Origin of the sequence: Kosmotoga sp. DU53, assembly GCF_001639905.1 — a bacterium.
Lineage (GTDB): Bacteria > Thermotogota > Thermotogae > Petrotogales > Kosmotogaceae > Kosmotoga > Kosmotoga olearia.
Map to the genome: position 1 here is coordinate 1 of NZ_JGCK01000001.1, position 57,671 is coordinate 57,671.

Annotated in this window: 48 protein-coding genes, 3 tRNA genes and 5 pseudogenes (1 of these 56 running past the window's edge); 34 read left to right on the forward strand and 22 right to left on the reverse strand. The window is 42.9% G+C overall.

Features of this window, described 5'->3' with window-relative positions; genetic code table 11:
• The 4 genes and pseudogenes from DU53_RS13275 to dnaA form a co-directional block, all read left to right on the forward strand.
• Nucleotides 1-240 (forward strand): annotated as a pseudogene (locus DU53_RS13275) (alanine--glyoxylate aminotransferase family protein); the annotation flags it as partial.
• On the forward strand, nucleotides 240-1,163 hold the full coding sequence (locus DU53_RS00005) for a D-2-hydroxyacid dehydrogenase (protein WP_015869487.1): 924 nt from the start codon (nucleotides 240-242) through the stop codon (nucleotides 1,161-1,163). The pseudogene DU53_RS13275 and the gene DU53_RS00005, both read left to right, overlap by 1 nt.
• Nucleotides 1,164-1,199: 36 nt before the next feature.
• Nucleotides 1,200-1,379, forward strand: coding sequence for a ferredoxin (locus DU53_RS00010; RefSeq protein ID WP_015869488.1), 180 nt, complete (start codon nucleotides 1,200-1,202; stop codon nucleotides 1,377-1,379).
• A gap of 257 nt (nucleotides 1,380-1,636) precedes the next feature.
• Complete coding sequence (gene dnaA, locus DU53_RS00015) at nucleotides 1,637-2,980, forward strand: chromosomal replication initiator protein DnaA (RefSeq protein ID WP_012744518.1); 1,344 nt, start codon at nucleotides 1,637-1,639, stop codon at nucleotides 2,978-2,980.
• Between the two features lie 13 nt (nucleotides 2,981-2,993).
• On the opposite strand, the gene DU53_RS00020 is transcribed toward dnaA, so the two are convergent.
• Complete coding sequence (locus DU53_RS00020) at nucleotides 2,994-3,968, reverse strand: NAD(P)H-dependent glycerol-3-phosphate dehydrogenase (RefSeq protein WP_012744519.1); 975 nt, start codon at nucleotides 3,966-3,968, stop codon at nucleotides 2,994-2,996.
• Complete coding sequence (trmB, locus tag DU53_RS00025) at nucleotides 3,965-4,909, reverse strand: tRNA (guanosine(46)-N7)-methyltransferase TrmB (RefSeq protein WP_012744520.1); 945 nt, start codon at nucleotides 4,907-4,909, stop codon at nucleotides 3,965-3,967. Before trmB ends, DU53_RS00020 begins: the two co-directional genes overlap by 4 nt.
• 230 nt (nucleotides 4,910-5,139) lie before the next feature.
• Between trmB and hpt the strand changes: the two genes are divergently transcribed.
• The 20 genes and pseudogenes from hpt (at nucleotide 5,140) to DU53_RS00115 (ending at nucleotide 32,078) form a co-directional block, all read left to right on the forward strand.
• Nucleotides 5,140-5,688, forward strand: a complete 549-nt coding sequence (gene hpt / locus DU53_RS00030) for a hypoxanthine phosphoribosyltransferase (RefSeq protein WP_012744521.1) — start codon at nucleotides 5,140-5,142, stop codon at nucleotides 5,686-5,688.
• On the forward strand, nucleotides 5,666-5,983 hold the full coding sequence (locus DU53_RS00035; protein WP_012744522.1) for a hypothetical protein: 318 nt from the start codon (nucleotides 5,666-5,668) through the stop codon (nucleotides 5,981-5,983). Before hpt ends, DU53_RS00035 begins: the two co-directional genes overlap by 23 nt.
• A 111-nt stretch (nucleotides 5,984-6,094) precedes the next feature.
• A complete protein-coding gene (recG, locus tag DU53_RS00040) occupies nucleotides 6,095-8,458 on the forward strand; it encodes an ATP-dependent DNA helicase RecG (protein ID WP_012744523.1) in 2,364 nt (787 codons plus the stop codon).
• Entirely contained in the window at nucleotides 8,458-9,021 is a 564-nt protein-coding gene (rsmD, locus tag DU53_RS00045; protein WP_012744524.1) for a 16S rRNA (guanine(966)-N(2))-methyltransferase RsmD, read from the forward strand. Before recG ends, rsmD begins: the two co-directional genes overlap by 1 nt.
• On the forward strand, nucleotides 9,018-9,494 hold the full coding sequence (locus DU53_RS00050; protein ID WP_063726840.1) for a Mut7-C RNAse domain-containing protein: 477 nt from the start codon (nucleotides 9,018-9,020) through the stop codon (nucleotides 9,492-9,494). The genes rsmD and DU53_RS00050 overlap by 4 nt, the downstream gene beginning before the upstream one ends.
• A gap of 7 nt (nucleotides 9,495-9,501) precedes the next feature.
• Nucleotides 9,502-12,201, forward strand: coding sequence for an ATP-binding protein (locus DU53_RS00055; RefSeq protein ID WP_012744526.1), 2,700 nt, complete (start codon nucleotides 9,502-9,504; stop codon nucleotides 12,199-12,201).
• Entirely contained in the window at nucleotides 12,170-12,529 is a 360-nt protein-coding gene (locus DU53_RS00060) for a response regulator (RefSeq protein ID WP_012744527.1), read from the forward strand. The genes DU53_RS00055 and DU53_RS00060 overlap by 32 nt, the downstream gene beginning before the upstream one ends.
• A 14-nt stretch (nucleotides 12,530-12,543) precedes the next feature.
• Nucleotides 12,544-15,310, forward strand: a pseudogene (gene ileS, locus DU53_RS00065) (isoleucine--tRNA ligase).
• Nucleotides 15,311-15,434: 124 nt separating this feature from the next.
• A complete protein-coding gene (locus tag DU53_RS00070) occupies nucleotides 15,435-19,004 on the forward strand; it encodes an SLBB domain-containing protein (RefSeq protein WP_012744529.1) in 3,570 nt (1,189 codons plus the stop codon).
• A 48-nt stretch (nucleotides 19,005-19,052) separates the two neighbouring features.
• A complete protein-coding gene (locus tag DU53_RS00075; RefSeq protein WP_235599632.1) occupies nucleotides 19,053-19,733 on the forward strand; it encodes a tyrosine-protein phosphatase in 681 nt (226 codons plus the stop codon).
• Nucleotides 19,734-19,766: 33 nt separating this feature from the next.
• Nucleotides 19,767-21,575 carry an exopolysaccharide transport family protein gene (locus DU53_RS00080; protein WP_235599621.1) on the forward strand — a complete coding sequence of 603 codons (1,809 nt, stop codon included), beginning with the start codon at nucleotides 19,767-19,769 and terminating at the stop codon, nucleotides 21,573-21,575.
• 7 nt (nucleotides 21,576-21,582) lie between these two features.
• Nucleotides 21,583-21,993, forward strand: a complete 411-nt coding sequence (locus DU53_RS12600; protein WP_235599622.1) for a hypothetical protein — start codon at nucleotides 21,583-21,585, stop codon at nucleotides 21,991-21,993.
• Entirely contained in the window at nucleotides 21,990-22,733 is a 744-nt protein-coding gene (locus tag DU53_RS00085) for a ZIP family metal transporter (RefSeq protein WP_012744532.1), read from the forward strand. The genes DU53_RS12600 and DU53_RS00085 overlap by 4 nt, the downstream gene beginning before the upstream one ends.
• Before the next feature lie 26 nt (nucleotides 22,734-22,759).
• Nucleotides 22,760-25,537 carry an O-antigen ligase family protein gene (locus DU53_RS00090; protein ID WP_153020781.1) on the forward strand — a complete coding sequence of 926 codons (2,778 nt, stop codon included), beginning with the start codon at nucleotides 22,760-22,762 and terminating at the stop codon, nucleotides 25,535-25,537.
• Nucleotides 25,538-25,614: 77 nt separating this feature from the next.
• A complete protein-coding gene (gene metG / locus DU53_RS00095) occupies nucleotides 25,615-27,273 on the forward strand; it encodes a methionine--tRNA ligase (RefSeq protein WP_235599623.1) in 1,659 nt (552 codons plus the stop codon).
• On the forward strand, nucleotides 27,248-27,535 hold the full coding sequence (locus DU53_RS12605) for a hypothetical protein (RefSeq protein WP_235599624.1): 288 nt from the start codon (nucleotides 27,248-27,250) through the stop codon (nucleotides 27,533-27,535). Before metG ends, DU53_RS12605 begins: the two co-directional genes overlap by 26 nt.
• Before the next feature lie 16 nt (nucleotides 27,536-27,551).
• Nucleotides 27,552-29,991 (forward strand): annotated as a pseudogene (gene gyrA / locus DU53_RS13280) (DNA gyrase subunit A).
• 19 nt (nucleotides 29,992-30,010) lie between these two features.
• Nucleotides 30,011-30,637, forward strand: coding sequence for a transcriptional repressor LexA (gene lexA / locus DU53_RS00105; RefSeq protein ID WP_012744536.1), 627 nt, complete (start codon nucleotides 30,011-30,013; stop codon nucleotides 30,635-30,637).
• A 23-nt stretch (nucleotides 30,638-30,660) separates the two neighbouring features.
• Nucleotides 30,661-31,116: a ribose 5-phosphate isomerase B gene (rpiB, locus tag DU53_RS00110; RefSeq protein WP_063726844.1), complete on the forward strand. Its 456-nt coding sequence runs from the start codon at nucleotides 30,661-30,663 to the stop codon at nucleotides 31,114-31,116.
• Entirely contained in the window at nucleotides 31,113-32,078 is a 966-nt protein-coding gene (locus DU53_RS00115; RefSeq protein WP_012744538.1) for a histone deacetylase family protein, read from the forward strand. The genes rpiB and DU53_RS00115 overlap by 4 nt, the downstream gene beginning before the upstream one ends.
• 59 nt (nucleotides 32,079-32,137) lie before the next feature.
• On the opposite strand, the gene DU53_RS00120 is transcribed toward DU53_RS00115, so the two are convergent.
• The 20 genes and pseudogenes from DU53_RS00120 to minC form a co-directional block, all read right to left on the reverse strand.
• Complete coding sequence (locus DU53_RS00120) at nucleotides 32,138-34,648, reverse strand: outer membrane protein assembly factor (protein ID WP_063726846.1); 2,511 nt, start codon at nucleotides 34,646-34,648, stop codon at nucleotides 32,138-32,140.
• A gap of 4 nt (nucleotides 34,649-34,652) precedes the next feature.
• Entirely contained in the window at nucleotides 34,653-35,201 is a 549-nt protein-coding gene (locus DU53_RS00125) for an ATP-binding protein (protein ID WP_063726848.1), read from the reverse strand.
• Nucleotides 35,192-35,935 (reverse strand): PHP domain-containing protein, encoded by a 744-nt coding sequence (locus DU53_RS00130; RefSeq protein ID WP_082853709.1) that lies wholly within the window; start codon nucleotides 35,933-35,935, stop codon nucleotides 35,192-35,194. Before DU53_RS00130 ends, DU53_RS00125 begins: the two co-directional genes overlap by 10 nt.
• The gene (locus DU53_RS00135; RefSeq protein WP_063726850.1) at nucleotides 35,932-36,264 is read right to left on the reverse strand and encodes a hypothetical protein; all 333 of its coding nucleotides are present in this window, start codon (nucleotides 36,262-36,264) and stop codon (nucleotides 35,932-35,934) included. Before DU53_RS00135 ends, DU53_RS00130 begins: the two co-directional genes overlap by 4 nt.
• A 39-nt stretch (nucleotides 36,265-36,303) precedes the next feature.
• Nucleotides 36,304-37,260, reverse strand: coding sequence for a CBS domain-containing protein (locus tag DU53_RS00140; protein WP_063726852.1), 957 nt, complete (start codon nucleotides 37,258-37,260; stop codon nucleotides 36,304-36,306).
• Nucleotides 37,257-37,622 (reverse strand): hypothetical protein, encoded by a 366-nt coding sequence (locus DU53_RS00145; RefSeq protein WP_012744544.1) that lies wholly within the window; start codon nucleotides 37,620-37,622, stop codon nucleotides 37,257-37,259. The genes DU53_RS00140 and DU53_RS00145 overlap by 4 nt, the downstream gene beginning before the upstream one ends.
• A complete protein-coding gene (gene thyX, locus DU53_RS00150) occupies nucleotides 37,619-38,311 on the reverse strand; it encodes an FAD-dependent thymidylate synthase (protein ID WP_063726853.1) in 693 nt (230 codons plus the stop codon). Before thyX ends, DU53_RS00145 begins: the two co-directional genes overlap by 4 nt.
• Complete coding sequence (locus tag DU53_RS00155) at nucleotides 38,292-39,497, reverse strand: hypothetical protein (protein ID WP_063726855.1); 1,206 nt, start codon at nucleotides 39,495-39,497, stop codon at nucleotides 38,292-38,294. Before DU53_RS00155 ends, thyX begins: the two co-directional genes overlap by 20 nt.
• Nucleotides 39,487-40,308, reverse strand: a complete 822-nt coding sequence (locus DU53_RS00160; RefSeq protein ID WP_063726858.1) for a type I phosphomannose isomerase catalytic subunit — start codon at nucleotides 40,306-40,308, stop codon at nucleotides 39,487-39,489. Before DU53_RS00160 ends, DU53_RS00155 begins: the two co-directional genes overlap by 11 nt.
• Before the next feature lies 1 nt (nucleotide 40,309).
• Nucleotides 40,310-41,617, reverse strand: coding sequence for a methylenetetrahydrofolate--tRNA-(uracil(54)-C(5))-methyltransferase (FADH(2)-oxidizing) TrmFO (gene trmFO / locus DU53_RS00165; RefSeq protein ID WP_063726880.1), 1,308 nt, complete (start codon nucleotides 41,615-41,617; stop codon nucleotides 40,310-40,312).
• 2 nt (nucleotides 41,618-41,619) lie between these two features.
• Nucleotides 41,620-42,513 (reverse strand): DNA-3-methyladenine glycosylase, encoded by an 894-nt coding sequence (locus DU53_RS00170; RefSeq protein ID WP_012744549.1) that lies wholly within the window; start codon nucleotides 42,511-42,513, stop codon nucleotides 41,620-41,622.
• Nucleotides 42,510-42,824: a hypothetical protein gene (locus tag DU53_RS00175; RefSeq protein WP_012744550.1), complete on the reverse strand. Its 315-nt coding sequence runs from the start codon at nucleotides 42,822-42,824 to the stop codon at nucleotides 42,510-42,512. The genes DU53_RS00170 and DU53_RS00175 overlap by 4 nt, the downstream gene beginning before the upstream one ends.
• Nucleotides 42,817-43,632, reverse strand: a complete 816-nt coding sequence (locus DU53_RS00180) for an epoxyqueuosine reductase QueH (protein ID WP_012744551.1) — start codon at nucleotides 43,630-43,632, stop codon at nucleotides 42,817-42,819. The genes DU53_RS00175 and DU53_RS00180 overlap by 8 nt, the downstream gene beginning before the upstream one ends.
• Nucleotides 43,629-44,423, reverse strand: a complete 795-nt coding sequence (locus DU53_RS00185) for a ComEA family DNA-binding protein (protein ID WP_012744552.1) — start codon at nucleotides 44,421-44,423, stop codon at nucleotides 43,629-43,631. Before DU53_RS00185 ends, DU53_RS00180 begins: the two co-directional genes overlap by 4 nt.
• Complete coding sequence (locus DU53_RS00190) at nucleotides 44,420-45,181, reverse strand: hypothetical protein (protein WP_012744553.1); 762 nt, start codon at nucleotides 45,179-45,181, stop codon at nucleotides 44,420-44,422. Before DU53_RS00190 ends, DU53_RS00185 begins: the two co-directional genes overlap by 4 nt.
• A complete protein-coding gene (locus DU53_RS00195) occupies nucleotides 45,178-46,167 on the reverse strand; it encodes a 3-dehydroquinate synthase (RefSeq protein ID WP_012744554.1) in 990 nt (329 codons plus the stop codon). Before DU53_RS00195 ends, DU53_RS00190 begins: the two co-directional genes overlap by 4 nt.
• Nucleotides 46,164-47,174 (reverse strand): M42 family metallopeptidase, encoded by a 1,011-nt coding sequence (locus DU53_RS00200; protein WP_063726859.1) that lies wholly within the window; start codon nucleotides 47,172-47,174, stop codon nucleotides 46,164-46,166. Before DU53_RS00200 ends, DU53_RS00195 begins: the two co-directional genes overlap by 4 nt.
• Nucleotides 47,171-48,204, reverse strand: a pseudogene (locus DU53_RS00205) (M42 family metallopeptidase). The gene DU53_RS00200 and the pseudogene DU53_RS00205 overlap by 4 nt, the downstream one beginning before the upstream one ends.
• Complete coding sequence (locus DU53_RS00210) at nucleotides 48,194-49,216, reverse strand: M20/M25/M40 family metallo-hydrolase (protein ID WP_063726861.1); 1,023 nt, start codon at nucleotides 49,214-49,216, stop codon at nucleotides 48,194-48,196. Before DU53_RS00210 ends, DU53_RS00205 begins: the two are co-directional and overlap by 11 nt.
• Nucleotides 49,213-49,869 (reverse strand): septum site-determining protein MinC, encoded by a 657-nt coding sequence (minC, locus tag DU53_RS00215; protein WP_012744558.1) that lies wholly within the window; start codon nucleotides 49,867-49,869, stop codon nucleotides 49,213-49,215. The genes DU53_RS00210 and minC overlap by 4 nt, the downstream gene beginning before the upstream one ends.
• 159 nt (nucleotides 49,870-50,028) lie before the next feature.
• Here minC and DU53_RS00220 point away from each other — a divergent pair.
• From DU53_RS00220 to DU53_RS00265, 10 genes and pseudogenes are all read left to right on the forward strand, one after another.
• Nucleotides 50,029-50,104: transfer RNA gene (locus tag DU53_RS00220), tRNA-Glu, on the forward strand.
• A gap of 5 nt (nucleotides 50,105-50,109) precedes the next feature.
• Nucleotides 50,110-50,184 (forward strand) — tRNA-Val (locus DU53_RS00225).
• Between the two features lie 8 nt (nucleotides 50,185-50,192).
• Nucleotides 50,193-50,268: transfer RNA gene (locus DU53_RS00230), tRNA-Phe, on the forward strand.
• Nucleotides 50,269-50,919: 651 nt separating this feature from the next.
• Nucleotides 50,920-51,903, forward strand: a complete 984-nt coding sequence (locus DU53_RS00235) for an autoinducer 2 ABC transporter substrate-binding protein (RefSeq protein WP_082853710.1) — start codon at nucleotides 50,920-50,922, stop codon at nucleotides 51,901-51,903.
• Nucleotides 51,904-51,989: 86 nt separating this feature from the next.
• A pseudogene (locus DU53_RS00240) lies at nucleotides 51,990-53,492 on the forward strand (sugar ABC transporter ATP-binding protein).
• On the forward strand, nucleotides 53,479-54,492 hold the full coding sequence (locus DU53_RS00245; RefSeq protein ID WP_063726886.1) for an ABC transporter permease: 1,014 nt from the start codon (nucleotides 53,479-53,481) through the stop codon (nucleotides 54,490-54,492). The pseudogene DU53_RS00240 and the gene DU53_RS00245 overlap by 14 nt, the downstream one beginning before the upstream one ends.
• Nucleotides 54,479-55,474, forward strand: a complete 996-nt coding sequence (locus tag DU53_RS00250; protein WP_063726863.1) for an ABC transporter permease — start codon at nucleotides 54,479-54,481, stop codon at nucleotides 55,472-55,474. The genes DU53_RS00245 and DU53_RS00250 overlap by 14 nt, the downstream gene beginning before the upstream one ends.
• Nucleotides 55,475-55,487: 13 nt before the next feature.
• Nucleotides 55,488-56,987, forward strand: coding sequence for a xylulokinase (xylB, locus tag DU53_RS00255; RefSeq protein ID WP_063726865.1), 1,500 nt, complete (start codon nucleotides 55,488-55,490; stop codon nucleotides 56,985-56,987).
• 2 nt (nucleotides 56,988-56,989) lie between these two features.
• Nucleotides 56,990-57,634, forward strand: a complete 645-nt coding sequence (locus tag DU53_RS00260) for a class II aldolase/adducin family protein (RefSeq protein ID WP_063726866.1) — start codon at nucleotides 56,990-56,992, stop codon at nucleotides 57,632-57,634.
• 36 nt (nucleotides 57,635-57,670) lie between these two features.
• Nucleotide 57,671: a 1-nt sliver of a DeoR/GlpR family DNA-binding transcription regulator gene (locus DU53_RS00265; protein WP_235599631.1), read on the forward strand. 722 nt of this gene lie beyond the right edge of the window; a 1-nt sliver of its 723-nt coding sequence is all that appears in the window; the start codon is cut by the window's right edge — 1 of its three bases falls inside, at nucleotide 57,671; its stop codon lies off the right edge, out of view.

Below are 57,671 nucleotides of genomic sequence, written 5' to 3' on the forward strand. Positions count from 1 at the left end.
TTGATGGCTTGAAACTCGTTTCTATCATGAGAGATGAGTACGGAGTTACTATCGCAGGTGGTCAGGGAGACATGAAGGGTAAGGATATTCAGAGTGGCTCATCTCGGTTACATGAGCAAATTCGATGTGATTATTGCCGTCTCCGCTCTTGAAATGGTATTGAGAAAACTCGGATACAACATAGAATACGGCTCAGGTGTGAAAGCAGCAGAAGAGATCTTTGAGAAGGAGGGGGTTTGATGTTCAGGCTTCATGCTAATGATCCCCTGGCTCCAAAAGCAATGAATATGTTAGAGGAATCTGGACTTTTTGAAGTAACTCAGGAGCACCTGGACAAAGAAGAATTGCTGAAGATCATTCCAGATATCGAATTCCTCGTTGTCAGGAGTGCCACGAAGGTCACAGCAGATATTTTGAAAGCTGGAACAAAACTCAAAGTAGTAGGAAGAGCTGGCGTAGGGCTTGACAATGTTGACGTTTCCACTGCGAAAGAACTTGGAATCAGGGTTTACAATACACCAGGTGCAAATGCGATTTCAGCTGCTGAACTTACCATCGGTCTTTTAATCGCTCTCATGAGGCAAATCCCCAGAGGAACCAATGGTTTGAAAGAAGGTAAGTGGGAAAAGAAGAAGCTTAAAGGGCATGAAATTTACGGAAAAACCCTTGGACTCATAGGATTCGGTGCGATTGGCAGGGAAGTTGCAAAGAGAGCGTTAGCTTTTGGAATGCATGTTGTTGCTTTTGATCCCTACGTTGAGAACACAGACTTAGATGTAGAACTCACCAAATCGGTTGACGATGTTCTTGCAAAAGCTGATGTTGTCTCGCTTCATGTTCCATTGACTCCCCGAACATTGCACATCCTCGGAGAAAAGGAGATAGAAAAAATGAAAGATGGAGCTGTTATAATCAATGCAGCCAGAGGTGGAGTACTAGATGAACAGGCTCTTTATGATGCTTTAATTGCAGGAAAGTTAGCGGGTGCGGCTCTCGATGTCTTTGAGGTTGAACCGCCCGTTGATGAGCTTCGCAGAAAGTTGCTGGGATTACCCAATGTTGTAGCCACACCTCATATTGGCGCAAGCACCTATGAAGGTCAGGAACGCGTTGGAATTGAAATGGCCAAAAAGCTCATTGAGGTTGCAAAAGAAATAGAATAAAATCTTATCAACCATTTCACTTTAGGAGGTGTTAGTGTGAAAGTTTACGTCGACAAGGACACTTGCATCGGTTGTGGCGTTTGTGAAGGTCTCTGTCCAGAGGTTTTTAAGATGAATGACGAGGGCAAGGCTGAGGTTATCGTTCCTGAAACCGAAGCCAGCTGTGCTCAGGACGCAGCCGATTCCTGTCCGGTTCAGGCTATAAAGGTAGAATAATTGTATTTAAATCGTAACCAGCACATTTAGTGGGGGGAGGTTAAACCTCCCCCTTTTTATAGTGGCACACAAAATTTGTCTATTTGATCTGCAGAGAAAATCTGGTATCATATCTATGACTTTCTTCGAAGGGGTCTTTTACTTACTTTCTTTCTTTTTAGTTCTGGGGTTACTCAGCCTCGTTGGATCGATTTTCATTTATTGTTTGGGGTATTGTTTCGCTTCCAGACGATATTTTCTTTCCACTGGAGGTAAATGTGTCAAATCGAATAATAAGCATCCTTAAGAAAAGGCTTGCCAGGAAAACCTGGGACAACTGGTTCACAACCTTTCAGGTAAAAAAGGTAACTGACGACAAGATCATTTTCAGCGTCGGTAACCTTTTCATAAAAGATTGGCTTCAATCCAAGTATGGAAGCGTTATTTCGAAAGCCATTAAGGAAGCTTATGGAAAAAATCTTGATTATGAGATCGTTTATGAAACGACAGAACCTGAAGCCTTTAACAAAAGCAATGAAAGTTACAAAGGACCGCTGGTTAAGAAGAAACCCCTTTTAATATCTAATCTTAACGCTAACTACACCTTTGAAAATTTCGTGGTTGGTCCTGAAAACAGGGTGCTGTATGAGGTTTCACTGGAGATATCCAGGAACCCGGGGAGATACAATCCCTTTTTCGTCTATGGTATGGTAGGACTCGGAAAGACACACCTCCTGCAGGCTATAGCTCACAAGATCATGGAACTCCATCCCGAAATGAGAGTACTTTACATAACCAGCGAGCAATTCATGAATGATATGATAGATTCCATAAAATACGGTTCTGTAAGAGACTTCAGGGAGCATTACAGAAAAAAAGCCGATGTTTTATTGATCGATGACATCCAGTTTCTTATCGGGAAAAACGGCGTTCAGAAAGAATTATTCCACACCTTCAATGAGCTCTACGACGCAGGAAAGCAAATAGTGATATGTTCTGACAGAAACCCTGAGGAACTCAACGGATTCCATGACCGCCTTGTTTCGCGGTTCCAAATGGGAATGGTAATGGAAATCTGCCCGCCAGAAAAAGACACCCGTTTTAAGATTGCGAAGAAGTTTGCCGAAAGGGAATCCGTGTCTTTGCCGGATGATGTAGCGCAGCTTCTTGCGGATAGTGTGGACGGAAACCTTAGAATTCTGAGGGGCGTCATCATAAAGTTGATTGTTCAGAGCAGCATAAACAAAGAAAGGATCGGGGCTGCTTTGACTAATCAGATACTTGCTGCTTTTAACAAAACAACCGTTTCGATAAAAAGGATGAAAGAAGAAGACCTTATCATGAGTACTATCGAAGCGGTTATGGGAGTAAGCCCCGAAGAGATTAAAGGAACCAGTAGAAAGCAAAACATTGTACTCTCAAGGCAGCTTTTGATGTACATTCTAAAGCGCCATCATGGGAAGAGCATAAAAGAAATCTCTAAAATAACAGGCAAGCGCCATTCAACAGTGATTCATTCCATCAAAAAAATTGAGATGAGTGTCATCAAAGGCAACACAGTGGTAAAGGAAAAGCTGGCCAAAATTTTAAACACGATGGCTACAAGCTCGGCTGCAGGATAGAAACACAGTTCCATCATCGTTCATCCTTTTTCTTTCTCGTCATCAGCTCTTCTATCGCTTTCTTCGGTTCCTTTTCTTCGTAAAGAACAGCATAAACCTGTTCGACTATCGGAAGTTCGATGTTTAGTTTTCTGGAAAGATGGTAGATCGCTCTGCAGGTAGCAACTCCTTCTGCTACCATTTTCATTGAAGAGAGTATTTCATCGATTTTTCTTTTTTTAGCTAGTTCTTCGCCAACTTTTCGGTTTCGGCTGTATACTCCCGTACATGTCACAATAAGATCCCCAACGCCGGCGAGTCCTGCAACGGTTTCAGGTTTTCCGCCCAGGGCTACTCCCAGCCTGGCCATTTCGACCGTTGCTCGCGTTATTAACGCGGCTTTTGAGTTGTTCCAGCCTCCGAGACCGTCAATAATACCGGCCGCTATCGCAATGACATTCTTTATTCCACCGGCGATCTCAACGCCAATCAGATCATCGTTGCTGTAAACCCTGAAATACTTAACATTATACAGATCCCTCACAAAACGGGCAAATTCAATGTCTTTCGCTGCTACAACAACACTCGTCGGTATTTCTCTCGCTACTTCTTCAGCGTAACTCGGCCCGGAAAGAGTTGAAACTGTTTTGGCTCCGAAAGACTCAAAGATCTGAGATGGTCTTCTGTGAGTACTCATCTCGAGACCCTTGGAGAGATTTACGATACTTTTATTTGCAAGATTCCGTTCACCAAAAACAGTTGAGATATACTGTACCGGAACAGCATTAAAGATTACATCGGCGTATTCTAACGCTTCGTTGAGTTTGCCGGTTAATGCCACATTGCTTGGAAGGTGCAGCGATTTCACAAAATAAGAACGTCTTTCCTCTCTCAAAAGTTCAAGCAGATCCGGTTCCCTGACCCATAGCATAACGTCATGTCCGCTATCCGCAAGTACTTTTGCCATAGTGCTTCCCCAGCTTCCAGCACCTATTACACTTATTCTCATAGTGCTCCCCTCCTCTTTTCAAGAATCTTTCCAAGTTCATAAACAGCCTTTTTCACTGCCGGAGTTCGGAAGGGAAGTCCGTGACTGTCCAATTTGACCAACCAGCCCTTGTTTCGTTTGTGGATTTCTACATAGAAATGCTGCTGAAAATCACCATCGATTGCTATCGTTTCTACAAGATAACGATCGTCATCCAGATCTTTTAGCATACTCTTATATACGAAGACACCTATATCTTTCTTAATCGGAGAATTTAGAATTTTCTTTAAATTTTCTGGTTTGAGTTCCTTTATCCATGTATGGGGCATTTCATCACCTCCCGCTATTCGTCTCAACATGGGTGTTTTCAACTTTTCAGCGGTGACCTTGTAGATCTCTCGTCCTTCACGCTTCCACTTTCGTTCATAACGGGTATTTACCTGCGGAGGATTCTTTATCAATTCTATCTTTATGAAACATGAGGTTTGACCGAGATTTTCAGCAAAAACCTCCGCAAATTCCAGGGAATCAGTGTACAGCTGAACCATACCACCTTTTTTAAGAACCGCTGCCACACTGAGAAGAAAATCAACCGTGTTCAGGCGTTTACCAGAATGCCTTTCACGCGGCCAGGGGCACGGGAAATTCATATATAAACCATCGACACTTTCATCAGGAAAGAGTTCCCTGACTCCGAATTTGGCGTCAACCATCATCACTTTCACATTCTCGATGTTTTCCCTTGACAATCGTTTCATTATTTTGACCATTGAAATAACAGAAAGTTCTATACCCAGGAAGTTGTGACCCTGTCTATTCAGCGCGTTTTCTATCAGAAATTCTCCATTTCCAAAACCCACCTCTAGAAATAATGGTGCAGATCTGGTAAAAAGAGCATCAAGATCCATTGGAAGATTCATCAAACGCGGTTCAACATAGAACTTTGTAAAATCCTGACACATATAAAATTACCTCCGAAAAACTCTTTGTTTATCTGCCTATTGCAGAACAAATATATCATAAATCACAAAATCGCGGTTGCTGTTCGCTTAATTAACCACTCCCGGTTCCTTAGACGAAGTTACCCTCCATTCTTCGTGAGAGGAAGCCATAAAAGTCATTTTACACTGCCTTGGAGACCATAAAGTACATTGGTGATATAATAATAGACATAAAAACCGGAGGTGAGAATATGGAGCTTAGCCCCTCCAGAATAAGAATCCTTTTCTCTGAGGAAGATCTCGATAGAATCGTTAAGAAAGTGGCTGAGGATATAAACAACTATTACAAGCCCCTGACTGATGAGATCACGGCTATTTGTGTCTTAAAGGGCTCAGTTCATTTTTACAGTGATCTGTTGAAAAGGCTCGACCTGAAAGTAAGATACAATTTTGTCCATGTTTCAAGCTATTCTGGCATGCATACCACCGGGAAGATCAGAGTGAAAACCTGGGTGGACGAATCTTTAACAAATCGCTATGTGCTGGTTGTAGAAGATATACTAGATACAGGCAATACCTTGCGATACATCATCAACTACATCTGGAAACAGAAACCCAAAGACGTAAAATTGGTATCTTTGTTTGAAAAAACCGTCCATAAACATGGGGTTAATCTCGATTTCGTAGGTGAAAAGATCGGTGATGTTTTCGTTATAGGTTATGGCCTCGATTACAATGAAATTTACCGAAATTTACCATATGTTGGTTATATTCCCGATGAGGAAAACGAAGAAGGGTAATTCAACGATTTTCATCACGGTTATTTTGATTTTTGCTCTTGTGGCCGTGGTATCCGCAGGGATACTTAGAATCGGCAGCGAAATAGTTCGCCTGAGACAGGGATTTGTCGATATAGCGATTAAGAGGATTACACTGGAATCCGCTAAAGAGCTGCTTGATTTTTCAAAGACCTATCAAACACCCCTTAACCTTACACTCAATGAATACGAACTGAAATCATACTTTAAAGATGGGGAATGGTGGGTGGAAATCCAATGGGATGATACTGTAGAAATATTGAGAGAATATCCCTGATAGATTCCATTTCACCCGTAAACCGCATTATTAGTTGAACCACAAATCCTCTTCGAAAGTCAAATCACAACACGCCATGACCCTTAAAAAAATTTGCAGGGAGAATACTCAATGCTGTTAGAAGATTATCTGGATCGTTGCGAGAAACTTTTAGAAAAGTTTTTAAGCGGAAAGGTTGATACAATTGAGTTAATCCAGGAAATCAAGCGGGGAGCAGAACTCCTTGAACCAGAGGAGTTATCTGCAAATGAGGGATTAAAAGACTACATCGGAAAGTTTGTCTCTTATTATCTTCCACTGGCATCACTTCCGAATGAACGGCAACACCTTCGTGTAAAAAATGGTTTCACCATGATCAACAAACTCAGGGGTAAATTTCTTCTAACATCCTTTGATGAAAGCACTTCCGCTATACCCGTGAAGGTTTCTTCGCTGAACTTTGACATAAAATATGCAAAAGGTGTTGGAGAAAGGCGCGCGAAGATTCTGAAAAAGCTTGGTATAGAAACAGTTAAGGACCTGCTCTGGTGGTTACCGAGAGATTATGAAGACCGTCGAAGAATCGTTCCACTGTCTTCCATTGTGGCTGACCGCAAGGTAACTATCAGAGCGAAACTTCAGAACTTTAGCGTTAAAAAGGTAAAGGAATACGTGATTATTTCTGCTGTTGTTTCCGATGGATTTGGACAGATCATTCTGAAGTGGTTCAACCAGGAATACATAACGGACAGACTTATAAAAGAAAGGGAGTACCTCATTACAGGCATCCCCAAAAAAACACCCTTTGGCCCCTACGAAATGAATTCTCCTGAGATAGAGGAGATAACCGGGCGTGTTCCCCGGGAGATTCTCCCGCTTTACAGCCTTTCCGCCGGGATCTCCCAAAAGGTAATGCGGAAAATCGTGCGAAAAAATATCACCAACGTACGCTTGCTGAAAGAGTTTATTCCTGCCGAAGTTATCAAAGAGAGAAATCTGCTGCCAAGACATCATGCCATGTACACCGTGCATTTTCCAAAGAGCCTATATGAGTTGAAAGAATCCAGAAGGCGCCTGGCATATGAAGAGCTGTTTCTTTTTGAGGTTGCTGTTCTTTACAACCGGGAAAAGTTGAAAACCACGAAAGGTGGAATCAGCAAGAGCATATCCGGAAAACTTGCCGAAAGATTCATCGACAGTCTCAACTTTGTCCTTACAGGCGACCAGATGAGGGCCTTTGAAGAGATAAGGGAGGATATGAAAGCTCCCACGCCTATGAATCGATTACTTCAGGGCGACGTTGGTTCAGGAAAAACGGTTGTTGCTGAGCTGGCTATTATTGATAATTTTGAGGCAGGCTACCAGAGTGCGATGATGGTTCCAACTACCGTCCTTGCAACCCAGCAGCATCAAAAATTGGTGAAGGATTTAGAACCGCTTGGTATAAAAGTCGAACTGCTTGTCGGTTCTCAAAAAAAATCGCAGCAGGAAGAAATAAAGAAACGAATAGCAATAGGAGAGGTTGATGTTGTTGTTGGAACACACGCCCTGATCCAGGAGAATGTGAAGTTTAAAGACCTGGGGCTCGTTATAATTGATGAACAACACAGGTTTGGAGTAAAGCAACGTGAAGCTCTCATGAACAAAGGAGCACTTGTCGACACACTCGTTATGACCGCAACTCCAATCCCGCGAACCCTGGCATTGACCGCATATGGCGATCTCGATATCTCCACCATTACTGAAATGCCCCCAGGGAGAGCCCCCATCAGGACGATGCTGATAAGCGAAAAACGCTTACCGGAACTCTATGCCTTCATTCGCGATGAAGTAAATCACGGTCATCAGGCCTTCTTTATCTATCCTTTAATAGAAGAATCCGAGCAAATGGATCTGAAAGCAGCGACAGATGAGGCCGAGAGATTGCAAAAGGAAGTGTTCCCGGATATCGGGGTTGAACTGCTTCATGGCAGGATGAGCGATGAAGAGAAAAACAGGATCATGCACCGCTTCAAAAACAAAGAGGCAATGATTCTCGTGTCGACCTCTGTTGTTGAGGTCGGGATAGACATCCCTACAGCCACCGTTATGGTAATAGAACATCCCGAAAGATTTGGACTGGCGCAGCTCCATCAGTTGAGAGGAAGGGTTGGTCGCAGTTCTTTGAAATCTTACTGTATGCTCGTTCTTAATAGCAACATCTCCGGAGAAGCTCTCGACAGGTTGAGAAAATTTGCGGGTACACAAAACGGATTTAAGCTCGCTGAGATAGATCTGAGCCTCAGAGGCCCCGGGGAGTTTATGGGGACGAGACAACATGGCCTTCCGGACTTTCTGGTGGCTGATATTGTTAAAGACAGTGAACTCCTAATTATGGCGCGTAACGATGCCATGGAATTGCTGAAAAGGGATCCGAATCTTGAAAAACATAATAGAATAATAGAAGAAATAAAGGAACGATTTGGTGAAAATATATCTCTCATCGAGGTAGGCTGATGCTGACAATAACCGGAGGGAACTGGAAAGGAAGAAAGGTTGAAGTAACGCCCAGGCTGATAACAAGATATACTCCCCAATTTGCGAGAAAAGCGCTCTTCGACATCATTGATGTTGAAGGACTGAGGGTTCTGGACCTTTTTTCTGGTAGTGGAATAATTGCATTTGAAGCGCTCAGCAGAAGCGCTACGAACGCTGTTTGCATCGATAGTTCGCGTGTATCCTGTAACACCATCAAAAAAAATGCCCTAAAACTTGGGTGCCAGGAAAAACTCAGAATTCTTTGCGCCGACTTCAGAAGAGCAATACCAAAACTCGAAAAAAGCGGAGAACGCTTCGACTTCATTTTTGCTGATCCCCCATTTGGCGAGAATTATATTCCCGAACTTTTGGAGGTTCTCGAAAGAAACGCAGGTATCTTCTCAGAGAATGCCTGCCTTGTCATCGAAAGTTCTAAGAAAGAACGTGAGCTTGTGAAAAAATATTCCGGCGATGCTTCTTGCCTTTACGATACAAGAGAATACGGAAACGTTTTTCTCAGCTTTTTGAAGGTGGTAAAATGAAGTTTTTCGCGGATCGGATGCTTGGAAAGCTGGCAAAGAAACTGCGTTTACTGGGTTTTGATACCCTTTATTTCAACAATATTGAAGAAAAAAACATTCTGGAACTCCTTCATGAAGAAGAACGTATTCTTCTTACCAGGGATAGAAGTTTACATTCCAGGGCGTTAAAAGCAGGAATCGACAGCTATCTTTTGAAATCGAATCACTGGAATTCACAGTTGCGGTCAGTAATTCAAAGATTCAGATTGACAGAAGACAATTTCCATCTCTTTTATCGGTGTTCGGAGTGTAATGCTGAGCTCGAAGAAGCGGATGCCGCTTCTGTTTCCGGATTGGTCCCGGATTTTGTGCTCTACACTAACGACAAATTCATGCGCTGTCCCGGTTGTGGAAGGATATACTGGAAAGGTACACATCTAGAAAAGATCATAAAAAGCCTTCAGAGCGTTATAAACCTAACTCGAAAGGATTGACGGAGATATGTCCTCACGGTTGAGGGAGTATCTTGCAAAATTGCAAAATCTAATCCGCAAACTTGATGAAGTCTGTTCCAGCGATTTCAGCGTCTTCGTTTTCGAAAAATACAAGAAAAGATTGAAGGAGTTCAATCCCGGTCGAGATTATTATGTTATGGATTTTCCTGAGGTTCAGGAACTTTTGAATACAAAGAAAGCCATCTCCAAACAGGTTAAACTGCGGAAAGGCGATCGGTTTGAATCTAAAGAAGGGATATTTGTTCCTCTAATAAAGGACGAATTGATAGGTGCTGTAGCTGTATGGGATACAAACTTTCAGCTGACCGATGCCTTTTTAGAAGCCGTTTCGAAGATAACAGATATGATATTTCTTTTGTCTGCTGTTAGTTCCGGAGCCGAAGCCACAAGGAGATTGGAACTGGTAAAAGAGCTAACGGATGTTTTTGAGTCCACTTACAACGAATCGGAATTACTCCACAAAACTATTGGTATCACGAGAAAAATGGTCAAAGCGAGATATGGCTTCTATTGCAGAAAATTCGGAGAAGTCTTTGCTATAGATTCAGCTTCCTGCGATGTTTGCGAGAAGGAGTTTGAGAACTGGTCTTTTAAATTCTCCGAAGATCTGCTTTTGAAACTCGGTGAAGGAAAGGTTTTTATATCACCTAAAACCGCCGGTGAGTATTTGAGTATTTTCCCTGAGGATTTTGAGGTACGTTCCTTCATTCTCGTACCGCTGGATGTCGAAGATAAGATCGAAGGCCTTATTATCATCACCGACAGGGAAAGTGAAGAAGCGGAATTTAGACCTCACCGCTACCTTGACGAAGAGGACCTGGAAATGGTGCAGGATATTTCTAACAGACTGACCGTCGCGATCAGTCGGATTAGATTGATGGAAACCCTTGAAAAAGAGGTTGAAGAGCTCAACAAACTGAAAAAGATAAACGAGGATCTGATAGACCTTCAGAGGAACCAGCTTCTAAAAATGAGCGCTGTACACAAAATCGCACAATCGATACGGAGACCCCTGAAAAAAGACAGGATAATAAAGATAGTTCTGCTCGGGATAACCAGTTCAGCTGGACTTAATTTCGATAGAGCGATCTTTCTTGAAAAGGATCAAACCAGTCCTTTCATAATTCCCCGATATACAATAACCCGTGAGATTGAATATGAACTTTCCAGAGATATTCCTTTGAGCGGCATTTATGGAAATTTTTCTCAGTATTTGCTCGAAGCATCTAACTACGAACTCCCTTATTTTTCTAACTTTTCAGATACAAGACGTATATCCTATAGCGGGAATCTACTTTTAGAAAGGGTCGTCCTGAGGCGCAAGGCATTGCATATTACTCCTGAAATGTGGAAACATCGCTACGAAGAACTCTTTCAGTTAAGAACCATCATAGACAGCGACGACTTTGTTTTGATTCCCATCGCTGGTGAACAAAGTGTCCAGGGAATGCTTGTCGTGGATAACAGTTTGAGTGGCAGGCCTATACTATCTTCGGATCTCGAGATTCTTGGTCTTTTGGCGGATAGCTGTGGACTTGCACTGGAGCTGAGTAATAACTATGAACGCCTGCTTGAAATGACACGTTCCCTTGAAAGAGAAAGAAATCTTTCAGATTACTACCGGAATTTTGTCTCTAATATCCTGCAGTCCCTTGAATCTTCTATCATCGTTTGCGATAGAGACGGAAAGATAACGGAAATGAATCGAAGAGCTGAAGAGCTCTTTGGCCTGTCGAGGGAAAAATGCCTTGGCGTTCCCTTGAAAACCGTGTGTGATCAATTGTCTGAGCTTCATTCTCTTATCGCTGAGGTTCTTAAGGTTGGGGAAACCGTTACCCTCTCCGATCATAGGTTGGAAGATTTCAACGACAGGATTTTTGATATTCGAATAACTCCGCTGGTCAACAAAAGAAGTGAAGAGATAATCGGAATCATCCTTTCCCTTGACGATGTTACCGAAAGATTCAATCTCGAGAAAGAATTACGTTTCAGAGAAAAAATGGCGGCGCTGGGAGAGATGTCCGCGAAAGTCGCTCATGAGATAAGAAATCCAATAACGATTATAAGTGGTTTCACCAGAAGGATCGCTCGTACACGCGATAGAGAAAAGATCCAGCAGTACGTCGAAATTCTCAATCGAGAACTCGAAAGATTGGAAACCATCGTAAACGATGTCCTGGATTACTCGAGGAGAGCTAAGAAGAAAGAGAACATCGAATCTGTAAATGCTCTTGAGCTATGTCAGGAGATAGCGAACGGTTTCAAAGATTTAGCGAAAAAGAAAGGAATTTCCCTGATAGTCGAAGGAGATGAAGAAACCGTATTTGTTGGGAACAAAAATAGAATGAAACAGGTTATAATAAACCTAGTACAGAACGCCATTGAGGCGTCAGAAGATAATGGTATTGTAAAAATAGAAGTCGAATTCGCTCAGGAAAATGTGAGAATCTCTGTGTGGAATAAGGGCAAAGAAATTCCTCCGGAGATATTGAGAAGGGTTTTTGAACCTTTCTTCACAACGAAGACCTTTGGAACAGGTCTTGGATTGTCTATATGTAAACGAATAGTCGAAGAACATGGTGGAAACATAACAGCTCAGAGTGATTCTAACGGTACTATCTTCGTGGTATCATTGCCCTCAAGGAGGTATGCGAATGGAGACGAAAAAAATAATGATCGTAGATGATGAAGAGAACATGCGTTTTTTGTTGACTGAAGAGCTTGGTGAAGAAGGATTTCACGTCATAACCGCTGCTTCCGCAGAAGAAGCCCTGGACCTTTTCGAGAAACATCCGGATATTTCCCTCGTTACCATAGACATCGAGATGCCAGGAATCAGCGGCCTTGAATTAGCAGGCATGCTTAGAAATAAAAAACCTGACCTTAAAATTGTGTTGCTCACCGCCTACACACATTACAAACAGGATATGGCCTCATGGGCTGCAGACGCCTATGTGGTAAAATCCACGGATTTGCGTGAATTCAAAGAAACGATAAAAAAATTGCTTGATTGATACGGAGGTGCATCATGGATTATAAGGACACTCTGAATCTTCCCAAAACATCTTTTTCTATGCGTGCCAATCTTGTCAGGAAGGAACCTGAACAACTGAAAAAATGGGAAGAAATGGATCTTTACAAGTACGTTCAAAAAAACAGAGAAGGTGCGCCACTTTTTGTTCTTCACGATGGACCGCCCTATGCTAATGGAAACATTCATGTCGGAACCGCTTTAAATAAGATCTTAAAGGATTTCATCATAAAGTACAAAACCATGCAAGGGTACAATGCCCCTTACATTCCTGGCTGGGATACCCACGGCCTTCCCATTGAGCACCGCGTCGCTTCCGAACTCGGGGAAAAAGCAAAAGAATTGAGCAAGAGCACCATCAGAAAAAAGTGCAGGAAATACGCGGAAAAATATGTCAAGATACAGCGTGAACAGTTCAAACGCCTTGGTGTGCGGGGAGATTGGGAAAATCCTTACTTAACATTTGATCCAAAATACGAGGCGAGTGTATTGAAGGTTCTCTCAAAACTTGTGAAGAGCGGCAACGTTTACCGCACATTGAAGCCCATTTACTGGTGTACAAGCTGTGAGACCGCTCTTGCAGAAGCGGAGGTCGAGTATCACGATCATAAATCTTACTCGATTTACGTAAAGTTCCAGGATAAGAACAAACCCAATAGATTCTTTGTGATCTGGACCACGACGCCGTGGACCCTTCCCGCTAATGTGGCCATCGCATTGAATCCCAATTTCGATTACTGCGAAGTAAAAGTAAAGGATGAAATCTGGATTCTTGCTGAAGGGCTTTTAGAACAAGCTATGAAAGCAATGGGTATCGAAAGCTACGAGATTATCTCAACAAAGAAAGGTTCGGAGTTTGAAGGTGAAGTAGCTCAGCATCCTTTCATGAATAGGGATTCAGTAATTGTAATGGCTGACTATGTTGCGCTCGACGCTGGAACAGGTTGTGTACACACTGCCCCAGGACATGGTGAAGAAGATTATGGCACCGGTTTGAGATACAGACTTCCCGTTATCTCACCTGTGAATGATCAGGGGATTTTCACCAAAGAGGCTGGAAAATATGCTGGACTCTTTGTATTTGACGCAAATCCTATCATCGTAGAAGATCTGAGAAAATCCGGCCACCTTGTCGGTGAAGGAAAGATTGAACATTCTTACCCGCACTGCTGGAGATGTAAAAATCCGGTCATCTTCAGGGCAACCGAACAGTGGTTCATAGACGTTGATAAAAATGACTTAAGGCAGAAAGCGCTCTCAGAGATCGAAAAGACTGAATGGCATCCCTCTTGGGGGCAAAACAGAATAACCGCTATGGTTCAGGACAGGCCGGATTGGTGTATATCCAGACAGAGATCCTGGGGGATCCCCATTCCTGCTTTCCGTTGTCAAGATTGTGGTGAATCGATTCTTGATGGCAAAGTTATCGATCATTTTGCCGGTATTGTAGAGGAAAAAGGAACGGATGTTTGGTTTGAGTGGAGTGAAAGCGATCTCTTACCGGAAGGATACACATGTCCAAAATGTGGTTCCAAAAACCTCAAAAAGCAGGAAGATATACTCGATGTCTGGGTTGATTCCGGCTCTTCATTTGAAGCAGTTGTCAAGGTCATGGACGAGCTTCGCTTCCCGGCAGACGTTTATATAGAAGGTAGTGACCAGCACAGGGGCTGGTTCCAGTCTTCATTGTTACTGTCAGTCGGCACCGAAGGAGTCGCGCCTTTCAAAAGCGTTATAACTCATGGATTCATAAACGACGAACAGGGCCGAAAAATGTCTAAATCTCTGGGTAATGCTGTTGATCCGCAGGAAATAAACAACAAGTATGGTGCTGAAATACTCAGACTGTGGGTTGCTAGCTCCAATTACCAGGAAGACATAAGAATCTCTATGAACATAATCCAGCAACAGATCGAAAACTATAAAAAGAATCAGGAACACCCTGAGATACTTGCTGGGTAACCTGAGTGATTATTCTCCTCAAGATAGCGTACCCTACGAAGAGCTTCTCGAACTCGATAAATGGGCGATAATGAAGCTGCACAAACTCATCAGGGATGTAACCAGGTACTACGATCGATACGAGTTCTACAAAGTATTTCAGAGTATATTGAAGTTCATAATAACGGATATGAGTGCATTCTACCTGGACATAATAAAGGATAGGCTGTACGTCGAGGGGAAAACCTCACCTGAAAGGCGTTCCGCACAAACAGTCCTTTTTGAGATTCTGGTTGCCCTTAACAAGATGCTGGCTCCGATCTTAACCTTCACCTCTGAAGAGGTCTATGCTCATTTGCCTGAGGCGGCGCGAAACTATAAAACCATTCAGGTGGAGAACTGGCCAGAATATAAAGAGGAGTATATCGATAGCAGTCTCGAAGAACGATGGGAAAAGCTCATAAATCTGCGTGAAGATGTGTTGAAAGCTCTTGAAATTGCAAGGGCTGAGAAGCTAATCGGAAATTCCCTGGACGCCAAAGTAACACTTCAAATCCGGTCCAAAGATATTGATGAGATAGTTAGACAATACAGCAGAGAATTTATAGCCGACCTATTCATAGTATCTCAGGTAGAATTTGCTGAGTCTGTGGAAGGATTCAATGGCGAATATGCTGTAGTAAAGGTTGACAGAGCTGAAGGAGAGAAGTGTCAGCGTTGCTGGAAATATTCTATTGAAACCGGTGCTGACCCGGAACTTCCGGATATGTGTCCGCGTTGTGTCGCTGTTTTAAGAAAGTACGGTTCTGATTACGAACTTTGAGGCTTATAACGTTATAGTACCTGGAAGAATCGCCCATCCATAAAAATTGAAAACACGCTCAGAACCGATAGTTAAAAAGGAGCCAAATTTTAAAGAAATAGATATTTGCTGGGGGTGAACCCTTATGTTAAAAAAGGGAAGTCTTTTTTTATTGGTCGCGTTATTGGTGAGTTTTAACCTGGTTTTTGGGGGATATCTTATTCGCGAGGGTGATATTTTAAGTATCACCGTTTACGGCCACGAAGAACTCTCCAGTGAGGTTGTTGTTGGACCGGATGGATTCATTTCTGTTCCTCCTATCGGGAGTGTTCGGGTTTCCGGTAAAATCCTCGAGGAAGTTGAAAAAGTGTTGAGCAGTAGATTCAGAGATATCCTGATTACTAAACCACAGGTTACCATTTCCATAGTGAAATATGCCCCCTACGACTACAATGTTCTGGGTGAGGTAAATCGTCCCGGAAGAGTTTCACTATCCCAAAGTTCCGTCACCATTTCAGAGCTGCTAGCCAGTGTTGGAGGCCCTAAAGAAACCGCTGATCTTTCAAAGAGTTTTGTTATCAAAAAAAACGGCGAGAAGATTTCTATTGATCTATCTGAACTACTTTCAGAAGGAAAAAACGCTGATTTTGTTCTATATCCTGGAGACTCCTTATTTATCCCAAGCGGTATATCCAGCTGGATAAAAGCGGTAGGAGAGTTCAAAAACCCCGGAGTGATCAAGTACTATGACGGTATAACGCTCACGGAAGTGATAGCACAGGTCGGTGGGGTAACAGATAAAGCTGACATAGAAAACATCTCAGTGTTGAACAGAATAGGTAATTCTGTGCAGAGAAAAGAATACAACCTCACAAAGATCTTTTCCGGAAAATCAGCCGATCCCATATTGAAACCTGGAGCCACAGTTATAATTGAAGATTCCTCAGGAAAAGCAGTGAGGGTTCTCGGTGAGGTTAGGATACCGGGAACGGTCCCTTATAAAAAGGGAATCACACTTTTAGAGGTGATCGGTGAAACAGGAGGAATCACCCAACTCGCCGGAGATAAGGTTTTGATAATAGGAAAAGATACGAAACGCCAATTCTCGGTCGAATTGGATAAACTGCTTTCCGGCTCTTCGGAAGACATAGAACTGGAACCAGGAGATACGGTTGTTATCTCACGGTCCGACGAAAAATACACCTATATAGTTTCGCCGGAGATGAGCGAACGTGTAGATTTTTCTATCTATGAAAACCTGACCCTGAGAAACGTTCTCGTTAAAGCGGGTATCTATTATCCCGATAGAGATATCACGATCTCCATTCTACAACCACGCGACGAAAAGGGTTTGAAGGTATCCATGAAAGATCTTCAGAATAAAGATTATCCATTAAAGCCCGGAACTCTCGTGGTTCTCCCCCTCATTCGCAACACCGTCTACGTTTTAGGAGAGGTAAAACATCCAGGCCCGGTAGTTATAGAAAGCTACGAAAAGGCTACTTTGAATACCGTGATAAGCAAAGCCGGAGGGCTAACCGAAAATGCTTCTGAAATCCAGTTAATAAAGGACAATAAGAAAACAATTTTTGACCTGAACGAATCTCTTGAATCACAGACAGAGATCGAATCCGGAAGCATAGTTTATGTAGAAAAGCTTCCAGAACGCTTCGTGTACCTAATTTCCCCTTCTGTTGGTGGAAAGGTTGATTTCAGCAGAGAAGAAAAGATGAGTTTACGCAGCTTACTGTCAAAATACAACCTGTTGGACTTCGAGTCTGAAGAAAAACTCATTTTACTGACTGGAGACGGTGAAAAAACTGAGGTTAAGCTAACGGACCTGCGCAACAAAGACGTTCCGCTTTCTTCCGGAACGGTTATCATTTACCCGGATACAAGGGTAAAGATTTATATCCTTGGAGAGGTCCGCAGTCCCGGTGTTTTTGCCATCAATCCCGGGGATACCCACACCCTTTCCGCTGCTATCTCCATGGCAGGCGGTGTTTTGGACACCGGTGATCCCAGGAATATTCGTGTTACCTATCCCAATGGAGAATCCAGAATTTATAACCTTAAAGAGATACTCAATGGTTCAGAAGCTGATCCACAGTTAAAGTCAGGGGCCACTGTTTACATTTCAAGATACGTGCCAGTCACAGTTAATGTTCTTGGAGAGGTAAACAGGCCCGGGGTCGTTGAATTTGATCCCTGGGAAACCCCAACGCTCCTTCTGGCGATTTCAAAAGCCGGAGGGCTCAAAGAAACCGCAGCTCAGGAAATAAAAATAGCCCACGATGACCAGACGTACATCTGGCTTTCACTGATTGAGAATCAGGATGTCCCCCTCGAGAGCGGAGTAACAATTTACGTTCCTGAAGATCGCGGTAGATACGTTTACATTTCAGGAAAGGTTATGAAGCCCGGAAGGGTGGATTTCGATAAGTTTGAACCCTTCACACTATCCAGAGCGATAGCCAAATCCGGTGGGCTTCTGGAAAGCGCGGATAATTTTGTGAAAATAATCGAACCGGATGGAAAGATCAAAAAGTTCGACATAGAGGAAACTGAAAAAGGAAAGGATCTCAAGCTTGTAGCAGGCAGCATAATTGTCGTTCCTGAGAAAATTAAAAGAATAACCATTATAGGAGCGGTTAGAGATCCTGGAACATACGTTTTCACAAGAAATGAACGCACCACACCCGCAGACATTATCGCCAGAGCTGGTGGAATTCCGGATCTCAGCAAAGTCCGGGAAATACGCATTCTATCAAAAGATGGCAAACCTGTAAGTTACAATGAATTCGTAGAATCCGCAAAGGAATTGGAAGATGGTTCCATTGTCTACGTAAAACCTGTCGATGTTCTTCGATTTTCGGTTATAGGCGCAGTGAAAAGTCCGGGAAGTTTTGACTACAGCAGCAACGAACCTCCAACACTCTTGACCCTTATATCACGGGCTGGAGGAGCACTAGATGAAGCCGACGAAATTCACATTATCTACAGAAGCGGCAAAATAGAATCTTTCGACGTTTCTAAACTTATTACTCAGGGCTCATTTACACTGGAAGAATCAGCAGACATCGTTATCACAAAACTTGCTGAACGCTATATCGGGATCATCGGAGATGTACAAAAGCCAGGGCTCATAGATATTTCACTGATCGGTGGCGAAATCACCCTGGGAAAGGTTCTGGCATACGCTGGAGGAGTAAACAACCCTTCAAGCGCTGAAATATGGTTAATCACCGATGGAGAATCAGAAAAAATCCTTTTGACTCCGGAGAAACTTTCAGAGGTTTCGGGTAGAGTTCTCGAAGCAGGTACAATAATCTATGTGCCTTTAAGCTATCTCCGTGTCTATGTTTTCGGTGAGGTTGAAAGACCCGGGGTTATTGAATACACACCGGATATGAACGTACTGGAAGCGATTCTCAGCGCTGGTGGGCCAAAAAATACAGCCGAGCTTTCAAGGGTGTTGCTGTTTAAAAACGGCATCTCCGAGAACCCGGAGGTTCAGTACGTAGATCTTGACAAATATGCTGTGGATAGTAAAAAGAGCAATGAAGTACCGAAAATACCGGAGGTTCCAAAGGTCGAGCCCGGTGACGTGATATACGTTCCGAGTTCGTACATGGTTGACATAAAAGAGGTAATGGGAGTGATTTCTTCTCTGCTTACGATCATATATACTGGAAAGTTGATCGCAGCACCATAGAAATAATTGTAATTAAACGAAATGATAGGAGTGTCCTATTTGGTCAACGTGGAGATGCACTGCCACCTTTTGCCCGGTGTGGATGATGGGGCGCGTGATGTAGAAGAAGCTCTCGAGCTAATAAATGAAATGAAAGATCTCGGTGTTGAAAGAATTTACCTGACACCGCACCTTTACTCGCCAAAGGTACCAACGGATATCTCAAAAATAAAAAAAGCCTTTTCGCAATTCAAAGAAATAGTATCAAATGAGGTCGAAATTCTCCCGGGTTCAGAAATCTATCTGGTTCCCGGGGTGAGCAACAGGGAGTTAATTCCGCTTGGGGACACAAATTTCTTACTCATTGAACTCCCCACGGACATTCCACCACTTTACCTATGGGAGGAGATAGACAGACTCCAACGAAAAGGTTATGTATTGATTCTGGCACATGTGGAAAGGTACGGATACTTTTACAAGTGTTCTGGTTTGCTATCACAGTTGTTTCGGTGCAAGCAGCCGAAAAAGGAATTCTTTGACAGACTTCGCCAGCAAGGGGTCCTTTTTCAGGTTAACTGGGATATTCTTTCACCAAAAACCGGAAAAACTCCGAAACACATCAGGAATCTGTTAGAGATAACCTTTGTAGATTTCACAGGAAGCGATAAGCATAGAAGAAATGATTCCCGGCAGCTCATAGATTTTTCCACTCAGCTATATAAAGATCTAAGAAATGGAGAATTATTATAAAAAATAATCATTCAGTGTTATGGGGGTGCTTTTGTGAACGAGCTCGATAATGAATACAGAGAACTAACCCTTGAAGATATTTTGAGGATGTTCAAAAAGAGATTCTGGTTCTTTATGGCTATTGTAATTGGAGTCGTTGTCGCAACGGGTATCTACCTTGTCCTGGCGACACCAATCTATGAAGCCAGCGTTAACATAAAGGTCGAGCCCACCTCAAAATCGTCGGTCAGCGATATATTCATGAATCAGGTTACGGGAAGCTACAGCTCAAAAGATATTTCGACAGAGGTTGAGCTTATAAAAAGCAGGACGAATTTTGAAGAGGTTATCCGACGGCTCGGTTTAGTAGATAAAATGTACGAACCTGAAGTCAAAGAAAGGCTTCTTTCAGAAGGATATACCGAGGATGACCTGGTACAATCGCTTACGTACACCCTTTCAGAGATGATTACCGTTTCCCCGGTAAAGGATACCCGAATTGTTAAAGTTGCTGTTCAACATCCAGATCCGGTTCTTGCAAAAGATATAGCCAACACGTTAGCAGAGGTCTACAACGAAAAACTTGCAGAGCTTTCGAAGCGGGATATAACCATGAAGAAGCAGTTTATAGAATCTCAGATTCCTGTTCTGGAAGAAGATCTCAAGAAATCAACAAACGAATTAAAGGCATTCAAAGAAAAAACAGGTATATATGTCCTTGAAGAACAGGCCCGATGGTTGCTGCAAATGATAACCACATACGATCAGCAATACAACAATCTTCAGATTAGCATGGAAGAAAAAATAGCACAGAAGAAGTCTTACGAAGAGTTGTTGAAGCAGTTTGATAGTTCTGAAGATAAAACTTTCAGAGACAAATGGCTCAAGACCTCTGAAACCCTTAGTAGAAATCCAATTATTCAGCAGCTCAAGAGTAAGCTCGTTGAATTGCAGGTGGAGCTAGCTGCTCTCCGTCAGCAATATCCGGAAACGGATCCGCGGGTTAGAGCTAAGCTTACCCAGATAGCGGAAACAGAAAATCTTATCAAAAAGGAAACCGAGGAATTCATAAGAACCGGCGAGACCCAAACGTTGAACCCGGCGTATGAGACCGCTTTAACAGGTGTAATAAGCGCAGAGTCGACTATTCAGATACTTGAAGCTCGCCTAAAAGCAGTTGACAGATTGAGAAAAGAATATGAGAAGGAACTGTCAAAATTACCAACCATAGAGCAGCAACTTCTAGAACTACAAAGGCAGATAGCTGTTAAAGAAAACCTTTACACCTTATTACTGGAGAGGCTTGAAGAAGCGAGAATCAGTGAAGCGGCGGTAGTTGGCAATGCCGCAATAATCGATCCCGCAAGGGTACCGCGTTATCCGGTCAAACCCAACAAGAAGCTTTCGCTGGCTATCGGCGGTGTTCTCGGTATTTTCCTTGGAATGCTCGCTGTTTTCTTGGTGGAGTATGCTGACAAAACCCTGAAGACTGAAGAAGAAATCGAACGTTATTCAGGGGTTCAGATTCTCGGCCGTATTCCTCAGATTCAGGATTTGAAGGATGAGCTTCATGTAAAAGCTTCACCGATCTCGCCTGAATCCGAAGCCATAAAGATGGCCGCAAGCAACATCTCTTTCATTCTGGGTGATAAAAAATCCTTTGCTATCACTTCGGTAAGCCCTTCAGAAGGGAAAAGCTTTATCGCCGCTAATCTTGCGTATTCAATGGCCAGCAACGATACAAAGGTAATACTGGTAGATCTGGATATGAGGCGTCCAAGAGTTGAAAAGATCCTCAAATTGAACGGAAGGAAGACAAAGGGAATAGTAGATGTAAGTTCTTGGAAAAATCACACTGAATGAAGCGATTTTGAACTATGAAGGGGTATTTGACGTTTTGCCGGTAGGGTCAATTCCGCCAAATCCAACGGTTATTCTTTCTTCGAAGAAACTAACAGAAATATTCGAAGAATTGAAAAAGCGCTACGATACAATTGTTATTGATATGCCGCCCGCTATGGTTACTTCAGATGTTTCTATGGTTGGCAATAAGTTTGATGGGGTTCTGCTCGTGGTGAAACCCGGGACCACTCCAAGGGATGGTCTGAGAATCGCTGTTCAGAATCTTCGCACTGTCAATATCAATGTGCTCGGGCTCCTGGTAAACGGTGTTGATGAAAAGACATCTTCTTATTACTATTACTACTACCATTATTACTATACTCAGGATGGAACAAAAAAGAAAATCAGACGAAAAAAATCCAGGAGGACCGGTGAATGACCCCGGCAATCAAAGGAATTGTTTATAGTTTGATTGCTGGAATGGCTACCTCGATAGGTGCAATTCCCTTTCTTTTCTGGAAGAAGGGGGTGGATAGGCGTTCTCTCGATATGTTGCTTGGACTTGCCGCCGGCATAATGCTGGCCGCGACAGCTTTCAGCCTTGTTGTTCCTTCGATACAGATCGGAGGACCGTTTCGCTTTGTTGTTGGATTTATTCTTGGAGCAATCTTCGTCGATTTAATGGATAAATTCTCACCGCACGAACACTTCATTAAAGGTTACGAAGGCCCAATGACAAAATCAAAACTCTCCAAGATCTGGTTGTTTGTCATTGCAATAACGCTGCACAACTTTCCAGAAGGCATGGCGGTTGGTGTTGGAGGCTTTACGAAGGACGCATTCGCTATCGCAATGGCGATAGGTATTCAAAATATTCCTGAAGGAGCCGCAGTTGCCGGCAGCCTCATCGGCGCCGGGTACAGTGTCAGGCGCTCTTTCTGGGTGACCTTTCTAACCGGTGCCGTCGAAATTATCGGTGGCGCTCTTGGTGCATTCCTTATAACGATATCTCAACCTCTGTTGCCGTATGCTATGGCTTTTGCCGGTGGAGCGATGCTGTATGTGATCGGAGATGAGATAATCCCGGAAACCCACAGTGGGGGATATCAAAGGATCTCAACATATTCTCTTCTCATCGGGTTTATCATAATGACTCTTCTGGATAATTTGCTCGGTTGATTTTGTAGATGTCAGAGGTGATTTTTGTGGAAAATAAAGCTTACAACAGCACTTTCAAAGCTCAACTTTTTATCTATTATATGATGAGTGTGGTGATACCACTTTTCGTTGTTAAGAACTTCACCCACGAACCTTCAACAGGCAAACATCTTCTTTATGTAATAGGTTTCACGATTATTATTCTGTCCGCGCTTTTTAGCAATAAAAAAATCACAATTAAATACTCTTACGTTCATCTGGCTGCTCTGGGATTTGGTATCACAGCTATTCTATCCCTTATCTCTGTCAGTGCTGAGAACCCCCAGTACTTCCGCTACTCTCTCGATGTTGCTTTGTTCGCACTCTTTGTCGTTCTAACATCTTTCTACATCTCAAAAGAATTCGATACAAGATTAAAAATAGAATTTGCCATGTTTTTCTTCATCATCGGTGCTTTTGTTGTTGCGATTGACGCGCTCCTTAACTATTATGCTGGTTTCGATCTCTTTCTCGGAAAGGTGGGGGCCCCATTCCAGAGAGCTTCGGCACGTTCAACTATAGGAAATCCGAATTTTGTTTCCGATTATATGGGGCTTACCATTCCAATGATCATCTACTTCCTTGTAAATCCATACCCGCTGAAAAAAGTTGTGAAATCTCGTATGGGGATAATCCTATTGAAGAGTTCCATGCTGCTCTTCCTCGCTCCTATGATCGCTGCGGTATTCGTTGCCGAAACGCGAACGGTCATGACGGGAATATTGTTGGGAAACCTGTTGTTCATCATTGTTTATCTGCTTTTATCAAGGAAATTCCAGCATGAAGAAGATCCAGCGCTTGTAAAACTATCACGAATTTTCATTGTTGCGGCGCTGGTTCTTGCAATAGTTCTCTCAATTCTATACCTCACTCCTTCTCCTCTAACCGGTAAGGGTAAGTTGAATATAACCCGGAGACTCGAATACGTATTAACTTCTTCCAAATCGTGGAAAGAGAGATTTTCCGCGTGGTTGAATTCCATCTACCAGTGGATAGATCCTTCGCATCCTTCAAGGATCATTTTTGGAACGGGAATTGGGACGTTCCAGCTTTATCATCTTCTCTATTCACCTTACGTTATTCAGGAACGTCCAGATTATACAGTTGTATGGAATAACTTCAAGAGAACCCACAACGATTATGTTCAAGCTCTCAGCGAAACAGGGATTCTCGGTTTTTCCATGGTAGTGCTCTTTTTGATCTTCATGGTGTCACGTTACTTCCGAACTATGTTAAGGCTAAAAAACAAAACGGATATTCTCATGTACGGAGCATTTGGCGCGGCGATATTCTCATTAGCCATGCATACGATGTTTGAATTTCCACTCCATATGCAGCCCAACCTGATGGCCGGGGTTTTCATAATGTCCATTACTATGGGAACATACTTCAATGATGACCTAAAAGAACTGCAGATCTCAAGAACTGCTCTGGCGATACCCTTTGTAATACTCAGTGGAACCATTATTTTCTTAAAGACCACTGCTTATCTCGGTGAAGGCTTTTTCCGCAAAGGGCAGGTCGCCCAGCAATATTATTATGCATACGCAAGAGAGGCTATCAAGAGAAACCCGGTTGCTATAAAGAACAAACTGAAAGATCTGGAAAATTACCGCGGTGAATTTGCTTACCTTAAGAATGTCGGAAATTACTATGCTGCCAGAGAAAAAGAGCTCAGAAGTAAATTCGGCGGACTCTCTCAGGTAGAGTTCTTGAAAGCAATAGAATCAGAAAGAAAAAAGGAATTTGACGCCATCAGAGCGAATCTAATGCGGGAACTTCAGACAGCAGAAGCTCTTCAAAGTAAAACGCGTGCATACTACAACAGGGCAGTCGATTACTTCGAACGTTCTTACAGGATTTACCCGGTTTTCGGAAAACCTCTATGGTATCTTGCTGCCTTTGGTATCAAACCCGAAAGGGTTTATTCCCTTTCCTCTGATAAAGAGAAAGTGATTCAAACATTGATGGGAGAGGATCCATACGCTGCCCTCATAGTAGATGAGTTCAAAGGAGATCTCAGGGTTATACCGTTACCCGAAAGAAATATCCGTACCGTTCCTTTCAAAGAATTTGTGAAAGCACACAAAGAAAAACTCACAGAGCTTTCAGACAAGCTATATCTTTCTTTCCTTGCGCAGATCCAGGCGGTTCTCGACTCGATAGATTACTATGAGTCATCGATGATATTCTTCAGTGAGCGTCAGACCCCAAAAATCGTTGGAGGCCTTTATAAAAAGGTTTACGAAGAGCTAAAAAGATATGGTTCTTTCCTTTTGGTGCGCGAGAAATTATATTCTGATACCATCGATTTGGCTGATCTTTTAATGCAAATAGAGAGGTTCGAAAATTATGCAAAGACACAGATGTACTACTGGTACGATCTGGCCGTAACGCTTCTCCCCGGTACGTGGAACCGCTACAGTGACTGGGAAGGAATTTACGGCGAGTACATGACGGCGGTAGTATCAGTAGGCGGAGATACAACGGCTGTTTCCAATAGAATTCTTGAAATAGCCAAAAAACATGCCTTTGCATGCGAAGGAATGTGGGAAGGAGGATATTATGGTATTCCGGATGATACTCTTGGAATCGCTTTGAAGTACGCCGGGAACCTAAAGGAAAAGCATCAGAAAGAGTACGAAAGGTTCATGAGAGAACTATCAGAAATCTATCATGGCGTTTACGTGAAGACAAAAGAAGGACTCTCTAAATTCCGTTCTGAGGAGTTGAAAAAGAGAGCTGAAAAGTTCATAGAACTTTACGAAAAAATCAGCACTAATTAGGTAAATTCTGATAAAATCAGGAATACAGGCGTATAAACCATGATATAATTAAAATAACCAAAAGACGGAGGTGTACTATGAAGCCTAAGTTTTATGTTACCACACCGATTTATTACATAAATTCTGAACCCCATATAGGTTCTGCATATACCACAATCGTTGCCGATATTGTGGCGCGATACAAGCGGCTGATCGGATACGATGTGTTTTTTCTAACCGGAACCGATGAGCATGGTCAAAAGGTTCTACAAGCTGCGAAAGAAGAAAACCTTGATCCGCAAACCTACAGCGATCAACTCGCTGAAAAATTTAAGGTTCTCTGGAAAGAGCTGCAGATTACCAACGATTATTTCGTCAGGACCACAGATGAACGCCACATGAAAACCGTCCAGCTCTTTGTGAAAAAGATGCTTGAGAATGGCGATGTTTACAAAGGGAAGTACGAAGGATGGTACTGTGTGCCCTGTGAAACATTCTGGACGGAAGAGGATATCGGAGAAGAAAGAGTTTGCCCATCCTGCGGCAGAGAGGTCAAATGGGTAAGCGAGGAAAATTACTTCTTCAGGCTTTCAAAATATAACGACGCTTTGCTCAAACACTTTCAGGAGCACCCGGAATTTGTACAACCTGATTTTCGAAGAAACGAAATGTTGAGAATACTCGAAAATGGTCTCAGGGATCTGAGCATTACCCGCACCTCTTTCAAGTGGGGAGTTCCAATGCCGAACGACCCTGAACATGTTATATACGTTTGGGTTGATGCTTTGATAAATTACATAAGCGCTATTGGATATATAGATGACCCCGAGACATTCCATAGATATTGGCCAGCTGATGTACATATCATTGGAAAAGAAATAAATCGCTTTCATTCGCTAATATGGCCTGCAATGCTGATGTCTGTCGGGCTTCCTTTGCCAAAACAGATCTATGCGCACGGCTGGTTGACGGTAAATGGCCAGAAGATATCCAAATCCCTTGGTAACGCCATAGACCCAAGGGAATTCGTAAAAGCCTATGGAAACGATGCCGTTCGATACTATCTTTTAAGGGACATACAGTTTGGCAGAGACGGAGATTTTTCGGAGGAAAATCTGGTACACAGAATAAATGCTGACCTGGCCAATGACCTTGGGAACCTTCTGCACAGAACGGTTGCCATGATCGAGAAATTCAACAACGGCATTGTTCCTAAAAAGGGCGTTGTTGAAGACGTAGACAACCAGCTTTACGGGCTGGCAGAGGAGGTTATAGCGGAATACATAGATCACATGGATAATCTCAGATTCACCCCTGCACTGGATGCAATCTGGAGGTTCGCCAGATTTGGAAATAAGTATATCGATCTTACAGAACCATGGAAACTGGGGAAAGACCCAGAGAAGGCTGAAAGACTGAACACGGTTCTTTACAATCTTGTAGATACACTTCGAATAGTTTCGCTGATGATTGAGCCTGTTATGCCAAATACCGCAAAGGCAATCAGAGAGAGGATAGGACAGGCAGCGGAACTAGACTTTACGCACTTGAAATTGGGATTAACAAAGAACGGAGTAAGCGTTAAGCACGGTGAACCTTTGTTCCCGAGAATAGATGTTAAAAAGCACAGGTGGGTGAGTAAAATGCTGGAAGAGAAAAAAGCAGAAGCATCTGTGGAAGGAAAAGAAGATAACCTTATAGAGATAAGTGATTTTGCTAAGGTGGAACTTCGTGTCGGCGAAATCCATGGAAGCTGAAAAGGTGGAGAAGTCACGAAAATTAATAAAACTCAAAATAAATCTTGGCGAGCTTGGCGAGCGCCAGATTGTTGCCGGAATCGCCCAGCATTATAATCCTGAAGAGCTAATTGGGCTCAAGATTGTGGTTGTAACCAACTTGAAACCTGCAAAGCTTATGGGCATCGAATCTCAGGGCATGCTCTTGGCAGCAAAAATCGAAGACTCTTTAACAGTATTGACCGTTCACAGGGATATAAAACCAGGCGCAAAAGTTTCTTGAGAGAGGAGGCACTACTTTGCCCGAGGAAATAATATCGAGATCAATAAACGATGAAATGATAACTTCTTATATGCTCTATTCCATGAGCGTAATTGTCGGGCGTGCTATTCCCGATGTAAGAGACGGTTTGAAACCGGTTCAAAGAAAGATCCTTTTTGGTATGCTGGAGCTCGGTCTCCGTCACAATCAATCTTACAAGAAAAGCGCGAGAATCGTCGGTGAAGTAATGGGTAAATTCCATCCTCATGGTGACATGGCGATCTACGATGCCCTTGTGAGGATGGCCCAACCATTCTCTATGCGTTATCCCTTAATTCAAGGGCAGGGAAATTTCGGTTCTATAGACCGTGACCCACCTGCAGCGATGCGTTATACCGAAGCCCGTATGCAACGATTGGCCGAAGAATTGCTCGCAGACATTGATAAGAATACAGTGAAGATGATTCCAAACTTCGATGGTTCTCTTATAGAGCCAGAGGTTCTTCCGGCTAAAGCTCCCAACCTGTTGATGAACGGAGCTTCAGGCATCGCTGTTGGAATGATGACCAATATTCCACCCCACAATCTCTCCGAACTTGTTGGAGCTCTAACTGCGCTTATAGACAATCCGGATGCCACCATCGAAGAGTTGATGCAGTATGTGAAAGGCCCTGACTTTCCTACCGGCGGTATTATCATGGGCCGTGACGGCATCAAAAAGATGTATGAAACCGGTCGCGGTAGAATGGTAGTTCGTGGGGTCGCGGAGATTGAAGAAGCAAAAGGAGGCACCCGTATTGTAATAAGCGAGATACCTTACGGCGTTTCAAAGGCTGACTTGATCCAGCAGATAGCGAACGTTGCCCAGAATGTACGGGATATCCAGGTAAGAAATGTCAGGGATGAGTCAGACAAACGAGGGCTTCGAGTGGTTGTCGAGTTGAAACGCGGCGCCGATCCTAACGTTGTTTTGAACCTTCTTTATAAACACACACAGCTTCAAACAACCTTTGGCGCACACATGCTGGTGATAGATGAGAAAAAGCGCCCGAAATTGATGAACCTCAAGGAGATATTCCAGGCCTTCATCAAACATCGTTATGAGGTTGTAAAGAGGCGCACAGAGTATGAACTTGAACAAGCTTCTAAGAAGGCCCATATTCTCGAAGGTCTGACGAAAGCTTCAAGAGCCATCGATACAGTCGTTGATATCATCAGAAATTCAAAGAACATCCAGGAAGCTTCCGTAAATTTGCAGGAGACACTTGAGATAACTCCGGAGCAGAGCCAGGCAATACTCGAGATGAGACTCGGAAAACTAACCGCTCTGGAGATCGATAAACTCGTTAATGAATATGCTGAGCTGGTAGAAAAAATAAAAGAGTACAGAGAGATTCTCTCCGACGAATAAAAACATATACCAGATCATCAAAAAAGAGCTTCAGGAACTTGAGGCCCAGTACGGCGATGCTCGCAGAACAAAAATAAGCATAGATGGGAACACCGATTTTAACGTCGAAGATGTTATCCCGGATGATGAAGTGGTTGTCACCGTCACCAAAAAAGGTTATATAAAAGCGACACCGCTTGAGGACTACCGCAAGCAGGGTAGAGGCGGAAAAGGTATAAGGGGTGTCAAAACCACCGATGCTGACTTCGTCACAAACGTGGTAAGTACGACCCGTCTCAGTAAAACCGTTGTTATCACATCCAAGGGTAAAGCTTACTTTATAAACAACTATGAGCTCGAATGTACTTCACGCAGTTCCAGAGGCAAACTCCTGGCCAATTACGTGAAAATCGAACCCGACGAAACCGTGCAAGCGGTTCTATCCGTAAAACGCGAAGAAGTCGCAAACAAGCATCTAATAATTACGACCAGAAAGGGCAAAATAAAGCGTACCCCCTTTGAAGCCTTTATCAACTCGCGAACATCCGGTATAAAGGCTATAACACTCAACGAAGGTGATAGTGTCGTTGATGCTGGCATCAGCACTTCGGAAGAAGAAACCATAATTATCTCCACACGCAAAGGAATGGTTATAAGGTTCCCGATTTCGCAGATCAGACCCATGGGACGTACAGCAGCCGGTGTCAAAGCGATGGCCCTTCGTGGTGATGATGAGGTCGTCTCCGCTACGATAGTACTCCCGGATGATGAACGCTATCTTTTCACAGCTACAGAAAGAGGCGTAGGAAAACGAACGCCTCTCAGTGAATACAGACCTCAGCACCGTGCTGGCATGGGTGTGAAAAATATCTACGGTCTCGAAAGAACAGGATATGTTGTGGGTTCTCTTGTGGTAACCAATGAAGACGAAATCATAGTTATAACCAAAAACGGTATGTCCATAAGAATCCCGGCTGCTGATATAAGACCGACGGGAAGAGTAACAAAGGGAGTTAAGGTTGTGGAGCTTCGTGATGATGATACGGTGGCGAGTCTCGCCGTTGTTGTTGATCAGGCGGAAGTATAGTTCAGGAGGTGGGTTATCCGTGAACCTGACAGAACGCCAGAGGGAAATCCTGGAATACATAGAAAAGTTCATAAAACTCAATGGTTATCCGCCAAGCATCAGGGATATATGCAGAGATTTCAATATCTCATCTCCCCGAGGAGCTGCGAAGCACCTGGAAGCCCTGGAAAAGAAGGGCTATATTGAAAGAACGGGAGTTTCCCGGGGAATTCGTGTGATTCGTGATGCGTCTGGAGGTTCGGTAACCCTTGAAAACGATGTGGTCATGTTACCGGTAGTTGGGGTCATCGCAGCAGGCGAGGCTATTCGTGCTATCGAGAATCGCGATGAAAGCATTCCGGTTCCCATGTGGATGGTAAGACGTGGATTCGAATACTACGTTCTTAAGGTTACCGGAAACAGCATGATCGAATCCCATATACTCAACGGGGATTACGTTGTTATCAGGAAGCAGGAATGGGCAAACAATGGAGACATTGTCGTTGCTCTTATTGACGGTGAGAATGCTACTTTGAAACGCTTTGAACACGAAGGGCCGAAGGTTCGCCTTGTTCCTTCGAACCCCGAAATGCTTCCCATTGTTCTGGAAGCTGACAGGGTAAAAATCCAGGGGAAGCTGGTTGGACTATTGAGATGGTATAAATAGATTAGGATTTCGAGGTGATGATTGTGAAGGTGGCTATTGCTTCAGATCACGCGGGATTCGCTATGAAAAAAGAACTCATAGATTTTTTAAGCTCAGCAGGACATGACGTTATTGATTACGGTCCATCCTCTGAGGAATCGGTGGATTATCCTGACTACGCGGCGAAAGTTGCAGAAGCGATTTCAGAAGGGACAGCGGAACGCGGAATCCTTATCTGCGGAACAGGACTCGGCATGTCCATAGCCGCTAATCGTTATAAAGGGGTAAGGGCAGCGCTATGTCTTTATCCCGAAATGGCAAGAATGACAAGAAAACATAATGATGCGAACGTTCTCGTATTAAGTGGAAGATTAATCGGTGTTGAACTTGCCAGGAGAATCGTAGAGGTGTTCTTTGAAACCGGGTTCGAGGGTGGTCGCCACGAACGCAGAATAAGAAAGATCGATGATCTACCGGATCTACGGAGGCGGTCTGATTGAAGATTTTTTATGATCGTCGTCATCTCCTGCACATTCCAAAAAAAGAGATGGACAACGGAAAATGGGTAGAAAATGCCGATAAACCGGATCGTATCGAAGCGATAAGAGAAAGCCTTGAGAGACACTTTGGCTTTTCTTTCAACGAACCAAGAGACTACTATAGCTCTTATCTTTATCTCGTACACGATCATGATTACGTTCACTGGCTGAAGAAAAGGTCAGAAGGAGTCGAGCCAGGAGAGGAGTACTTTCCAGAGGTTTTTGGATACGATAAGGTTTTCGATACAGGAACACCAATAACAAGAAATTCGTTTTTTGCTGCATTGAATGCAGTTTCTGCAAGTTTGAATGCTGTGGATGAAATCCTTACGGGTGAGACAATCGTATATGCTCTCTGCCGCCCACCCGGTCACCATGCTTCCAGCTCCCAGGCGGGTGGGTACTGTTATTTCAACAATGCCGCAATAGCAGCAAGGTACTTCCAGAAATATACCCACGGTTACGTTGCCATACTGGATCTCGACTTTCATCATGGCAACGGAACACAGGAGATTTTCTACGCCGACAGCACGGTTCTTTACGTATCACTGCACGGCGATCCGGAAAAATTCTATCCATGGATAAGCGGTTATGACTGGGAGATAGGCGAAGAAGACGGTGTCGGATACAATTTCAACTTTCCTTTGCCTGGTGAAACGACAGGAACCGATTATTTGAGAACCCTTGAGAAGGCCCTGGCAGAAATAGAGAACTTTGACCCGGATCTTCTGATTGTTTCTCTGGGTTTTGATACACACAAGGAAGATCCAGTAGGCCATTTCTCTCTTGAAGACAAGGATTACTATTTAATAGGAAAAGCTTTGAAAGATCTCGACTTTTCGATCGTGCTGATTCAAGAAGGCGGATACAATCCTGACGCGAACATGCGAGCTTCAAGAAATTTCTTTGCGGGTTTGCTATAACAGGCAAAAATAGAAAAAAGGGGCTTGAAAGCCCCTTTTTTGTTGTCGATTGGCTCCGATCAAAAGACCGGTCCTATTCCGAAGAAGAAGGTTCCGGAATAATCCGTGCTTTCTCCGTACACCGAATTCCAGCCCCAACCCACTCTGAACAGCCCTATCATGGGTAGACTTATTTCAAGGCTTACACCGGCATCCCAAATAGACTTATTTCCAATCAGATCAGCGATGTTGGCACCTTCACGATAGTAAACAAGATCTCCAAAAAGAACAAAATCGAGAGGCATGCTTCCACGGATTTCAACGAGGGGAACTCTCAACTGCAGAGAAGCTGCTGTCACACCATAAACATCATTTCCCACCACCAAACCACCGTTTTTCACTCTAAGATAGGTACCGGGTGAAAGCAGATAAGTTTCAAAGACCTTGTTATATTCATTAAAGGGGAACAATTGATCTGTTCGCGCTCTAAAACCAAGGACCGGATTCCCCAATCCTTTGGCTATCGGTAAAGGTCCCAGATCGATGAACTTTTTGAATTCAAACATTACTCCTGCAAAAGGTTCATTGCCAAAGATTCCCCGGGCATACAGCCTTGCAGAGAATTCTGTCCCGTTTTTCGGTCTCAGAAGATCATCCCGGGTACTGTAACTGTAGGAAAGAGAGGTATAAAGACCGTAGAATGTGTTTGCCGTCTGACTGGTTGCAACTTCAGTTGAAGTAGCGGTTCTCAATTCCGTAGCGGTTTCTGTATAAATATTTATATACTCAAATCCCGCACTTGTTCTGATTTTTTCAGCTGCAGACAGGTTGTAAGTTGGAGCCAATGCTAAATCAATACGATATTCTCTTTCTTCCTTAATGGTTGCTTCAATTGTATCTGGTGCCGTTTCGGTGGCTTCTTCAGTGCTCTTTCCTGTGGAACGAAGCTTCATGCTCAAACCAACATCCCAATTCGAGGCGAAAATTTTTGGAACGATATATGAAAATGATAAGTCGTACGTTGGTGAACTGGTTTCAGTAATAGTCGCCCCGGTGGTTTCATCTGTGCTTATCGTTGTTTTGCTTCCACCAACGGGAAAGTTCACGTTCGCCTTCAGAGAAATATCCTGACCGTACCCAAAGGGGTTCAGGAACCCGACGTCCAGGTTAAGCATGAGGCCATCCTGCCAACCTCCGCCACCCATTATCTTTCCGTTTTTATCCTTTTCATCAAGAACAATTTTGACGTCGAGCGTCTCATCATCTGAAGGAATTGGATTTATAACAACAGAGTCGAAATATCCCGTGGAATTGAGGAATGCATATGTGTTCTGGTAATCTTTTAAGCTCAGTACCTCACCTTTTTTGAGCACGATCTTGTCCTTGATCAGGTAATCTCTGGTCTTGTGCTCACCCACGTATTCGACATTTATATTTCCTACCTTCAACTCTGTTATCTCAAAAGTCAGGGATCCAAGATTCTCATCAATTCTCACCTGTTGTTTTGTAAAGGGATAGCCCTCTTTTGAATAAACTTCCTGGATTGCCTGAAGCGCTTTTGCTATTTTCTCAGAATCTATTACCTCTTCTTCCTTGATGCCCACAGCATTTAAAAGTGTGAGGCTTGAAACGTGCTCATTTCCGGTGAAAAAGATCGTTTTGACTTCCATCGGTCTGGCAATGTACGAAGCGGGCTTGAATGAAAGAGTGATGATTTTTGCCTGGCCTTCTACGCCTTCAGGTAGCTCCACCTCTCTTGCGGTTTTTAAGGCATTGCTGTATGCGAAAGCCAGCGCCCGATAGACCTTTTCTAATCCCCAGGACCCTTCGGGATTAACATAGTAAGTACTGAAAATCGAACGCACAGCGGAAGCTATATCGCTTGCTTTAGGAACATAAGAACTCTCCTTCATAAACAGTCTAATTATCCCGGGAGCTTCGTAATAACTCTTGAAAGTTTTAAGCTTCGCGGTGTTCTTGAGTTCTTCGAGTGCCCTTTCAGATAAAGGTGCTTCGATTTCTACATCCCAGAGATAATAAGGCTTGATCTTGAAAATAATCTTTATATGGTCTTCAACATTCCCGCGCATAATATCTTTCTTATCCGGTTCCGTATCCCATTCGATATCAAAAAACGCTTCAGGGTATCCAAGAGATTTCAGAGTTTCGGTTAGGCCCTCAACGGATCTCGGAATCTCGTAAATAATACGTGTTGGATTTAAAGGTTTTCCATCTTCTATCGTCACTCCTGAAGCCAGCAACGTGTCTTTGTCTGCAATTTTTGGACCAACGAAGGTTATCTCAACATCAGCACCGGGAAATTCCTCGACGGTTATGCTAAGAAGGCCAGAGGCCTCATCAAAAGAATAATCCACGTTTTTGAAATAACCGGAATCGGTAAGAGACCCCAGGGAAGCTTCGAGCGTTTCGCGGTCAATCTCCGTTCTCAGTTTTATTCCCAACAGTTCTCTTATCTCGGAATCCTTGAGAATGGTGTTCCCTGTAATCTCGATTTTCTTGACCACAACTCCAGACATCACAATGACTGAAAAGATCAAAAAACCCAATAAAAGAACCGAAACTTTCCTCATCTTCTTAACCTCCCAATGAATTTTCCATCATATTTAAAAGTTCCATTATTTTTTTCATCTTCATAGGATTGGAGTAGAAATCATCACCGAGAATTTTTTTTAGCTCTTCAGTGGTGAGACTGTATCCATTTTTCCCCTTTACCCGTACTATTTGCCAATTAACACCGGCCTCCATCGTTATCGCTGAAAAGATCGCGGACGCTAAATCTCCCACAGGCTGACAGTCTATATTTGACAGATTGAATGTTGCGCTCACCTTTGTGCCCACACCCGGTTTGGATTGAATAGAAAAACTTCCTCCGGTAGATTCCGAAGCAAACTTGAGCATAGGAAGACCCAAACCGAATTTCACTTTCTTTTTCTTTTCAGTATAGAAAGGATCGAGAATTTCTTTTAACTTTTCCTCTGGAATTCCCTTTCCATTGTCTTCAACCACAAAGGAAAAGCGCTCCCCGGATATTTCTTCTATCGACAACTTAATCTGTGAAGCACCCGCATCAACCGCGTTTTGGCAGATATCCAGTATATGATCTGCTATGGTTCTCAAACCCAATTTATTCTCACCCTCGCTTCATAATCTATCAATAAGCTTTTCTTGAAGGCCTCAAACGTTCGACGCTCACATTCTACGACCATGGAAGGCTTCAACATGTTCAAAGAATGGGCGTCCGAGGAATGTAAACAATTTATTGCTACATTCGAAGGGAACTCATAAAGGGTCTTTTTAAAAGCAACTTCTACCAGAACCGGATTCGCCACAGGTGGAATGAATCCAAGTTGATACAAAATACCCATTCTTCTCTCAGCGTGCGCAAAAGCAAAGATGCCCTTCCTTTTAAGTATTTCCTGAATAGCTTCATGGATCTTCACATTCGCCGGTTGGCCAAGCCATTTTTCTTCCATTCCAATGAATTCATCATTCTCATTTACAAAAAGCTGATACCCAAATTTTTCTGGATCAATGGATATGTCAGGAATCTTATCATACAACCAGCTGGAATAATCTTCAGCGGTTTCAGCATCCGGAAAATATGCAAGAAGATGAACGTCTTCGGCGGTATGAACCTCTATACCGGGTATCACCTTGATCCCTTGAAGAGTAAGGGCCTTCATAAAGGTCCGAACATTACCGGCGGAATTATGATCAGTTACGGCTATCCAATCTATGCCCTTCTCCGTTAAAACCTCAGCAACCGCCCTGGGTGTCATGGTGATATCCGCACAGGGCGAAAGGCACGTATGTACGTGAAAATCACAGGAAAATTTCTTAAGCCCCAAACCTATCACCTCAGACCTGCTTCAAAAAGTTTCATGCAGGTCTTAAAAGAGTTTTCGCTGGAGGACAGGAGCGCTATAGCGTTTTCTTTTGCTTTCTCTCTGGTTTCATCTTCGTATGTCAACCCGTTACACAATACGATGGCTTTGACCCCCACGATGGAAGCTACAGCTACGATATTCATGTGAGACTGAACCGTTAACCAGATAGAATCACCTGGCGCGTTCCCCATAACATCACTTAGAAGATCACCTACATAACCATTGGAGATTTCCACATCAAGGTTTTCGGCTTCAATCACTTTAAGATTGCATTTATCAATAATCTCCCTCAAAAGCAAAGAAGACCCCTCCCCTCTAAATCAAACCGGTAATAGCGATTATTTTTTGTTCATGTAAAATATCATTTCTACAACGACACCTTTTCCCACTTCTGACATGACCACCATCTTATCAGAATAGCGCTTCATATTTGGGAGTCCCATTCCAGCTCCAAATCCTAATTCCCTGACATGATCAGAGGCGGTGGAATATCCTTCCTTCATGGCCATTTCAATATTTTCAATACCTTTGCCGTGATCTTCAACTCGCACCCTGACGGCATCATCGTCTATCCAGCAGTAGATGAAGCCGTCGCTTCCACTGTGAATGACCACATTGACCTCAGCCTCATAGGTGGCAATCGATACCTTGCGCACAAGATTCTCATCTTTTATCTTTTCCATTAAGAAGCGTTTCAATCTTGCAGCTCCCATTCCTGCAAGGTCCACGTCGGTGTAATTTATCGCAAAGAAGAAATCCGCTTTCTTTTTTTCGACGTAATCGCCTGTAATTAACGAGCGTTCAAACCATTTATTAGTATTTTCTAATACTCTGCTTCTACGCTCGTCATGAACGTATATGATCCTGAATCGTTCAAGGATCGCGCTGATTATATCCTTTTTGGTTACTAAACCCACGAGTTTCCCGGATTCATCGACAACGGGAAAACGCCCATAACGATACCTGTCGAATTTTTGCAGTATCGATTCAAGTTCTTCATCTGGTTTGAGAACGATCACGTCTTTTGTCATGTGCTCCCCTATTTTGTCCCTGATGTGATCCTTCTCAAGGGCAACAATGATATCCTCAATACTCACGATTCCCAGGAGCTTATTGTCGCGATTTACAATAGGGATGCCGGAGATTTTTCGGAGCTTCATCAATTCTTTGGCTTGCCAGAGGGTTCTTTCTGGAGTCATTGTGATTATGTTCTTGGTCATTATTTCGCCAGCTTTGATATGCGAAAAAAACTTTCTGAGTTTTTCAATTAGTTTATCAACGCCTTCGTCGCTCAAAACCCATTCACTTCCTCTAACGCATCTTTGAGGTTGAGGTCATAGAGTTTTCCACATGCCTTGTACATTGAAATCCGTGCATGCAATAGAGGGATTTCCAGATCCTTTGCAAGATTGACGGTGGATTCTGGCACCTCCCTTTTTCTAACAATCAGCACGCCGGCTGCACCCACAACCGAGGCAGTCCTAACACACTGTGGAGAGTTGAGGCCGGTTACCAGTAGCATATTAGGGGTACCGAAGGCAAGCACATCACTCATTAGATCAGCAGCTCCTATGTACTCGATCTGCCGTTTATCTAAATCCCCGGTATCGTTCAGAATTTCGCAGCCCAAAAACTTGCAAATTTCCTCAAGAGTCATAAGCATCCCTCCGTTTTCAAAAGATCGCCGGTATACGCAAAATTAAGGAAGGCTTCATAGGTAACCGGACATTTACTTTTGAATATCTTTGCAACTGCGAGAGCATATTGCTGCATTTCATACTGAGCATGGGAATCCGCTCTCAGATTCAAAAAATTCATCATGCTCCTCGCGTTTATTGTCCAGTAACACTCGGTGTACATCGATGTTGGCAACACGATTCTGGCGAGTTCCCGTGCCACACCCATTTCCAAAAGCCTTTTGTAAGCCTGATAAGTTTTTTCGATGGTTTTTTCAATAAGTCTTATCCCCTCTGAATTCAGATCGTCATCATCGACAAACACTGACCCCTGCCGATTGACTTTATCGGGTGTTCTGATCCTTTCGGGGATGTACCACTCATCGCTGAATTCAGTGTATCTTCCGCTACGCTCATTTATCGAAGCAATTCGATGCCTCACCAGCTGGCGCATCACAAAGATGGGCAGTTTTATGTGAAACTTAAAGATGATATGTTCAAAAGGAGAGTGGTGTCCGTGCTCCATGAGATAAAAAATCAGTTTTTTATCACGTTCGGGGGTTGTTAATCCTTTCCCATAACTGACTCTCGCAGCCTGAACAGCAGAAAAGTCATCCCCCATTACCTCTACAAGTCTGACAAAACCCTTTTCAAGAACCTTTATCTCCATGGAATCCTCCTCTACTTCCGTAAGGCTTCTTCTTCCTGTTTTTTTCTTTCTCTTTATTATATATATATTCTACCAAAATTAACCCAAGTACAACCGCAGCAATCAGCGGGAGCACCTGATAGAAAATGATCCGCAGTACCAGTCGCTTACGAAGTACGTTCAGAGCCTCCGCTACCTCCGGGTCATAATCTTCCATACCACTCATTTCGAAATAGTATCTGGCCAGGGTGTCGTGCTCTTCCAGATCTGAATTCATGTAAAGGAATCCAAGATGTACCAGAGCATCACGATTCTTCCCGTTAAATTTAATAGCACGCTTGAAATAATATATCGCCGAATCCGTGTTGCCTTCATTTTCCGCAATCTTGCCGAGGACCTCGAACCCTTTAGAAGCCATCTTCGAAGGTAGAGAAGATAGGTTGGTATCCTTCAAAAGGATTTCTGCCGTTCCCTGCGATCCTGTTTCAAATTCGGCCATCGCCGCATAGAATTTTGTTTCATCGCCTGGATCTGTGAGTTTCCTGTAATCCTCCAGGAGTTCCTCGTACAACCCAAGATAGTATTCACCTTTTATCAGAGCCTGTAATATGGCAGAGAATTCATCGCTTTCATCAATCATCCCTAAAACAATATCCCTGTATCTCAAGAATTCTGACTTATCTCCGAAGACACTCGAAGAATGAAAGAGAAAGATTGCCTCGTACGGCAAATAAGCTTCAGGATATTTTTTTTGAAGTGTTTCCGCTATTCTCAACATAGCCTTGCCTGCGTTCGGGTCGCGGGTTTCTGTCCAGTCGATTTTGTAGAGCCTTAAAGCAATTGCTGCTGCAACAGAGCTTTCGGCGGATTCTTCAAACAATGCCAGTGCACCCACGGTGGAAGTGGAGATCGCCGTTTCCAAAACGTCCAACCCTATAATGATCTCTTCTGGTAGTTCTTCCCTTTTTAGTTCTTTTAAGGAATCATAAAACCTGTCTTTGTCTATCCATGCGAGATTCTCCATATATCTCACACCATAAGCTATACAGCTGAAAACCTTCGAAATCTCCGAGTCGTCTTGAGCGAAAAATATCTTTTGAGCGTAATCTTTCGAAAGGAGTAATATTATTCCCTCATTTACATCCATCGCGAAAATGTAGACAAAGGACATCAGTAAAACTAGAGTAAGTACGATCTTATACTTCATATGAAACACCCTTCCAATATTCTCCAGGTTCTATCCAGAGCCCGATTTTTTTGGTCTCCAGCGAATCATCTACAACAACATAGGCTCTAGGCTTTTCTTCGAGAGTTACAAATATCCCCTTTCCCGAGGCTTTATTGGTTAATGTGAGTTTAAAGATACCCATATCTCTCGTCTCAAAATCTTTCAGTGCCTCAATTTTCGGTGTTAACGACGGCTTGATGGCAAGCCTGGCCTTCTCCAGATGAAGCTCCCGCGGCCTGTCCCAATCATAGATCCTGTAGGTTAAATCAGATGCCTGCTGTATTTCCAGCAAGCGGGTGTTCGGTCCAAGCGCATGAACCATACCTGCCGGGAGTTTTATCAGTTCACCTTTGTGAACGTCGAGAATGTTCAGATCCTCCGCTTTTATCTCTGAAATATCTTTTTTATTTACAATCTCCGGATCAGAAAAACCGGCTGCTATCGTCCCGTCACTTATAAAATACCAGGCTTCCGTCTTTCCCCATGGCTCCTTTTCTAGCTTCCTTGCCAGGACATCATCCGGGTGAACCTGAACAGAAAGCCAGTCTTTAGCTGATATGAGTTTTATCAAAAGCGGAAATCTCGGGAGAGGCTTATCACAAAAATCAGATACCAAATCCATAGGAAACACTGTCTTACAACTATCCTTCAAAGGCGTTCTCTTGTCAAGAAAATCACACAACAACCACACCTCACCGATGGGAAGCTCCGAATTCACACCATACAGCTTGTTGAGTTCAGGATCCCCCCACGGGCGTTCAGAAAACAGGGGTTCAGAAAGGTATATCATCTCAAAAGCCCCTTTCTTTAAGAAACTTTTTTAACTCCTCAATAGCTCTCTCGGCCTTTTTCAGGTTCCTTTCTCTCTTCCCCTTCGCTTTAACGGGGGAAAGGAGACCATAATTTGCGTACACGGGAGAAAGGGGAACCCTCCCGGAGACCGTTATGTGGTTTATCAAGGCTCCAAGCATGGTCTTTTCCGGCAGGTAAAAGGTTGAACCGGTTTTCACTAACTCCATGACGTTCAATGCGACAAATCTCCCGCTTGTGATGGCCTCGACATAACCTTCCAATCCTGTTATTTGACCACAGAAAAACAGGTTTGGATAACCCTTGCTTCTTAGATCTCTATTCAGAATCTTCGGGGAATTCAGATAGGTATTTCGGTGCATAACACCATACCGAACAAATTCAGCATGCTCTAAAGCAGGAATTATCCGAAATACCCGTTTTTGCTCTCCCCATTTAAGACGGGTTTGAAACCCGACAAGGTTGTAAAGGGTTCCCTCTTTATTTTCTTTTCTTAGCTGAACCACCGCGTAGGGTTCACTACCCGTTTTCGGATCTATCAATCCTACAGGTTTCATTGGACCATAGCGTAGGGCATCGATCCCTGTTTTTGCGATCTCCTCAACCGGTTGACAGCGATCAAATAGAAGCTTGTCGGAAAAATTCTCTATCGGGGCAACCTGGGCATTCACAAGTTCATTCCAGAATCTCTCGTAGGTTTCCTTATCAAGGGGACAGTTCAGATAATCCCCGCTTCCCTTCCCGTAACGATCGCCGACAAAACAGCGTCTATAATCAATAGAATCCGCTGCTACTATTGGTGACAGAGCATCGAAAAAGAAAAGGTCCTCTCCAAACAAACCCGAAAGCCATTTCTCAAAAGCTGGCGAAGAAAGAGGACCGGTAGCGATAATCCAGAGCGTTCCCTCATCGTTGAGATCAATTTCTTTGACTTCTTCTCTCACCACATGAATATATGGGGAGCTTTCAATCCTTTCGGTAACCTCCCTAGAGAAGGTTTTTCTATCAACCGCGAAAGCTTTTCCGGCAGGAACGCGGTGTCTTTCCGCTATCTCCAGAAGAATTGAACCCAGCATCCTGGCTTCCTCTTTCAACAATCCTGAAGCGTTGGTTAATTCCACGGATTTAAGAGAGTTACTGCACACCAGTTCAGCAAAATCCCCCGTCTGGTGAACATCGGTTTTTACCTTTGGTCTCATCTCGTATAAAGTTACTTCTATTCCCTTTTCAGCTAGGCTCAGGGCCGCTTCAGACCCGGCCAGCCCACCACCGACTATATTTATCTTCACCTTCACTGTTTATCTCTCCCCAATTTGTGCGTTCTATAGTATCTGAACACAGCTTCCTGATAGTAACCTGCGTAAGGGGCAAAGGTTTCCATGCCAAACTCCATTACCTTTTTTGTGCTACCATTTACACCGAAGAGATCCTTCATCACTCTCTTTATCCATACATCAACGGGGAACGAGTTCAGTTCAGCATATGCGAAAAGCGTAATACAACTTCCAACCTTGTATCCGATCCCCTTTATTTTCATCAGCTCCTCGAGTTTTTCCATCAAGGGTTTATCATAAAGCTCTTCAAAAAACATTTCATCCTCAAGATTCTGGAAGAGTTCGTACAACCAATCCGCTCTAAAACCAAGCTTGATTTCAAGGAGATCCTCAAGCTTTAAATGCTTCAGCTGTTCCAATGAAGGAAAGGTGTAGAACACCTCATCATCCATTTCAACTCGATTTTCCGGAAACTTTGCAGAAAGCAGGTCGGATATTTTACGTATTGTAGGAATACTGTTTCTCGTTGAGATAATGTATTCCACTGTCATCTCAAGGGCATCCTGCCTGAGAATTCTCAAGCCTCTGGCCTGTTTAACCGCATTTAGAGAGAGTTCCTTTGTTCGCTCTGGAAGACTCCGGATGATCATTTCCAGGGTAGAATGAACCTCTTCTAAATCATCCTCAAACCCAAGATATTTTCGTAATCCTTCATCTATGTCCATTCCAAGTAATGTATCTCTGGAAGCTATCACATCAAGCTTTTTCCCAGACTGTTTGAGAAAAAGCACAGTATCCCTTACAACACCTTTCCACCAGCCATCAGTCTTTTCCCATCTGAATGTCTGACCACAATCGAGTGTGGTATCAAGATCGAAAGCTGTGTCGAGCTTCAGGGAAAACTTTATCATTTAGTCAGCATCCTCTCTGTGACAACCTTCAAAAGCCTGAAAGCGTTGTCTTCTCTGAATTCTCCAATAACCACGAGAACGAGGGCATTTCCTCCTATATTAACGGGCATTGCCGTTATGGTTTCCAGGCCGCTTGTTGTGGAACTTCGCGAACCGGTCTGAAGAGAAAGCGCGAGGACAAGGGGAGGAATTTCGACTGGCAACGGTTTCCCCAGAGAATTCCCCTGCGAGTCCACAAGCCTCAACTGAAGACCTATTTCATTCCCCAATTCTTCAATCCGCTCTATCAATTCTACAGGAACGCTACCCATAAGTTTCACCTCTTTCTGATCTTTCCAGGCGGCAGTTATAACTACCGCATTTCAACCACTTAGAAGTGAGAGAGAATGCTTTCGCAAATCCTTCGGTAACCACAAGCTTTGATGGTTTTATTATTTCGAGCAGCTCTTTCAATTCGTTTATGTCATTTATCTCAAAATTATCACTGTTCAAAGGCTTCCTTCTGTACTTCCAGAGATGTATCTTCTCAGGGAAATCCTGTTTTAGTTTTTCAAAATCCTTTTTTTCAATCTCCTGGCGCTTCATTTCCTGTTCTCTGAGGCCAAAAACACACCCACAATAATCCTGGACATAAATTCCAGAAAACAGTTCTCTCTTTTTCTTTCCATCTATACCCTTCCGAAAATTTGAGAACAAAAATCTCTTTCCCGTCGCCTTTTCAGCTCGTTTACCTTCGTTTTCCAGCATAACAATAGACTTTCTCGGGCTTGCCATCAGCGTAGTGGAAAAAAGATCAAAATCCATCTTTTGAGCAAGAGACGCTGTAACGCCGAGCCTCAAAGCTATACATCTTCTGCATCTTTCCCCACCTTCAGACTCATCTTCTAAATTCCGGGCAAGGGCATAGAATCTTTCTTCATCGTATTTTCCTTCCATAGTCTCCAGTCCATATCTTTCAGCAACCTGTTCGAAAGCCCGGAGACGTTTCACATATTCCTCATAGGGAAAGATGTTTGGATTGTAAAAGAAAGCGGTTATTTTGCCGTTGAAATCGCTTTTCAGGTGTTCCATAGTAACAGCTAAATCAGGGCCACAGCACACATGCAAAAGGAGTTTCAAAAATCGATCATCTCCCTGAACTTGCTCAACGTCTTGATTCCTATTCCGCTTACTTTAAGCAGGTCTTCCGGTTTATGGAATTTTCCATTGTGTTCTCTGTAATCAATTATCCTTTCTGCCAGGACAGGTCCTATCCCTGGAAGCGCTACTAACTCCTGAAGAGTCGCGGTATTGACATTTATCTTTCCGGAATTCTCGCTTTTATCCGGAACATTTGTTGAAACGCTCCCAACTCTTACCAGATTTCTTATTTTGTCCAGAGTGGCTCTTCCTATCCCCTTCACATTTATAAGTTCATCTATGGCCTTAAAACCACCATGCTCTTCCCGGTATTTCACTATCTCTGCTGCCTTGACTTCCCCTATGCCGGGAAGTGAAGTCAAATCTACTTTCGATGCTGTGTTTAAATCCAGTCTGGTATCTCTGGTGTTTTCCGCCTTACTTTTTGCAGCGTTCGTAATGGTAACCAGATCCTTTAGCTTTTCGTAGGTAGAGTTACCTATTCCCTTAACTTGAAGCAACTCTTCGGTTGACGAAAAACCGCCATTGCTTTCTCTGAACGTAACAATCGCCTTTGCCCTGGTCTCGCCGATTCCCGGAAGTAACTGCAATATTTCTACAGTAGCGGTGTTCAAGTCTATTGGAAATCGCTCTTTTACATCAAAAAGGGCCTCGCTGTTTTTGGTTACGTCATTGGTCTCACCCATGTTCAATAAAGCTATAAAACCAATAACAACGATGAAAATCACGGACCCAAGTAATTGCGCTTCTTTTGAAGAAAGTCGTTTCATTTGATTCTCCTCAAGTACCTTCCGGAAATATCCCAGCCTGTTATTTCCTCAACCTTGAAAACATTCAAAGCTTCAGAATAATCTCTCGCGGTTTCGAGATCGGGAAATGCCCCGAGAATTGCCGCGTAGAACGTTCGGCCATCGGCAGTGTAGAATTTATAAGCAAAAGCCGGATAACCGTTTGCCCTGAGATTTATAATCTGCGGTGCTATACCATCTACTATTGTATGCGAAACAAGCTGAACTCCATAAGCTACCTTTGAAGCAAATAACCCTTCCAGCGGGTTTTCACCAAGGAACATTATTCCGTAATTTCCTGGATCAATTTTGGTGATGAAATAATTGTCTTTTCCCTTTTCAATACAGAGTTTAAATGCCGTATTCTCATCAACTACAACGTAACTGAACGCAGTTCCCTGGACAAAGTAATCAAAAGATTCTATAATAAGTCTTTCGTAATCGAAGCTCTCAAGAAAGAAGTGCCTTTCAGGCTCTTCAACCGCCATCTCTTTATCCGGAGAAGCTTCTTCAAGTTTTTCTATCTCTTTCTTAAGAGGTTCTAAGGAGGGTTCTTGAGGTTCCGTTGCAGCTATAGTTGGATTTACGCTGTTTCTTATTTCTTCAACGATGAGTCTATAATTGTCGTTTTCCTGTTTCAATAGGTATGCATACCCCCCAACAATGAATACCGCAATCGAAAGGGCTATCACAAAAACTGAAAGCATCCTGACCGCTGCTCCAAAGGCTTTGTCACTCACGTAAAACTCTCCAATCCTCTCATATTTTTTCTCACCATCCGGGAAAGTTCTGTAGAAGAAACCACAACCCTTCTCTGTTGTGCTCCACCCGGGAGCCAGATGACAATTTCCTTCAGTTTATCTATGTATTCAGTAACGGAACTCATATCAAGTCTATAAGGCCAATTGTTGCACCATATCTTTTTTAGCGTAAGGAAAAATTTTCTGGTATGTTCCTCATCTAAAAGTCCATGCAAAAGTCCAACCCAGCTTTCGATGATTGCTCCAAAGGCAAGAGCTACCATATAGTCCAGTTTAAGCCTAAAGGCTGACTGCAATATTCTTGTCATCGAAATTCCAACAGGCTCGTAGTCGTTGCTAATACCATCGATATATGCTTTCAAAGAAGACCAGAGAAGATCTTCCCACAATTTCAGATCTATTTCCATACCTTCGGATATCAGATTACTGAGATAGTTAAAGAGCCTCCAATCGTAGCTGTATGCAGTTATTAACATAGGAAACAGTTCGTAGACCCCCTGGCGACTAAAAACCTCATAGCTTAGTTGAGGTTCTATAATGACCTCTTCCGGTACGCCAAAAGTCCGTAACACATCTTTTCTGAACTCCAGATTGATGAAGAAGCTTCCGCAAATGGGAAGCATCACCTGCGAAAGCGGTGTGCTTGGCACCAGTCTCAAGTGTTTAAGTTCAGTGTAGGTGGAGGTTGAATAACCAACGAGATCAAGAAGTGCACCCCCACCGACAGCGGTGACGGAATCCTTTTTCGATACCTTGAAAAGCTGGTACATCTCGAGTACCCTATCAAGGGATTTGACGTGTTCGCCACCTTTCAAAGCATAGATGTTAGGAAAGCTCTTCCCTTTAAACTTAGGGACACCGGAGTCCACTATCAAAAGGGACTCCGGTATGTTTTTCCTGCAATCTTCGACAAATTTCACCACACACTCAGATTCCTGAACCCTCGTGAAAAGGAACTTTTTCATCCAATACCTTCCTCACAAAGTGCTTTCAGGAGTTTTACCGCATTAAGAACATCGTCATAATCAACCATTTCATGGGGTGTGTGGGCATATCTTGTGGGAATTGACAAAGTTCCAGCAGCGATACCGCTTCTGGTAACCTGATAGCCTCTGGCATTTGTGCCACCAAATATCAAAACCTCGTACTGATAGGGAATCTTATTCTTTTCTGCAACCTCTGCCAGCTTTTTCACAACACAGGAAGAGCTCACGCTTGCCCTGTCCTTTATCTTTATCGCCGGACCCTTACCGAGTTCAAAGCCCATTCTTTTGTAGGATTTCGGGGTATCGGGTCCGCCGGTTATATCGACAGCTATTGCCATATCCGGCATGATGTCAAATCCGGCTACGCTTGCCCCAACAAGTCCTACCTCTTCCTGGACGGTAAAAGCAAAGTAGATATCGTCCTTCGGATTCTCCAATTCCTTCGCAACCTGTATCAGGATTGCACAGGCAATCCTGTCATCCATAGCTTTGGATATCAATCTCTTTCCAGCATCGTAGAAGGTCGCATCGTAAGTTCCAAAGGTTCCCACCGGTGCAAGCTTCCCCGCTTCTTCTCTGCTTGTGGCACCGATATCCACGAAAATGTTGTCAAAACTAAGACCCTTCATATTCTCCTGTAATTCTTTACTAGACTCACCTTCAACACCAACAACCCCGATTACACCTGTTTCAAACCTTATTCTTGTACCGAGAAGAATGTACGGAGAAACACCACCAATCATCTCGATCTTGAGGAATCCCTTGTCGTCTATATTGCTTACCACAACACCGATCTCGTCCATATGAGCATCAAGCAAAAGCTTTTTGCCGGATGAACCTTTTTTCCATGCCACGAGGTTTCCAAGACGATCCACTTTATAACCATCAACATAATCCTTTATCTCCTCAATTATCATTTCCCTTATTTTATCCTCGCGGCCGCTTGGAGAACAAACCTCTGTCACTTTCTTTATCAATTCTTTCATTCGCTTAACACCTTCCCTTCCCTAACCAGGATTTTCGCAAGTTTTACAACTTTCAAGAAATCATTGATATCTATCACTGAAACAGGCGAATGTATGTAACGTGATGGGGTTGAAATCACCCCGGAAGGAATGCCTCTGAGTGTTCTCGCCAGTCGTGCGGCATCCGTTCCGCCGACTGTTCTGCTTTTGTACTGGAAAGGAATGTCATATCTTTTAGCCGTATCAACTATGGTTTCGAAGATCTTCCTGTCCAGTACCAGCCTGAATGCGCAAAGGTTAACGCTGGCCCTTCACCGAGGCGCGTAGACCACCTCGACTCAGGCATTTCCGGGTTGTCTCCTGCGGTGGTATTCTCAAAAACGAGAGCCGCATCGGGCTTAATCTGGGCAGCAGCAACACCGCTTCCTCTAAGCCCTACCTCTTCCTGGACAACCCAGGCAAAGTAGATATCATAGTCAACAGGATTTTCAAGAATGTCATCAAGAACTGAAAGCAAAACCTCACAACCGCTACGGTCATCGAAAGCCTTCCCTATCGCGTAATTTCCAACCTCTTCATATTTCGTGCTGAAAAAGACAGGGTCACCAATTCTTACGTTCTTCACTTCATCTTTACTCGAAACACCAAGATAAACGGATAAAGAATCGTAACTCGGTGACTTCAAGACAGTTGCGGGTTCCTGAATATGTATCGCATCGAACCCAATTACCCCGGGGATAAGGTCAGGTCCCACCAGCACCTTCTTACCGATCAGAACCCTTGGAGCCAATCCACCTACAGCTCTTATCGCCAGCGTGCCGTCTTCATTCACCCTCTTGACCATGAGCCCAACCTCATCCATATGAGCCAGAAGCATGAGCTTCTTGCCGTTACCTTTTCCTTTCTTCAGTGCAATAAGATTGCCCACATTGTCACGCCAGTACTTATCGACCTTATCCTTTATCTTTTCTTCTATATAATCCGCGACCTTCTCTTCAAAACCTGAAATTCCGGGAAGTTCGGAAAGTTCTTTCAGTCTCTCAAGCTTCATTCTCTTCACCTTCTTCCAATTCAAAAAGGAAGTTCACGAGTAATCTTGCAGACTCTTCAACATCAGATACCTGCACCACTTCCACAGGAGTGTGCATGAATTTATTTGGAAGCGACACCAGAAGCGTCGGGATTCCCGTACCGGCTATCTGGACATTATCGGCATCGGTTCCGGTCCTCCCAGCCGCGATTTCGTATTGAACCTTGACACCTTCGCGTTTTGCCACATCATCAAGCATTTTGAAGTATCCTTTGTGGATATTCGGACCACCTACGGTTATCGCCGGTCCTTTGCCGAGCTCTATTCCTGTCCTTTTGTGAGCGTGGGTTACATCCATCGCTATCCCAACATCAGGTTGTATCGCCTCAGCAGCCACTCTGGCTCCCATACCGCCTACCTCTTCGCGACTCGTAAAAACGAAGTACACATCCGGGAATCGGGAAAACTTTGAAAGCTGCTTCGCAACGAGTATAGAAATAACAGCGCAGGCTCTATCATCAAGAGCTTTTCCAATAACCTTTCCATTACTTTCAAAAGCTTCGGTATCTATCACAACAAAATCACCAATTTCGATTTTCTCATAATCCGGATTCATAGAAACATCAATAAACATTTCATCCATTGGCGGTATGTTTTTGCGATCTGCTGCTTTCTGGAGATGTGGCGCAAGCACCCCGATAACCCCCCGCCGTACCTTACCATCCTTTGATACAACCTTTACGCGTTGAGCGATAAGAACTTTGGGATCAATTCCACCCAAGGTATCAAACCTCAAAAAACCTCTTTCGTCTTTGGCGGAAACAACAAGAGAAACTTCGTCGATGTGAGTAAAAAATGCAACTTTTTTCTTGCCTGTCCCCCGTTTGAAGGCTATGAGGTTGCCAAGGTTGTCGACTTTTACTTCATCCACATAGGATTCGATCTCCTCCTGGATGATCTTTCTAACCTCATCTTCATAACCCACAGGGCCAAAGGCATTTGATAGCTTGATCAATAGCTCGGGCGTTTTCAAATCTTTCCCCCCTTTACCTCAAATTTTGCACTCTCTATTTTTTCCACAACTATTCTTCCCGTTCTGATGTGGGCTACAGCCGGGGTTTCATAGACATTATAATCTTGAGAAATCAAACCGCTTATTTGTATCAGAGAAGGCTTCAGATCGAGAGCTGCGATGACTGCTTCATCACCAACCGAATAGCCTGCTCTCAGTATCCCCCGCGCCGTTCCAAAGATCACAATGCTTCCTCCAGCGATTATCTCCGCCCCGGGATGGACATTTCCAAAGACTATGATATCGTAGTTATGTACAACAATCTGTCCGGATCGCAGATTTCGTTTTATTACCTGAGCTCCACGTACCTCGGTTACTTTCTCTCTAACAAGATCGTATTTCTGTCCAATCTTCACATTTTTCTTTTCCAGACTTCCTACGAGAATATCCTTCACTCTAACCCCGAGATTCCCGAGAAGGGAAACGATATTCACTATGTCATCCGGTTTGCTTGTTTCCTGTGTAAGCATCAAAGAGATCTCATCGCCTTCAGAGAAAAAATCGCGCGCTTCATTGAATTTAGCCATAATCTCCTGCTTCAAACTTTCAATGGACGAATATGACTCGATGAGAAGAATCAACCCTTTTTTTGTCATGCGAAAATCTATTGGCAAAATCATCCCTCCTTTCGAAGTAAATTCTATCACGAAGCAGGCTTTAAACTAACCCCGACCAGAGATTTAGTTGGATTTTAACCCCATAATTGAATTTTTACGGGTTAAGGCCCTTGACCGAATGGTGTTTATAGTGTAAGATATTTAACGATGTTTTGCGCCCTCATCGTCTAGAGGTCTAGGACACTGGCCTTTCAAGCCGGCGGCAGGGGTTCGAATCCCCTTGAGGGCGCCAGGGGTGGAAGCGTAGCTCAGTGGGAGAGCGCTTGCCTTACAAGCAAGAGGCCACAGGTTCGAACCCTGTCGCTTCCACCAGAAGAAGTGGCGAGGTAGCTCAGTTGGTAGAGCAGTGGACTGAAAATCCATGTGTCGACGGTTCGACTCCGTCCCTCGCCACCATCTTTTTCAATTCCCACAATTCCATATCCATCCCCTGACTCCAGCCTCGCATAAGCGAGGCTTTCTTTTTTCATATGCTGCTTTTACATGCGATAATTGTCGACACATTAGTGGTTTGTTAATCAGAGAAGGACTTTTACCTATTGCCTGATAACTTGTGATAGTTTTCACTCAATCTTCTCGGAATATCCCAGTATGCAACCTAAATCTTTATCTACTTTTTAGAGCGCCTTTAATGACAAGATGAGATCATTTCTTGATAATCTGTTATCTTTTGAAATTCGGGAATTGAGGCAATTAAGCCGTATTATTGCCCGCTTTTATTCGAAAAGACGCAAAAATCTTACTTGATTTCTTGTTTATTTTTTTGTTAGAGTGTAACTGTATTTAATAAAGAAAGTAATCTTAAGTAAAATGGTAGACCAAATAAGCTTACATAGAGAAAAAGAAAGTTTACCAATCTACTCCTAAAAATACTCGGTAAATCAATAAATGATTCAGGATAATCTTGATAGCTATATTTTTTTGTGATAAGAAGTGATCATTTGTCAATCTTTTGGCTTTAGAGGAATAGAGGAATAAAAGTAGCCGCCTGCTTTAATTCGAGTAAATCGTAAAAGGGGGGCACACCATAATAAGGAGGGGAAAGCTGTGAAAACACAGGTAAGGGTGTTTTTAGTACTGTTTCTTCTGGTTGTACTGTTGCTTCCTGCGTTATCTCTAGCAAAGGCTAAGAAGTATGAAATCGCGTTGGTAGTGAAGATCAGTGGAATTCCATGGTTCAATAGGATGGAAGAAGGTGTGAAACAAGCTGCTAAAGAACTCGGTGTTAATGCTTATCAATTGGGACCTTCCGATGCAGATCCAGCTCAACAGGTCAAGATTATTGAAGATCTTATTGCAAAAGGTGTAGATGCCATTTGTGTCGTTCCAAACGACGCGAAAGCTCTCGAACCTGTTTTTGAAAAAGCAAGAGAAAAGGGAATAGTTATTATAACCCATGAATCGCCAGGACAAAAAGGCGGGGACTGGGACGTTGAGACAATTGATAATGTAAAGTTTGGTCAAGTGAACTTTGAAAAATTGGCTGAATTAATGGGTGGAGAAGGCGAATTTGCCGTATTTGTTGGCGGACTTACAGTTCCACTCCATAATTTCTGGGCCGATGTTGGTTTAAACTATGTAGCTGAGAAGTACCCAAAAATGAAGTTGGTTACTGAAAGAATTCCTTGTGGTGAAAGTGTTGAGCTCTCGTATCAGAGAACATTAGAATTAATCACCGCTTATCCTAATCTCAAAGGAATCGTGGGGTTTGGTTCTCTTGGTCCTATAGGCGCAGCTCAGGCAATTCGTGAAAGAGGATTGCAGGGTAAGATTTTTGTTGTTGGAACAGTTTTGCCTGCCCATGCAGCCCCATTCCTTATGCAAGGACTTATAAGTCATGGTTTTCTCTGGGATCCAAAAGACGCTGGCTATGCCCAGATCTACATTGCTAAAGCTATTCTCGACGGTAAACAAATAAAACCGGGATTTGAAGTTCCTGGTCTTGGAAAAGCAACCATAGAAGGTAATGTGATCAAGTTTGACGCAATTATCGATATAACAGCTGAGAACGCTCTCTCATATGGTTTCTGATTAACAAAGGCTGGCTGGTTAACAAACCTGGCCAGCCTTTTTGTTTATTAGATTCAATTAAAAAGGCTTAAGAAAATGGTGAGAAAATGGCTGAAAAACTACTTGAATTAAAAAATATAAGCAAGAGATTTGGAGGAGTTCAGGCCCTCGATAATGTTGGCTTCGATATAAAAAAACAAAGAGATACATTGTCTTGTGGGGGAGAATGGATCTGGTAAAAGCACCTTAATAAAAATCATATCTGGGGTGTTAAAACCAGAGCCAGGTGGGACAATAATATTTGATGGCAAGAAAATAACTCACCAGAGCTCAATGGAATCTGTTAAAAGAGGTATTCAAGTTATATACCAGGATCTTTCTTTGTTTCCCAATTTGACGGTGGCAGAGAACATTGCATTCAACGTTCATATTGAAGAAAACAGATTTTTTGTCAGGTGGAGTGAAATTGTTGACATAGCACGAAAGGCAATGGAAAAATCGAAGCAGTGGATCTCGATCCTGAGGAATTGGTAGGGCGACTTTCGGTTGCTGATCGTCAACTTGTAGCAATATGTAGAGCGATGATTGCTGATGCCAAGCTTGTTATCATGGACGAACCCACTGCCTCGCTTTCCAAAAAAGAGGTTGAAAACTTATTCAAAGTAATTAAAGATCTTCAAAGCAAGGGTGTTTCAACGCTTTTTGTTAGTCATAAACTAAACGAGATAATGGAAATAGCCGAAAGGGTCACAGTGCTTCGTGACGGAAAAAAGGTTGGTGTTTACCAGGCAGAAGAACTTGATAATGAAAAACTGACCTACCTCATGACCGGCAAAAAGTTTTCTTATTCTAAATTGACTAAGGACTTTACTAACAGTGATGATGTGCTTCTAGAAATAAGACATCTTTCGAAAAAGAATAACTATAAGGATATCAATTTAACCCTTCACAAAGGTGAAATTATAGGAATCACAGGCTTGTTGGGTTCGGGTAGAACAGAACTGGCTCTATCATTGTTTGGGATGAATGAGCCTGATGAAGGCGAGATCTTAATAGAAGGAAAATCGGTGAATTTGAAAAGTCATGAAGAGGCTATAAAACATGGTATAGGTTATGTTCCCGAAGACAGATTGTCGCAGGGACTTGTTATGGATCAGTCCGTGGGAAAGAACATAATAATAACCATATTGAACAGACTTTTGGGGAAATGGAATCTCCTTGACAGAAACAAGCAAGACTGGGAAACCAAAAAGTGGGTTGATAAACTATCAATAAAAATTCCTTCAATAGAAGCACCGGTCAGGACCTTATCTGGTGGAAATCAACAAAGAGTTGTTTTGGCAAAGTGGATAGCCACTAATCCCAAAATATTGATTTTGGACTCGCCAACAGTAGGTGTTGACATTGCCGCAAAAGATAGCATATACGAAATTGTTAGAAGATTGGCATCAGAGGGTATAGGAATAATTATGATATCAGATGAGATTGAAGAAGTATTGTATCACTCTCACATTGTTTATGTGATGAAAGCTGGAAGGATAATAGGAAAATACCGTTCTGATCGGATAACAGAAAGGGAGTTGTATGAAAAGGCAAATGCGAAGGATTAATAATTCAATGCTTAAAAAATTTGTGGATAGCAATGAATTTTATTTGTTGATTGTGATTATTATCACAGCCGCAATTCTCACCTTTTTGAAACCTGACTTTCTGGACCTTAACAATCTATACGGAATGCTCGTAAGCAATTCATTCCTGGCAATAATGGCGGTCGGCGTTCTCACAGTATTGATATCCGGAGGAATAGATATATCCTTTACCGCAGTAGCCACAGTTGCCCAATATATCATGGCAACGACAATCATCAATCACGGCGGCAATATGTTTCTAGCTTTCCTCATCGCAGCGGTGGTTGGGATTGCCCTGGGTAGTATCAACGCAATACTCGTATACCTTTTAAAAGTTCCCTCAATAATAATAACCATTGCAACACTGAATGTATTCTACGGAATCCTTGTTTTCATAACTGGTGGTAAATGGATTTATGGATTCCCGGTTTGGTTTATGGAAAGAAACTTATTTAAATTCCCCGGTCCTCAGGGAAAAATGATAGTAATCTCCCTCCCCTTTGCGATACTTGTTATTGCTGTTACTTTAACGTGGATAATATTAAAATTTACCACACTAGGAAGAAAGATCTATGCTGTTGGTGGCAATATCGAAGCAGCCAGAAGAGTGGGGATTAACATATTTCTCATCCAGCTCTTCGTATATGGTTACATGGGATTTCTTGCCGGAATTGCTTCCGTAGTACAGGCAAATATGATGCTGACAGTTGCACCAAACGCGCTTATTGGTCGTGAACTCGAAGTTTTAGCAGCCGTTGTATTAGGCGGAGCAAGCTTGGCCGGTGGGACCGGAACAGTATTAGGAACAGTTCTTGGTTTTGGTCTGATAGTTATTGTGCAAAACGGACTCACACTTCTAGGCATCTCATCGTACTGGCACAAGGTTTTCATAGGTATAGTGATAGTTTTGAGTATTAGTATAACTGCTTACCGGCGAAAATTAAGCGAAAGAAAGGGTGCCATAATAAATGTTGAAGAATAAAATTGGAATAAGTTCAAAGTACTCTGAAGTAGTAATTTTAAGTGTTATCTTAGTCATCCTTATGGGTATGTTTTCTATTATGTTACCCGGAAGATTTCTTCATCCAAACAATCTACAATCTATGGCCTTTCAGCTTCCTGAACTCGGTATCTTGGCTCTGGCAATGATGATAACCATGCTAACTGGCGGAATAAATCTCTCAATAATTTCATCGGCCAATCTTTCTGGAATAGTCATGGCATTGATATTGACAAGAGTTATAACACCAGAGCTAACATCCACACAGGTAAATTGGACAATATTGCTGGCAGTATTGGTAGGCATGACGGTTTCCCTCGGAATAGGGCTTGTAAATGGATTTATAATAGCTTATCTGGGAGTGTCTCCAATTTTAGCCACCCTTGGTACCATGACCTTCTTTGAGGGAATAAGTGTAGTAATAACCAGAGGATATGTCATTTCTGGATTTCCAGAACCTATTCTTGCAATAGGTAATGGAACTGTCTTTGGTATCCCTGTTCCTATGCTCATATTTATTGGCGCCGCCATCTTCGTTGCAATTCTCCTTAATAAAACCCGGCTTGGTTTGCTAACCTACATGATAGGTTCCAACATAAAGGCTACAATGTTTTCAGGAATAAATGTGAATAAGATTATAATGAAAGTTTATACCGTTTCGGGTATCCTTTCAGGGCTTGCGGCTCTCATAATGGTCTCTCGCTTCAACTCTGCCAAGGCTGGTTATGGTTCTTCCTATCTTTTGATAACGGTGCTTGTTTCGGTTTTGGGCGGCGTAAATCCTAACGGTGGTTTTGGAAAGGTTTCCGGTGTAGTGATGGGACTGATACTTTTGCAGGTTATATCCAGTGGCTTAAATCTTTTGGGATTAAGTGCACATCTTACTATAGCATTATGGGGAGGAATATTATTAGCTGTTGAAGGCATCAGATTGCTTAGAAATAAACACGGACTAGGGAAATGATCGAGGTGCTTTTATGAAAGATATAATTATTTCTATAGATCTTGGGACAACCAGTGTAAAAATAGCACTTGTGAATGTTTCCGGTGAAATAGAAGCAGTCACTTCTCGAGAATACCCGGTTATTCTTCTTGATAATGGTGGCGTGGAACAGGACCCCCTTCAGTGGTGGAATGGAATTCTTGAGTGTTTCAAAGAATTGTGGGATAAGAAAGAGCATTTTCGTGGGAGAGTACTTGCGCTTTCAATATGTGGTCAAATGCACACACATGTGTATCTTGATAAAAAAGATGCTGTTCTGGGAAATGCAATAACATGGATGGACCAGCGAAGTTCGACTATTGTATCCAGATGGGAATCCGGCGAAGAAGGGAAAATACTTTTTGAAGCAACGTCAAATTTTGTTACACCCACTTACGTAGCACCACAGATTAAATGGGTTATTGAGAATAAGCCGGAAATATATGAGAAAGCAACGTCCATTCTCATAGCCAAAGATTACATAAAATATCTGCTAACAGGAAAAAAGACTACTGATCCATCCGACGCTTCAGGAACGCTCTTGTACGACGTGGTAAATAACAAATGGTCTGAAGAAGCGTTCAAAATCACCGGGATACGAAAAGAACTGTTTCCTGATGTGGTACCCTCCACAGAAATCACTGGAAAAATCACAAAATCCGCAAGTGAAGCTACAGGACTTCCAGAAGGATTACCGGTCATAAACGGAGGTGCGGATCATTCTGTTTCTGAGATTGGCGCTGGCCTCCTTAAAGAAGGACTTATGGCTACAATAATTGGCACTGCGGGAGTTGTTGCCAGTTGTGTTTCAAGGCCTGTAAAGGACGCAAAGAAGCGTGTTATATGCTGGAGTTATCCTATTGATGGTTTTTGGGATGTTCTGGGAATAACCCAGACAGCTGCGGCCGCTTTAACATGGTTCAGAAACACCTTTGATAGTGATTCCGATGAAGATATATTCGAACAGTATTCCTGTTCTGCTTCCAGGATAAAAGCGGGTTCAGAAGGTTTAATTTTTTTGCCGTATCTTTTTGGTGAAAGAACACCACATTGGGATTCGAAAGCTAGGGGAATTTTGTTTGGACTAAGTATGAAGCATTCTAAGGAACATATAATTCGATCGATTATGGAAGGTGTTGCCTATTCCTTGAGGGAATGTATCGAAGTAATGGAAGAACTGGGGTTGAAAGCCAAACAGATAAGAACCATGGGTGGAGGAAGTAAAAGTAAGATTTGGCGCTCAATACAAGCTAATGTTTATAACAAAGAGATAGTTTCTCTTAAATCTCAGGAGTGTTCTGCGATAGGGAATCTGATACTTTCAGGACTTACGCTTGGTTTTTTTAAAGATCTTAAAGAAGCTTCCACAGTAGTGAAAATATTGGAAATTGACCAACCCAACATAATTGATAACCAGGTATATGAACAAAGATATCATCTCTACAAAAAATTGTACAGAACAAACAAAGAACTATTTAGAGAATTGGAGGACTGAAAATGCATTATGGCGAACATGCAAAGGAGATTCTTAAGGCTTGCAAAATGATGGTAGCTCGTAATTTCACGGTTGGAACCTGGGGAAATATCAGCAAGAGAATAGACAGAAACACGTTAATAATCACACCGAGCGGAATGAATTATGCAATATTAAAAGCTGAAGACATGGTGGTAATGGATCTAGACGGAAAAATTATTCAGGGAAACAGAAGACCCAGTATAGAGTACAATCTTCATGCGTACATATATAAAGCAAGGGATGATATAAACGCAGTGATTCATACACATCCAATTTTTTCAACGGCTTTTGCTATTGCCAAGATGGACATTCCACCTGTTTCAGAAGAACTAGTTCAGATAGTTGGTGAAGGTATAAAATGTGCGAAATATGCTCTTCCTGGTACAACTGAGCTAGCAAAAAATGCTGTTGAATCTCTTGAAGATAAGAATGCGGTTTTACTCGTCAACCATGGGACCATATGCGTAGGAAAATCATTGGATCATGCATTCAAAATCTGTGAAGTTGTTGAAAAAGCTGCTCAAACGATTATTTACGCTAAAATTCTTGGAACTCCCAATGTTATTTCCCATGAGGATTGTGTGATAATGCGGGAATTTGTGGCAACAAAATACGGGCAAAAATAATGTGCCAGATATACAGCATAGATATCCAGCGTGGAGG

Excerpts from the sequence above, each read along its gene's own strand:
- DU53_RS00185 (WP_012744552.1), bottom strand. The coding sequence starts at position 44,423 with ATGAAACGACTTTCTTCAAAAGAAGCGCAATTACTTGGGTCCGTGATT.
- hpt (WP_012744521.1), top strand. The coding sequence starts at position 5,140 with ATGGAGCTTAGCCCCTCCAGAATAAGAATCCTTTTCTCTGAGGAAGAT.
- DU53_RS00250 (WP_063726863.1), top strand. The coding sequence starts at position 54,479 with ATGTTGAAGAATAAAATTGGAATAAGTTCAAAGTACTCTGAAGTAGTA.
- trmB (WP_012744520.1), bottom strand. The coding sequence starts at position 4,909 with ATGTGTCAGGATTTTACAAAGTTCTATGTTGAACCGCGTTTGATGAAT.
- DU53_RS00175 (WP_012744550.1), bottom strand. The coding sequence starts at position 42,824 with ATGGGTAGCGTTCCTGTAGAATTGATAGAGCGGATTGAAGAATTGGGG.
- DU53_RS00155 (WP_063726855.1), bottom strand. The coding sequence starts at position 39,497 with ATGAAGTATAAGATCGTACTTACTCTAGTTTTACTGATGTCCTTTGTC.
- DU53_RS00055 (WP_012744526.1), top strand. The coding sequence starts at position 9,502 with ATGTCCTCACGGTTGAGGGAGTATCTTGCAAAATTGCAAAATCTAATC.
- DU53_RS00170 (WP_012744549.1), bottom strand. The coding sequence starts at position 42,513 with ATGATAAAGTTTTCCCTGAAGCTCGACACAGCTTTCGATCTTGATACC.
- DU53_RS00005 (WP_015869487.1), top strand. The coding sequence starts at position 240 with ATGTTCAGGCTTCATGCTAATGATCCCCTGGCTCCAAAAGCAATGAAT.
- DU53_RS00260 (WP_063726866.1), top strand. The coding sequence starts at position 56,990 with ATGCATTATGGCGAACATGCAAAGGAGATTCTTAAGGCTTGCAAAATG.
- xylB (WP_063726865.1), top strand. The coding sequence starts at position 55,488 with ATGAAAGATATAATTATTTCTATAGATCTTGGGACAACCAGTGTAAAA.
- DU53_RS00200 (WP_063726859.1), bottom strand. The coding sequence starts at position 47,174 with ATGAAAGAATTGATAAAGAAAGTGACAGAGGTTTGTTCTCCAAGCGGC.
- rsmD (WP_012744524.1), top strand. The coding sequence starts at position 8,458 with ATGCTGACAATAACCGGAGGGAACTGGAAAGGAAGAAAGGTTGAAGTA.
- recG (WP_012744523.1), top strand. The coding sequence starts at position 6,095 with ATGCTGTTAGAAGATTATCTGGATCGTTGCGAGAAACTTTTAGAAAAG.
- thyX (WP_063726853.1), bottom strand. The coding sequence starts at position 38,311 with ATGGAGATAAAGGTTCTTGAAAAGGGTTTTGTCAGACTTGTAGAGGTA.
- DU53_RS00195 (WP_012744554.1), bottom strand. The coding sequence starts at position 46,167 with ATGAAAAAGTTCCTTTTCACGAGGGTTCAGGAATCTGAGTGTGTGGTG.
- DU53_RS00160 (WP_063726858.1), bottom strand. The coding sequence starts at position 40,308 with ATGATATACCTTTCTGAACCCCTGTTTTCTGAACGCCCGTGGGGGGAT.
- DU53_RS00120 (WP_063726846.1), bottom strand. The coding sequence starts at position 34,648 with ATGAGGAAAGTTTCGGTTCTTTTATTGGGTTTTTTGATCTTTTCAGTC.
- DU53_RS00145 (WP_012744544.1), bottom strand. The coding sequence starts at position 37,622 with ATGACTCTTGAGGAAATTTGCAAGTTTTTGGGCTGCGAAATTCTGAAC.
- DU53_RS00050 (WP_063726840.1), top strand. The coding sequence starts at position 9,018 with ATGAAGTTTTTCGCGGATCGGATGCTTGGAAAGCTGGCAAAGAAACTG.
- DU53_RS00060 (WP_012744527.1), top strand. The coding sequence starts at position 12,170 with ATGGAGACGAAAAAAATAATGATCGTAGATGATGAAGAGAACATGCGT.
- DU53_RS00085 (WP_012744532.1), top strand. The coding sequence starts at position 21,990 with ATGACCCCGGCAATCAAAGGAATTGTTTATAGTTTGATTGCTGGAATG.
- DU53_RS00020 (WP_012744519.1), bottom strand. The coding sequence starts at position 3,968 with ATGAGAATAAGTGTAATAGGTGCTGGAAGCTGGGGAAGCACTATGGCA.
- metG (WP_235599623.1), top strand. The coding sequence starts at position 25,615 with ATGAAGCCTAAGTTTTATGTTACCACACCGATTTATTACATAAATTCT.
- DU53_RS00245 (WP_063726886.1), top strand. The coding sequence starts at position 53,479 with ATGCGAAGGATTAATAATTCAATGCTTAAAAAATTTGTGGATAGCAAT.
- DU53_RS00035 (WP_012744522.1), top strand. The coding sequence starts at position 5,666 with ATGAGGAAAACGAAGAAGGGTAATTCAACGATTTTCATCACGGTTATT.
- DU53_RS00070 (WP_012744529.1), top strand. The coding sequence starts at position 15,435 with ATGTTAAAAAAGGGAAGTCTTTTTTTATTGGTCGCGTTATTGGTGAGT.